Raw genomic sequence first — 57,671 nt, forward strand, 5'->3', positions numbered from 1 at the left:
CCATTGCCAAGCGCCGTTTCTTTTATCGGGATGGGACTCCTCATTTTTGGTATGATTTTACATAGCGTTGTTTCTGCATTAGCAAATCGGAAGGAAATAGCATTCTTTCAAAACGTTACACAAAAAAAGGGATAGAGCTGAGTATATACAGTCTATCCCTTTTTATTATTCATTTCCTTCCATCTTCATGCGATCCCTTTCCTCTGCAGGCGTTCCACCTCTAATCAAAAGAGATAAGATAAGCCCGATAAGCGATAGTGCTGTTGCCACATAGAATGCCATGTTAACACCATGAACCATCTCCATCGGTAAAGCCAGCTCTCCAGTGTTTGGTGCAGTAGTTGTCATGATTGTAACTAAAATCGCTGTTCCAATCGAAGCAGCTACCTGCCTCATTGTGTTTGTCATAGCAGATCCATGTGCCAACAACCGTCTTGGCAATTGATTGAGACCTTGTGTTGTGGCAGGCATCATTATCATAGATATACCAAACATTCGAACTGCAAAAACAATCGTGAGATAGCCGAGCGATGTACTAGGTGTCAAATTCGTATACAAAAAGGATGTTATCGTCAAAAGGGACAAACCAATAATAAGCAGAAGCCTGGCACCAAACCGATCAAATATCCTCCCATTAATCGGAGACATGAAACCCATAATCAATGCGCCCGGCAAGATCATCATTCCCGATTCCAAGGCACTGAACCCCGCCATATTTTGCATGTAGATCGGTAAAATCGTTTCGGAAGCAATTAAACCAATAAAAGTGATCATCCCAATAATGGTTGTCATCGTATAAATTTTGTTTTTAAAAATACGAAATTCCAAGATTGGCTGTTTAAGCTTGAACTGTCGCCGGATAAAAAATGTAAGTGAGATAGCACCAATAATCATTGAAATGATAACAACGGTATCTGTCCATCCATAATTCCCTGCACTGCTGAAGCCATATAACAAACCGCCAAAACCAAGTGTTGAAAGAATGATGGAGAGGAAATCCACTTTTGGAAATGTTCGTTCCGTAATATTTTTCATTACAAAGTAAGATATGATTATGTTTATAACTGCCAGCGGCAACACTAGAAAAAATAAAGATCGCCAGTGATACTGTTCAACCAGCCATCCGGAAATCACAGGACCAAGCGCAGGAGCAAAACCGATCACCAAACCAACCATCCCCATGGCACTGCCTCTTCTTTCAATCGGGAATATGAGGAGAAATATTGTCATCATCAACGGCATCATCACACCCGCACCAGCAGCCTGAATAATACGACCTGTCATTAATACAGCGAAGTTGGGTGAAAATGCACAGACAAGGGTACCTAAAGTGAACGCGCTCATGGCAATCAAAAATAAACGTCTTGTCGTAAATGTATCTATTAAAAATGCTGTGATTGGTATCATAATTCCGTTCACTAACATAAATATAGTTGTCAGCCATTGGGCCGTATTTTCTGTAAGATTCAAATCTTGCATGATATGTGGAATTGCCGTCGCAAGTAATGTTTGATTTAAAATTGCTAGAAATGCTCCTGTTATAAGTACAGCAATAATTGGAGTTTTATTTATATTTTGTATAGCTTCTATTTCTTTATTTTTCAATTGAAATCTCCCTAAAAGTGCGTGTTTAAAAAGGAGGATAAAAAGGACCAAGAAGTTCGAGGCGGTGAAGCTCCTGAGTATCGGAACGTATGCAATTAATACGTGAGAAACGGGCTTGCACAGGAAGTGCTGACTTCTACGTTGCCCACAGGACGTGGGCGGTTTTAGTAGAAGTTCCGCTATCGCCAACGAAGAAATTCGAAGTGTCATTTTTACCGGACTTTTTGAACAACCTCTAAAAAATAACTGTTAAGACTACATTGAATTATATGGAACGAATGGCTTATTGTCTATAGTAAGTTTAGAATTCTTTAAAAATTGGAGTTTAATAAAGAAAAAAAGTAGGAAAGCAATATGATGCTTTCCTACTTCTTCTTAGATACTTTTTAAGCTTCCTGCTCTGTCAATGTTACAGCTTCCTGCTCCGCCTTAACTTTAGATTTTGAAGGTAGCATATGGAATAAAATATTTAATACTATCGCTGTAACACTACCTGCCACAATCCCATTACTAGTTAAAATCTGAACGCCAGATGGCAGTTGGGCAAACAATTCTGGAACAACTGTAACACCAAGCCCCATCCCGACTGAACATGCGATGATCATTGAGTTTTCCGGAGAATCTGTGATCACTGCACTTAGCATTTTTATTCCTTGAGCAATAACCATCCCGAACATGGCAACCATAGCACCACCTAATACTGCAGTAGGAATAATTGTCGTTAATGCAGCAATTTTTGGTATGAAACCTAATGTAATTAGCATTGCAGCTGCAACAACGATTACTCTTCTCGACTTTACTCCTGTCATTTGAATCAGCCCTACGTTTTGTGAGAACGCAGTATATTGAAACGCATTAAATACTCCTCCAAGTAAAATAGCAAGACCTTCTGCACGGTACCCTTTGGTCAAATCTTTCTCGTTTAATTTCTTCTCGGTAATATCACTTAATGCAAAATAAACACCTGTTGATTCAACGAGTGACACCATTGCGACAAGAATCATTGTGATAATTGCAGACCATTCAAATGTAGGTGCACCGAAATAGAACGGCTCAATCATATGAAAGTAAGATGCTTCTGCAACAGCTGAAAAATCTACTTTCCCCATAATTACAGCTGCAATCGTACCAACAAATAAACCAATTAAAATAGAAATAGATTTTACAAATCCAGTTGAGAATCGGTACAATAAAACAATAAATATTAGTGTCCCAAAACCTAAATAAATATTTGCAAGGGAACCAAAGTCGCTTGCACCTTGTCCACCACCCAAATTATTGATGGCTACAGGTATTAATGTAATCCCGATAATTGTTACAACCGTACCTGTTACAACAGGTGGGAAAAATCGAACGAGTTTGCCAAAAATACCACTGATTAACACGATAAATATACCAGAAACAATTATTGCTCCATATATAGCTGAAATCCCATATTGTCCACCAATGGCAATCATTGGACCAACCGCAGTAAAGGTACAACCAAGAACTACTGGAAGTCCAATTCCGAAGAAGCGATTTTCACAACTTGCAGCATGGTTGCAACCCCACACATTAAAATATCAATTGCAACCAAATAGGTTAGTTGCTCTGACGTCAGTCCTAAAGCCGCACCGACAATAAGTGGAACTAATATTGCCCCTGCATACATGGCAAGTACATGTTGTAACCCTAATGCAGCTGTTTTCAAAGTGATACAACCTCCTCTTTAAACGTAACTCTTCCATCTGCTAGAGACTCAATAATTGCCAGTGATTCAACACCGTATCCACGCTTCCGAATCTGATCACTACCCTTTTGGAATCCCTTTTCAATCACAATTCCAACTCCAGCAATTTTTGCACCAGCTTGTTCCGCAATATTTATTAAACCTAATGCTGCCTGCCCATTAGCAAGGAAATCATCCATAAGCAAGACGACATCATTACTCGTAATGAAATCCTTTGACACGGAAATCTCATTCGCTTCTCTCTTAGTGAATGAATACACTTCAGCAGAATAAAGATGGTCCGTTAATGTAAGTGATTTTTTCTTTCTGGCGAAAATAACCGGCACCCCAATTTCTAGTCCTGTCATTGTTGCAGGTGCAATACCTGATGATTCAATGGTTAAAATTTTCGTAATACCTTTATTTGAAAATTTTGTTGCAAACTCTTTTCCAATTTCTTGCATCAACACAGGATCAATTTGATGGTTAAGGAATGAATCAACCTTTAATACGGATTCAGATAATACTTTACCTTCTTCTTGGATCTTCGCTTTTAATAAATCCATTACAATCCCCTTTCAACTAAAAAAATAAAAAAAAGCTCAGGAATCTGCTTCTACCATAACCATGATAGAAGCGAATTCCCGAGCTTAAAGATTCGAAAATAAATAAAAAGATTCCACCTGCTAAACAAGCTTCCCCTCATTCATTCGCTGCTTTTCATAGTCGGTTCATTTACGGTAAACCGGTAGATACTTGCGGGCCATATCCCCGCGATTATATGAAATTCAATATTTGAATGTTTTTAGTATAGCACGCAAATAACCGAAAACAAGCATATTCAAAAAGTAAAATGTTTCTAATAATTAGGATAACTAACCCCTTCCTAACTAGGTTGCCTTCGCAAACGCTTCCTTTATTTATGAATCCCATTCCAGAAATTCAATCCGATTTCCAAAGGGGTCTGATAGATAGAGTCGATTTGCACAAGGCAACAAATCATCCGTTTTAAAGTCAATTTCCATTTTACGTAAATATGTCTTTAGTTCCTCAATATTTTTCACAAGTATTGCAGGATGTGCTTTTTTTGCCGGTGTAAATGGCTCTTCTCCGCCAATGTGAATTGCCACATTACCAGCTTGAAACCATACACCTCCATTTTTCTTAAGTAACTCTGGTTTCTCAATCTCTTGAAAACCGAGTAATTCCTTATAAAAAGCACGTGCTGTCTCTTCCCCTCCAACTGGTGCTGCCAGTTGAATATGGTCGATTGCTTCATAGTGAAAATCCATTTACGGTCCCCTCTTTCGCTATTTACACCTATCATACCTTTCTTTAGTCGCCCAGCATAATACGGAATCATTATCATTCGTTCAAGTTATTACTTATCAAAAGACACAAAAAAGACCAGCCTCCAAGGAAGACTGGTCTATCATTAGCTATGTATACAGGCCACAATTGCCGTATTATGATAAAAAGTTTTAAACCACCACTTCGCAAAGTGGGTGTTCGCAGAAACCTTCCTGTCTTCCACTACATTTTGGCGGCACGACATTCCAATCTCGATGTAAAACTCCCTATTCAATCATTAGAGGTTAAAACTTGATTAAATACGAACATTGTAGCTTGTAAATTTATATTAACCTTTTTAACAAAAAAATTCAATGGTAAATTATAACTATTTTTATTAAAAGACTCTTTCCAGCAACTTTGTGACTGCGGTTACTCGTCCCACTGTTGCCATTTCAAACTCCGAAGTCTCTATAAACTGTAAGATAAGCTTCGGCGACCGCTCTGGGAAATACAATGCGCGCATTCTAAGGCGGCTGGTGAGTCCCTTCATGCTAACGCATTTCAGGGTCTCACCTATGCCTCTCTTCCCGTAGGTGTCTCCGTGTATTTCCCTGAACTGGTTAGAAAGTTGTCCTTGCAATAGCTAAAATAACATCGTATAGATTCACCAGTCCGGGTGTGCGGAGGGCGGTGACTTCTGTTTAGAATAGCACGTGTCCGAAAACCAGAAGAGTGGTTTTCTCTTCGGGGCTGAGGCCGTGCCCTAAGGTGCGCATCCGCCCAAAGCGATCCCGGACGGCCGCATGAGCACGAATTTTTGTAAATAAACATAAACTTATTCGCAGTTTTATCGACTACGAGGAAGTTAAAACAATCTGTGTTGAAAAATCCTTTAAAATAATTGTTCATATACTTCGTTTAGTTCTTTCACTCTGTCATCATTTTGTACATTTTTGGCATAGTCAAGTTCCTGCTCCAATACCATATCCAGATAATCCATTTCCTGACCATCCAAGTCGCTTACAAAGCTTTCTTCATTTGCATAACGACCTGTTTCTATCTTACTTAGGATTTGTTGGCAAACATCGTTCTCAATATAATTGGACAATGATTCACGTAAATATTGTAATGTTTGATCGATGATAATCACCTCTTATGCTATATCTTCGTATTTTTCTTTTTCGCACGTTGTTCAAGCTGGGACTTCGGCCGTTGATCTGCCACATCTTCAGAAAGGCCTTGTGGATTTACACTGGAATTCACTCGCTGTTTACTCCAATTATCATTTTTCTTAGCCAATGGAAAACACCTCCATTGCATAGTCTTTCAAAAAACATTTTTTTTATCCGACTACTGTTTCGTAATAAAAAAATCAGGTTATACAATTCATGATCGAATAGGATTGTCGCTCATTCCGCAGAGCAAATATAATACCAAGCATTTGACATCTAGATTAGATTAAGGCTAATGATAAACTCGCGGCAATTTATTGATTTTGTCTGTTTTCAAAGTCACTTGCAGGTTATTTTCATAATCGACAGAGGCAAAGAAGACTTTGTCCATGTTAGTAATACTCAATTTCTTTAGCATTTCATTTAACCACGATTCATTTAAATTCAAATATTCAAGCACATCTGTATAAAGTTTCCCTTCAACAATAAGCGGATAGGATAGTTCTGGAGGTTTATTGTAAATATTCATATCTTCCTTGGATACTGGTGACTTACTGGGTTTTCTTAACACTGATAAATTTCCATTCGCCTCTATAATTGCCATTTTGACAACACTTGTATCAAATACATCCTTTTGCCGAAGCATCATCAGTACATTATCAATCGAGTACTGTATTTTTTTCATGTTTTCAATTATAAATTTCCCATCACTCATTACAACCGTTGGTTCAAACGTAAGCTTTTTGCCAACACTTCTGTTTCTTATTTTCCATTTTGATATCACTTTTTGTAGAATTCCTATTAGGATAATAGCAACAGCTGTATGAATATGTTCAATATTCGGATCTGCGATATCAGCCCCAACAACCGCCCCAAGTGAAAGGAAAATCAGAAAATCAAAAACGGGAAGCTCACCTATCGAGCGTTTTCCCATAAATAAGGTCACTAGAAGAAGTAATGGTAAAATAGTTATAATTCGAACCAATAAAATTAAAAGCTCTTTTGCGAATTCCACATGTACACCTCCAAGTAAGTTACGTTATTTCTTAGAATGTATCAATATCATAATTACTATGTAACAGGCACTCTAAAATGACGAGGGTGTACTGTAATAAATTTCTCCAAATAAAAAATGCTGTGAGAGTCACAACATTTTTTAGAAAGTTATTTTTTACTCAAATCTGCATACTGATCACGCAAGGAACGTTTCAGCACCTTGCCACTTGGATTCTTCGGCAATTCCTTAGTCAAATCCACATACTTTGGAATTTTAAATTTAGATAATCTTTCCCTACAAAATCCAATGACATCCTCTTCCGTTAGATTAGTCCCATCCTTTAAAACAATAATTGCTGTTACTGCCTCAACCCAATATGCATCCGGAATACTGATTACAGCAACTTCTGAAACACCTTCGAGTTGATAGATGACCTCTTCCACTTCTCGACTTGAAACATTCACTCCACCTGTATTTATCATATCCTTCTTGCGATCAACAATGGTAATATAGCCTTCTTCATCCATAACCCCTAAATCGCCACTGTGGAACCAGCCATTACGGAATGCTTCAGCAGTTTTGTCAGGGTCGTGTAAATAACCTTTCATAGCATGTGGAGAACGATGGACGATTTCTCCTATTTCACCACGTGGAACTTCCTTATCATGCTCATCAAAAATTTTGGACTGAACATTTAAAATCGGAGTACCTGCAGAGCCCAGTTTGGTCAATTGATCTTCGGGCTGCAACACCGTTACAAGCGGTGCGACTTCTGTCTGCCCATAACAGTTCCATAACTTTGCATTTGGCAAACGTTCGGTGAGCTCTTTGATTACTTCCATCGGCATAATTGCTGCACCATAATAGCATTTTTTTAATGATGATATATCCCGTTTATCAAAATCAGGATGGCGAAGCAAAGCAATCCATACGGTCGGTGGGCAAAATAGCTGAGTTGCTTTTTCTTCTTCAATCGTTTTTAGTATCAGTTCCGGAGTGGCTGTTCCTAATATAATCCCGCTGGAACCTACATATATACTAGGTCCTAGAAACACATGAAGCTGTGCGCTGTGATATAGTGGTAGAGCGTGAATTGCCACATCTTTTGAATCCATTTTCGCATCAACAATGGTACTTACATATTCACTTACAATACTCTTATGTGTTAACATAACACCTTTTGGCCTCGATTCCGTTCCGCTCGTATACAATACATGTGCCAAATCATCATCAGCAATTTCAGCATCGACAAAATCACTTGGCTGTCCTTTGCGAACCTTTGACAAAGCTGTCCAGGAAGAAAGATCTCCAACATAATTTGCTGGTACATCCATTAAATAACGGTGCTCAATTTTCAAACTGCTTGCTGCCTGTTCCAGCACTTGTGCATATTCTTCAGATGCAATGAGTCCACTAACTTCGGCATGTTCCAGAATATATCGTATATCTCCAATTGTGAGCATATAATTTATTGGAATCATCACAGCACCAATTCGTGCTAAAGCAAAATTCACGATAACAAAATCCAAGCTGTTCTTAGACATAACAGTTATCATGTTACCTTTTTTCATACCATCATCAAGGAAAGCTTGTGCTGTCTGATTCACTAAAACATCCAACTCCGAATAGGTTACACGTTCATTATTATAAGCAAAAGCAAATTTATTTGGCAGACGATCCTTCGTCCGATCCAACAAATCACCCAACGTATTACGCCTTGCACGTTCAACCATCTTGCTAAGCCCATCATGTACATTTGTATTAGTATTCATATTACCACTCCTCAATACGATTAATGATGATTAACAAGCTGAATATTCATTCTTTTAGTTTATTTCAGATAACTATTAATAGCAAGTACTAAATAATGCCTGTCACCCCCCGAGTTTTGTCGAAAAAAAGACTAAGCATGAATAGCTTAGTCCTAGATTATTTAAAGTATATTTTTCTGTTTCTGCTAGCTGACTTTGTCTTTGGTGCTGTATAGCCGTGTTCATAAATTTTACCTTTTGTAAGATTACATTTCTCTAAAAAAGTATCCATGGAATCAGACGGGTATTCTTCCATCGCCTTCATGAAAACCTTCGCTGCCACTCGAGCATCCTCTAATGCATGATGATGTTCAAATATGATGCCATGATGTGATGCTAATGTATTTAATTTATGATTAGTTAATTTAGGCCATATCCGTTGCGAGATTTTCACTGTGCAAAGATAGTCCATAGATGGGTATGGCAGTTTAAAATAATCTAATGTATGACGGATTACACTCATATCAAAGCTTGCATTATGGGCAACAACGAGATTATTCATTAAATACTTATTAAGTGTTGGCCATAACTCTGCAAATGTAGGCGCATCTGCAACATCATCTTCAGTAATCCCATGAATATATGTATTGTAAGAACGAAACTCCGTAATTGGGTTTATCAAACTATAATATTCATCAATAATTTCATGTTCATTGGCAACAACAAGGCCAACCGCACAAGGGCTATGACGTTTCTCGTTCGCTGTTTCAAAATCGATTGATACGAAATTCATAGTACTCTCTCCTTTTCAGCAAACTCTTCTTCGTTCGATTGAATGCCGAATTATTATTCTATCAAAGCTCTAATTTCATTTTTTTAAAAAACACCTTCCCGTTTTCTTCTCTCCTATGAATTTCACCTATCGATTCCAAATAAATTAATCTTGTTAAAGTGGCCATAAAAGGACTGATAAATGAATAAGCAGTTGATCTATCGTAGATTTCTTCACATAAATCGTTTGCTGTTTTCTCTTGATCATTTACATGTTCCAACAGTTGTTTCAAACGATAATCATGTCTTTCTTTTATTTCCTGAACGCGGTTATCCAAGTTCAAATCATTCTCCCCATGTCCTGTGAGTACAATTTCAGCCGGATAATCCTTTATCTTTGCAAGAGATTGATAGTATTCCTTTAATGGATTTAACTCTTCTCCTGTCCATAACCCGATTACAGGAGAGATATTTTTTAAAATATGATCGCCAACCATCATTACTCTCTTTTCCCGTTGATAGAAACAGTAATGATCAGGGGCATGTCCAGGCGTCCATATGGTTTCATATCGATCATTCCCAAGCTTCAACACATCATTTTCTTCAAAAAAACCATCTGGCTCAAAATCATAAATAAAAGAATCATCTTTCATATGATTTGGAAATTTCGGCCCACCGTGTTTTATTAAAAGTTCCTTTAACTTGATACCCCTAGCGTCTGTTTTACGACCTTTCAGCATTTCCTCATACCCAAGCTTGGCCACAAAAATAGGTACATTAACAGTCTCCTGAAACCATTTTGCAAGACCGATATGATCTTGATGTGTATGTGTTAAAACAACTTTTTCAACTACTATACCTGAATCCAATACTGTTTTCCACGTCTCCAATGCTTCTTTTGAATATAATCCAGTATCAATAACCGTATAACCGGCATCCCCTTTGATAAGATAGCTATTCACTTCACGCATTCCACCTGGAATAAGAATGACCAATTTAAATATATTATCCGTTATCTGAATCAGCATTTTTATTTTCCTCTTTCCATACATCTATACAAAAAGCATGATTTTCAATAAGATTTTATACTGCTTATTTTATCGCTACTAATACTAAATATAAAGTAAACAGTTTCATAACGAGGGAATATTGTATAAATTTTGCTAATGCTTCTCCAAATTTTATGCAATATAAAATTGGTTGTTACCAAGCTATTGGGGTACAGCCTTAGTTCACTTCACTTAGCAGTAAAGAGATAGTTTATACTATTCTTAACGCCAATAGAAGCTAAATTAGACACTCCTTTATACGGACCAAACATAGAAATGTATTTGTCGAATTACAAATATTAAGCGAGACAGAGGGACAGGTCCACTGTTTCGGACTTACAATTCAAAACGAGTGAAAGCGGTGCCTATGCCCCCACCGAAACAATTCCAAAATCACATGATCTTGGTTATTTACATATTATGATTGACTTTTAGTTAAGCTGTTACTCCAACATTGTATTTTAACTTAATATCCTGCTTATTCCACAAGTTATCATGAGTATAAATGTAGCTCCTTGGCTCGTCGATTTACAAAAGACCCCAGGTTAGTATCCGGGTAAACTGATCTTCTTCGGGAAATTCTAATGAACAAGGAGGCGAATTATTATGTCAAAAAAAAACTTAAGTCAGTTTAAAGGACATGTAATGAAAGCTAATGGTTATAATGTAAACAGTGATAACCCGGATCACGTCAAATACGAAGTCGCAAAAGAACAAGGAGTTTCATTAAAAGAAGGATACAACGGACGACTTACCTCCGAGCAAGCGGGTAAAATTGGTGGACCGATTGGTGGTAATATGGTTAAAGAAATGGTTAAAATGGCTCAGGAACAGATGAAAAAGAAATGAACAAAAGGTTATTCTCGTGTAGGAAAATCGGAAGAAATTGCAAAGGTTGCATTGTTTCTTGCATCAGATGATTCCAATTTCTTAAATGGTACTGTTGTGACTGCTAACAGCGGTTGGACTGCAGCATTCTAATAAAAATCATCCATTTTAAATGCCTGTCCCTACTTCCTTTAAACTAGTAGTGGGAACAGGCATTGATTTTTAATAATTGGTATTCTCATTTATAAACTTGGGATTTTTAATCAGCCTATAAAGCTGATATATACTCGCAATCGCAATTACTGAACCAATGGTAACGAAAAAAATTTGAAATTCATTTCGTGCATAAGAATAGATGATGCCTAAAGCAAATAAAACGATAAATATGTGAAAACCGATTTGGAACTTCGTATATCCATCAAATTTATCCAAAATACGCCACCCCCCTAACTTAACTACCTATTTAAATTGTAAAAACGAATCATAATATCGGCAACATTCATAAATTTCAATTTCATATATATACCCGGCTTATCCATTCTAGGTAATTTCAGGCTTATTCCGAATCGGGATGATTAATTACGTGTTTGGCCGTTTCCTTTGATGAAAAATTTACTTGATGTTAATGCCTGTAATCCCATTGGTCCTCTGGCATGCAATTTCTGGGTGCTGATTCCGATTTCAGCTCCATAGCCAAATTCGAAGCCATCGGTAAATCTTGTTGATGCATTATGATATACTGCAGCTGCATCCACATGCTGCAAAAACATTTCGGCATTTTTTACATTTTCCGTAATAATTGCTTCGGAATGCCTTGTTCCATATTTATTAATATGCTGGATCGCCTCACCAACATCATCAATAATCTTTACGCTTGCTGTCAAATCAAGATATTCTTTTTGCCAATCCTCTTCCATTGCTTCTTTTATATCTGGATCAGCTACTCTTGCCTGCTGATCTCCATAAATTTCTACACCACTTTTCTGTAAGCTTTCAAGGAGCCCTTTCCCATGTTTTTCAAACCATTTCGAATGAATTAAAATGGATTCAATTGCATTGCAAACAGATGGACGCTGTAACTTGGCATTCAATACAATTTGTTGAGCCATCTCTTGTTCTGCTGTTTCATCAATATAAACATGACAATTACCTGCACCTGTTTCAATAACAGGTACCGTCGCTTCTCTGACAACTGTTTCAATCAGATTTTTCCCACCTCTAGGAATCAATACATCCAAATAGTCATTTAATCGGAATAACTCTTTGGCGGTATCTCTGCTTGTATCCTCTATTAATTGTACCGCATGAACAGGCAGATCACTCTTGGCCAATGCACGGTGGATGGAAGAAACGAGCGCAATATTGGAGTTCCTCGCCGAAGAACTACCTCTTAAAATAACTGCATTTCCAGTTTTTAATGTAAGTGCAGCTGCATCAACAGTCACATTCGGTCTTGCTTCATAAATCATTCCGACAACACCGATTGGTACGCGTTTTTTCTGAATATGAAGTCCGTTTTCCTTCTCAATCGTTTCTAGAATTTCGCCAATTGGATCTTTAAGTTCTGTCACCTGACCAATGGCCTCAGCAATACCCTCAATTCTATCCTCGCTAAGCATAATTCGATCCAATACGGACTGTGACAGCCCCTTCGTTTTACCTGCTTCAATATCTTTCTTATTTTCATGGAGAATGGATTCCTTATCGATGATTAGTTGCTCAGCAATTAAGTGTAATGCTGCATTTTTCTCCTCTGTCGTTGCACCTGTCATAAGATAACTTGCAACTTTTGCATGCTTGCCTTTCTCAAAGACTTCCCCCATTATAATTCCTCCCCTATTTTCTTCTTTGCTCCGACCCAACCATCACGGTGGATCACCTCTATAGATGATAATTTATCTTTTTCACTCTCGATTACCTTTTTCAAATCATCGGATGTACAGCTAACCTGACCTTTTCCAAGCAATTCATTTCCACCATATACTTTCACGACATCCCCTCGCCTGAAGGTCCCTTGCACACTACTTACACCTGGTGAAAGCAGACTGCTGCCGCGATATAAAATAGCCTTTTCAGCACCACCGTCAACATATATTTTCCCCATGGATTCCGAGTGGAGCGCAATCCACTGTCTTCTCGTATTGATAGAAGCGTTCGGATGACTGGAAATATATGTCCCATCGCCCGCGCCTTCTAAAACCCTGAGCAACTTATCATTCCCAATCCCGTGTCCAATAAAGACAGGTATTCCAAGCGATGTTGCTGTTTCAGCAGCCATCAGTTTTGATTTCATTCCACCAGTACCTACCTTAGAACCGTTCGTATCTGCACCACTAATCATTTCGTCCGTAATCGAATCAAGAATATCATATTTGACAGCAGTTGGATTCGTTCTCGGATTCCCACTATAAATTCCATTAATATCTGTTAAAATTATCAGCTGATCTGCATGGATAAAGCCACTGACCAATGCAGATAACATATCATTATCACCAAACGTCAATTCCTCAACTGAAACAGTATCATTTTCATTAATAATTGGTAAAATTCCCCGTTCCAAAAGTTCGTTAATCGTTGCATAAGCATTTCGATAACGCTCCTGGTTCGAAAAATCCCCTCTCGTTAACAGTAACTGTGCTGAGGTAATCTTATACTCGTTAAATTTTTCAATATAGGACTGGATCAATAGACTTTGTCCTACAGCCGCTGCTGCTTGCTTTCCTTTTAGTGTAACTGGTCTGGAAGAGTAACCAAGTCGTGCAAAACCTGCTGCAACAGCACCTGATGATACAAGAATTACTTCATGGTTAGCATTACGAAGCGCAGCCAATGCATGAACGTGTTCATCCAGTTTCTGCTGGTCGATTGCACCCTTATCATTTGTTAGAGAACTGCTTCCAATTTTGACTACGATTCGCTTTTTACTCATTATAAACTACCCCTAATTAATTATTTATACAAAAAAAAGCTCAATCATCCCAATATTATAAGGACGAAAGAGCAAGCTTTCGCGGTACCACCATTACTTGAATGTATGCACATTCCGCTTATTCCATAACGCTGGAGCCGTGCCCATCTATGGGACTCTGAAGGCAGGTTCTGCAGGGCGAATATGACGGAATCTTCCAGCTGATAAATCCCGCTCTCTTTCATCTCACTAGCCACATACTAATCCTTCATTAACGTTCGATAATAGTATTGATTTTATTATGGATACTAAAATCGTTTATGTCAATAGATAAATATACAAAAAATTAAAATTTCGGTAATAACTTCTACATGGGCTTATCTATTTCCGCATTTAAAAAGGCTCTTTCCTTAAACTTTTGGACTGCTGTTACTCATCCCTCGAAAAGAATTTGGACTCCGCACTGCTCGACCCATCGAAAAAATTTGGTGCTATTTAAAGTTTCTTATTTCTACATACTGAGAAGATAACTATAAGTATGTGCTTTTCAGTCGCCCGCGGAAAAGCGTAGTATATTTCCCAGAGCGGTCGCCGAAGAGACTTACCTTAATTCATAGTTTATCTCTACTACAAAGTTGATAACAACAATCTATGCAAAAAAGGCATTAAAAAAGAGGCTGCTTAATAAAATTAAGTCAGCCTCTTTATATGCGTTTTATAATTGTGGCGCAGGATCATGTGGTTCACATCACATGTGTTGCGTTATCCTTCCGTCTTACACAAATCAGCTCATCGCTTGATAAGTATAACATTATTTTTCTCCCATTACTAGAACTATTTTTACCGCAATCCATATCTTTGATTATAAACTTTCCCTCCATATATAATGGGATAAAAAAGGGGACGGATAAGATGTGCTTAATAAATTTTCAACTTCATGATCATGCTAACTATAAATTAGTCATCGCAGCAAATCGGGATGAGTTCTACGAGCGACCTACTGCACAAGCGCAATTTTGGGAGGATAAACCAACTATTATGGCTGGCAGAGATCTTATGTTTTTGGGCACATGGCTCGGAATAACGAAGAGTGGACGTTTTGCCGCCTTGACGAATTATCGTGATCCAACGATGGAAGGGCAAATGAAGAATTCCCGCGGTGAGATTGTTACGAACTATTTGACAAGTAATCAGACGCCCGAAGTATTTTTGAAAACACTAAGTGCAGATCGAAACAATTATGCTGGATTTAATGTGATTGTCGGGGATTCTGACCAGCTATTTTATTATAATAACATTCAAGATGACATTTCCCTAATCAGTTCAGGCACACATGCGCTCAGCAATCATTTCCTTGACACACCATGGCCAAAAGTAGTTAAAGGCAGAAGGTGGTTAGAGGAATACCTACAACAAAATAGGGATGTTAATACCGATAAACTTTTTGAAATCGTATCTAACGCGGAAATGGCGAACGATAAATATTTGCCCGATACAGGTGTAGGGGTTGAACTGGAACGCAAGCTATCCCCATTATTCATCCGAACACCTGATTATGGGACACGTTCTTCTACCGTACTATTGGTCGACAAAAATAATCAAGTTACTTTTGTCGAGCGTACGTACAACAAAGGAATCTTCCAAAAAGAAAATCATTATGATTTTGAGCTAACAAAAGATTAACCTTCTATATGTTGGGGTAATTTAACTTATAAGCGAGTGTTCAAAAAGGTGGTTAAAAAGGACCGAGAAATCCGATTTATTTTTTATCGGACTTTTTAAACACCACTTTAAAACATACTTATATCTATCATCCAATTTCCTTTTCACATTATGTTCATTTCAAAGTTGATAATTCGCCATAAATAAATTACATTTCAGCAATGTATCAGGTTATAATTTAACTATGTGCATTGTTTAACAAGCATTTAATGGTGTTCAAGAATATACATCTATGTATGCTCACTAATACACTTGGTTTATAAAGGAGGATGATTGACATTGTTATTTGACGATCCGGTATTTGCCAGTAGATTATTAACGCTGCTAACCCTCTCATTTCACATTATTTATGCAACTATTGGGGTTGGAGTTCCACTCATGATAATGATTGCACAGTGGATTGGAATTAAAAAGAATGATATGCATTATATAATGATGGCAAGAAGATGGGCCAAAGGGTTTGTTGTAACAGTTGCAGTTGGTGTTGTTACCGGTACGATTATTGGATTGCAGCTTTCGTTGTTATGGCCTAATTTTATGGAACTTGCCGGTAATATTATTGCCCTACCTTTATTTATGGAAGTATTTGCTTTCTTCTTTGAAGCTATTTTCCTAGGGATTTATTTATATACATGGGATCGCTTTGAGAATCCAAAAAAGCATTTTCTATTATTAGTTCCTGTAGCTCTCGGTGGAGGTATGTCCGCTGTCTTTATTACGATAGTGAATTCTTTTATGAATTCACCTGCAGGATTCGATATTGTCGGTGGGCAGCTTGTGAATGCCAATCCGCTTTTAGCGATGTTCACACCAGCTATGCCAACAAAAGTGACACATGTCCTTGCTACAGCATATATGACAATAGCATTTATGCTCGCAGCGATTGCAGCATTCAAGTTAATTAAAGGTTCAAATCATGTGTACCATAAAAAAGCATTGTATATGACAATGAAGATTGGACTTGTCTTTGCTATAGCTACTGCCTTACTTGGTGATCTATCCGGTAAATACTTAGCAGAGTATCAGCCAGAAAAGCTTGCGGCAGCTGAGTGGCATTTTGAAACAGAAGAAGGTGCACCATTGCTCATGTATGGTGTATTGGATGAGAATCAAGAAGTGAAATATGCAATTCGTGTTCCATTTGCATTGAGTATTCTCGCACATGGTAATCCAACTTCTGAAGTTATCGGTTTGGATCAATTCGCGGAAGAAGAACAACCTCCTCTAGTCATCCATTACTACTTTGATTTGATGGTAACCATCGGAATGTTTATGATTTTATTAGCACTTGTTTATTGGATAGGTATCAAACGAGCATGGCCTTTTGTCAAATCAACTTGGTATCGTTGGCTGATTGTACTTGGTGGTCCATTATCCTTCCTGGCGATTGAATCTGGTTGGTGGCTTGCCGAAGTTGGGCGTCAACCTTGGATTTTGCGAGGAATAATGACCGTTGATCAGGGGGCAACAACAAGTGATTATGTAGGACATATGTTTATTCTTTTTGCAGGGCTTTACCTTGTTCTCGGGATTGGTACAGTTGTTGTACTCAAACGTATCTTCAAGAATGATCCGTTAGAGAAAGATCTTGAAAAAATGCAAGGCGGTGACCCTTCATGAGTTTAGAAATTCTTGGTATCGTTGTTCTTTGGTTATTCCTATTCGGGTATGTAATTGTTGGTTCCATTGATTATGGTGCAGGTTTTTTTAATGCCCATAGTATTATCACAGGCAAACAGCATATTCTGTCCAATATTATCAGCCGTTACCTTTCCCCTGTATGGGAAGTCACAAATGTATTTTTTGTTTTCTTTTTCGTTGGAATTGTCGGGTTCTTCCCACAAACGGCATATTACTTCGGTACAATCCTTCTTCTTCCGGGAAGTATTGCCCTAATATTGCTGGCCATCCGTGGTTCCTATTATGCTTTTGAATCGTATGGAAATAAAGGACATAGGGGATATGCATTTATGTATGGTCTGTCTGGATTATTGATTCCAGCCTCTTTATCCATTGTTTTGACGATTTCAGAAGGTGGATTTGTATCCATCGTAGACGGGAATCCCGTGCTTGACTATAAAGCATTATTCACAAGTCCGTTAACATGGTCGATTGTCGTTCTTAGTATTGCAGCTGTACTCTATATTTCTGCCGTGTTCCTCACCTGGTATGCAAATAAAACCGGTGATGTAACAGCGACAGATTTGATGCGTAAGTATGCGATAGGATGGTCTATACCACTTATCATTGCGGCAAGCGGCATTATATTTGAATTGAAATTCCATAATGAAGAGCACTTTTCCAGAATTATCGACCTATGGTGGATGTTTGGATTATCATTCTTATTATGGTTAGGAACCGTATGGCTTCTCTGGAAACGAAGAAGTTACGGGGTTGCCTTCGTCTTACTCGCAGGACAATTCGCTCTTGCATTTTTCGCATATGGTATTTCACATTATCCATATTTGCTTTATCCATTCTTGACAATACATGAAGGATTTACCAATAGAGCAATGGCAATTTCACTTGTCGTCGTATTTATACTGGGGATGGCTCTCCTAATTCCTTCATTATATTTATTATTGAAGCTGTTTCTGTTCGATAAGGATTATGTACAGGGTATTAAAAATAAAAAGGAGTGATCTGTTTGTTCAACGACTTTCTAATCTTTGTTGCTCCCTTTCTCATCATTATCGTTGCTATCGCACTCGCATTCCTTGTAGCTGGTAAGGATGACTTAATAAATAAGCAAGATTAAATTAAAAAAGGCAGTCTGAAGGGTGATTAACCCTTTAGACTGCCTTTTTGTTTCATTCGGCGTAATACAGTTCAAATCACTGACCCATAAATACACTCTGCTCAATTTCCTTCATTTGATAAAAATAACCTTTACCATTCATCAATTCCTCATATGTTCCAGATTCTACAATTAAACCCTGTTCTATTACAATAATCTGATCCATTTTTTCAAGCCCTGTCAGACGGTGACTAATAAGAATCATTGTGTCTTCCTTTGCAATATTAAAAAGACTTTCGTACAGTTGTGACTCTGTTAATGCGTCAACGGATGAGGTTGGTTCATCGAGTAACCAGAATGGCGCCTTCCGTAACATTGCCCTAGCAATTGCCAATCGTTGCTTTTCACCACCTGAAAGGTTCTCCCCTTTTTCCAGTACTTGAGCATCTAATGTTAGATGGTCAAGCTGTACTTTACGAAGCACATTTTCCATCTCCACATTACTCAATCCATCCTTGGCAAGCTCCAGATTTTCTTTAATCGTACCATAGAAAAAATGATTATATTGCAAAACGACATTGGAATTTCCCCAGATGCTCTCCTGTGATAATCGCGATGTCGATTGATGATTATAGTGGATATCTCCATCATTTATGTCATACATTTTCAGAAGCAATTGCATGATGGTCGACTTTCCAGAGCCACTCGGGCCGACAATTGCCGTTTTCGTTCCTGCTGGTAGTCGAAAGGATATATCTTTTAGCGTATGACGTGTTTCACCTGGAAAGGAAAAGTTAACATGTTGAAATTCAATGGAGGGTGCAATCCCCTGCTTTATTGTTTCGACATTATTTTGCGCTTGCTGGTATTCCTCATCATTTACGACCGTATCCAATCTAACTGCAGCTTGTCTGCTATCCTGTAGATGACTAGGATATGCTGCCATTGCTGTCGTATTTTCAAAGACTGTCAACGACACCATCACAAGCATTGCAAGAAATATTCCATCCAACTCGCCGACTGTAACCAAGTAAGCACCAACTGCCAGAACTGTTACCGAAATAAAAAGGGATACAAATGTGTTTACCGATTCACTGAACAATTGATGAATACTTTCCCTTTCCTGTTCTTCCAGGTAATTATTCGATGATTGCAATAAATCTTTTTCTTTGTTATTTACTTGCTGATAAATTTTTAAATCGCGGAAGCCATATAAAAACTCGGTAACATCTGTTGATAATTGCCCCCTTCTCTCTCTTACCTTTTGATCGACTTTTCGCTGCCTTAGTCCAAAAAGCGCCGGTACAATAAATGTCGTCAAGAGCAGACCGATAAATATAATTACTGCAGCTTCAACAGAAAAGAAGGCTGTGAAAAATATTGTTACTAGAAATACAAGTACAATAACGATCGGCGGATAAAACACGCGTAGGAAGTAATTTTGTAATGTCTCTACATCTCCAACGATTCTCGATAGCAAATCACCACTACGATATTTCCCGAAAATAGTTGGTGCAAGTGGTTCAAGCTTTTCATAAAAAGATACACGCAAATTACTTAACATTGTAAACGTTCCACGGTGGGAATAATATCGCTCCCCATATCTACTTAATGCTGAAATGATTCCAAGCATTTTTACTACAGCAACAAGAACCATTAAGGTATAAATTGGTGGCACAAGTGCTGCCTGGGATATTAAATACCCACTTGATGAAAAGAGGCCGATAGCAGTTATTCCAGCAATAAATCCACAGATAATGGAAAGAACAATATCCTTCTTTTCTTTTAACAAAACAAGAATTACCGATCTTAAACCTTTCATAGTGCCGCCCCCCCTTGCTGTACATTTACCATATTACGATATGTTTCACTTGTTTTTAATAAATCGGCATGTGGGCCTTTTGCAATAAGTTTTCCATCATCAAGCAAAAGGATTTTATCAGCGTTTTTAATTGTGTGCAGTCTGTGTGCGACGGTAATGATTGTCGAGTGCTTCCCAAGTTCTTTTATCGATGTTTGAAGGATTTGTTCGGTTTGCAAATCAAGTCCGGTTGTTGGCTCATCGAAGAGAATGATAGACGGGCGTGTTAAAAAGGCCCTTGCAATAGCAATCCGCTGTTTTTCTCCTCCAGAGAGCCCTCTTCCAGCTTCCCCAATTGGTGTATCATATCCTTTTTCAAGTGAATCAATAAGTGTAGCTATACCTGCCTTTTTAGCTGCATTAATAATTTCCTCACGGGATGTTCTTTCTTTTGATCCAATTGCAATGTTATCAGCGATTGTTCCAGAAAAAAGATACGGGTCTTGAGAAATATAACTTAAGTTATCAAACCAGGATTTTTCGCTTAATTGCGGTCGTAGTTTTCCATTTATTTTCAGTTCGCCTTCTGTAAGTGCTACAAGACCAGCTATCATATTCAGCAGTGTCGATTTTCCGGAACCAGTTTTACCTATAATGGCAACCTGTTCATATGGCTGAATCATTAAATTAATATCCTTCAGGGAAAAAGTATCCGAACCATAGCTAAACCCGGCATGATTAAGTTCAATGACTGGGGCTTCCTGATGCGGTAACTCTTCTTCTCCCCATTCTATCGTTTGTCCCATTTCAGCCAACTCATCTTCCAGTTTCTTTGCAGCTCCCATACTTGTTCTGCCGGTATGAAAGGCACTGCCCAAGTCTTTTAATTTTGTATAAAATTCTGGAGCAAGAATCAGCATTAAGAAACCGGTAAAGAATGTAACATCCTGAAAGATAATCATACGGATGGCAACTTCCAGTGCAACCAGACCGATACTTAACATCGATATAAATTCGAGTGCCAACGAATTAGAGAATGCTACTTTCAATACCTCCATCGTAGCATCACGGAAATCCAAACTGCTTTTCTTAATTTTTTCCTTCTGTTGCTCGGAGCGCCCGAACAATTTAAGTGTCGTCAAGCCCTGCAATGTATCAAGAAAAGTTCCCGAAAAAGCAGCCATCTTATCAAGCTGTTCTTCCGATTTATCTTTTGTGTTGAACCCAATGATCATCATAAAGATTGGGATAAATGGTGCCGTGATTAATATGATGACTCCTGTTGTCCAATGTTCCATAAAAATGACAGCGAGAAGCATGATTGGAATGATGGACGATTGGATGACTTGCGGTATATAGCTGCTAAAATAGCTGTCAATCTCATCCACCGTATCCATCATTATGCTCACCTTCTGACCTGATTGCCCTTCTAGTGAAGCTTGTAATGGGTTATTCGAAAATTTATTTAAAAGGGTTTTTCTTAGTTTCCCTTTAACAGTAGAAGCCATCTTAATCCCTGTTCTCCCACTCAAAAAATTGAATAGTGTTCGAGTCAAAAGAACTGCCAGCAATCCGACAGCAATGGGCATTATTTCAGTAAAGGAATAACCCTTTAGAAAAATACGATCAACGATAATAACAAATAGATAACCTTGTCCGATTATTGCTAGACCAGATAATATAGCTAAAATGATCAAAAGAACCAATTTGCTTTTCTGTTCCATCATCATTTCCTTAAGCTTGTTCAATATTGTACCTCCTATATGAAAACAGGTTAGTGAACCCCTTCACATAATTATACATGATTATAATCATTGAAGTAAATGCAGGCTCGTTCGTTAACACAAATGTCGATTTTGCAATTGGTATTTCGAGAAGTGAGTACAGATGGTGCTGATATTCTAAAGGGAGTGTAGTAATAAAATTCGACAAAAACAAAGGAATAAAAGGCACTGTTCTATTAAAGAACAGTGCCTTTCTTGATTACAGTTTATCTTCGTCTGTTTTTAAATTGTTTTATAATAAAGTATATAACAAAAGCAATGGCAGCATAAATAAGGAACATGACAATAAAGCCCCATAATCCCATAACAGCATCCGCAAACTCCATATTACCTCTATTCGTTATGGCTTGCTGCAGTTCTATCGCAAAAACTATTACAATCATAATCGTAAATGTATAAATAAATGAAAAGATCGTCGTACTCCATTTCATATGTTCCAACAGTTTAAAAAAGAAATAAACTACAAAAAAGGTGCCCATTCCAATAATACCCATCACCCAAAAATGCAGCTCTTTATCTGACATATTAATGCCAAATATATCTATTAATATATCATGTATATTATTTACGATTTCAGCTAGTATGATTACAATCTCTTTCATTAGAACCTCCAACAATATTATTTTCTTACTTTCAGTTTACTATATTTATAGATATAGAAAGAAACAAAATTTACAAAAAGAGCATATTTTGAAAAAAGTTTACGTTATCTAGTAATTTTTTTAAAACTCGTTACTTATAATTATAGTACAGGTTGTAATTTTTTAAAGCTTAGATGCCTTAATTATGAAGGAGGAATTTTATTTCGATGGATAAATTAAACGATTGTTTCCAAAATCTAAGCAATAAGAACATGTCATTCAACCAAGTGTTTCAATATATTAAGCAATTTATGGACAAAGACCCCAATGGTTGCTATAAACTAATGTTCGGTACCGATTCACAAGTCCATGCCGAAAATACAAGATTTATAACTGGGATTGTTATCCATTGTAAATCGAAAGGAGCCTGGGCATGTGTTCGAAAAGAAATTGTGCCGAGGAAGATGATGAACCTTCATGAACGAATTTCCTTAGAAACTACTTTAACAGAAGAAGTAGTATCGTTGTTCAGCGAAGAAAAGAAAGATCAGCTTATCAATATTATTTTACCTAACATCTATAAAGGTGCCTCTTTCAGTATTGAGGGGCATATTGACATTGGATCTGAAAGCAGAAATAAAACAAAGATGTATGTCGATGAAATGGTATTACGAATGGAATCACTAGGTATCGAACCAAAAATCAAACCGAATTCATTTGTTGCAAGTTCCTATGCAAATCATTTCACAAAATGACTCTATATAATTAAAAATGTCAGATAGTCTATGAGCTCCTTAGAGTCGGGACTAGCTGCAACTTCTTAGTAGAATCCATATAAATTGAATTCGACAAAAATCAGGGAGTGGCTGGCACTCCCTGATTTTCACTCACTGATATGGCTTTTCTAAACTACTTTCCGATCCCAGTGCCTATGTTCTGCAATAGCTTGGATAAACTTCTCTGTAAATCCTTTATTATCCACCGCGACTACTCCTGGACTATCGAGCATATTATTTTCTTCTAACCATTGGATCCCCTCGTGTGTAGCCCCAATCGGTTTATAATGTTTGAAAGCTTCCTTAACAAAGTAATTCGCATTTTTATAAAAGGTATTGTCGATGTTATCTCCGCCTACGATATAGATGGCATCATATAAAACTGGGTCTGTCGTTGAAAATGTATGGTCGACCGTGATATCAATATTATTTGTACCTGACACAACACCTTGCTTATCACTAATCGTCTCATAGGCAACCCCTGCCAGATTCAATCCTTGCAAAATCTCTTTCACTTCTGAATCGTTGAAGCCATTTTGTAAAATCACACCAATTTTCCGGCCGGCAGGAGTTTTGATTGTGTTTGCCTGACTAAGCGCTGGTGATGCTTTGGTTATCGTTGATTCCTCTGCAACCGGGAGAGTTGCTCCAATGTTTTTTGCAATTTGTGTTGCTAAAGCAAGATCAACATTTGCAAACATATCTACTACTTGTTGCCGGACAGCTTTGTTCTTAACACTTCCTACCTCAAAACTAAAAGCGTCTACAATATGCTGTTTTTCAACAGGACTCATGCTATTCCAGAATAGCTTCACTTGAGAAAAATGATCATCAAAGCTTGCACTTCTGGATCTAATAACACTTCCCTCTACCTTCTCCTGATAATGAGCAAAGCCTCCCTGTTCTTCCCTCGTAGGGGCAGGAGTATTTGCGGCAAGTGAATTATTTCGGTAGGTAACTTTTCCTTTATTAATCGTTTGTCTATGATAGCCATCACGCTGGTTATTATGAAACGGACATACTGATCTATTTATCGGGATCTCATGGAAATTTGGGCCACCCAAACGAATTAGTTGGGTATCTAAATAAGAGAACAATCGTCCCTGTAATAATGGATCATTTGTAAAATCGATTCCGGGTACGACATGCCCTGGATGAAAGGCAACTTGCTCTGTTTCAGCAAAGAAATTATCTACATTTCTATTCAATGTTAGCTTACCAATAATTTTGACTGGCACATCTTCCTCCGGCCAAATTTTCGTGGCATCAAGAATATCAAAATCGAAGGCAAACTCGTCTTTTTCCTCAATAATTTGAACACCTAATTCATATTCAGGAAATTTCCCCATCTCAATGGCATCGTATAAATCCCTTCTATTGTAGTCAGGATCCTTTCCTGCAATCTTTTGCGCTTCATCCCATACAAGTGAATGAACACCAAGTTTCGGAATCCAGTGGAACTTCACAAAGTGGGATTTCCCTTCTTCATTCACAAAGCGAAATGTATTAACACCGAATCCTTGCATCATCCGAAAGCTTCTTGGAATTGCACGATCTGACATTAACCACATGACATGATGTGCAGATTCCTGATTATTGGCAACAAAATCCCAAAACGTATCATGAGCACCAGAAGCCTGAGGAATTTCATTATGCGGCTCTGGCTTAAGTGCATGGACTACATCGGGAAATTTAATCCCATCCTGTATAAAAAATACAGGCATGTTATTGGAAACGAGATCATAGTTCCCTTCTTCTGTAAAAAACTTCACAGCAAACCCGCGTACATCTCTTACGGTATCCGCGGATCCGCGAGAACCAACCACTGTAGAAAAACGAACAAATACCGGTGTTTTCACTTTTGGATCTTGTAGAAACTTTTCCTTTGTAAACGGTTTCATTGATTCGTAAACTTCAAATTGCCCATGAGCCGCAGAACCTCTTGCATGAACAACACGTTCCGGAATTCGCTCATGATCAAAGTGGGTCATTTTTTCTCTGAAATGAAAATCTTCCATGAGTGTTGGCCCACGCTCTCCAGCAGTTAAAGAAAGTCCATCCTCTGAGACTTTTAAGCCTTGATTTGTTGTCAATTTCTTGTTAGCATCATCGACTCGAAACTGCTCTAACTGTTCTTGTTTACTATTTTCATTTACTTTAGGTTTATCACTCATAGACAATTTCCTTTCTTTCTGTTGTTACTATGTAACATTCCCAAAAGGAAAGTTTCTATATGGTGAATGGCCTTTTTTACCAGTATAGTATTGTTTTTATATTCTCTTATATGTCAAAAAGAAGTAACCACTGCTCTGAATAAGATGAGCGATTACTTCTTTACGTAAACAATTTCAATAACATAGTTAACCATACTGTTACTACAACTACTGAGTAGTTAGAATGAAATTATTTAATTATACTGTCAATTTAAACAGACAGAGAAATGCTATTTCAAACAAGAAGCAGTCCATCCATATCCAGCACTTCAATTCTTTTATTTGTTTTCTGTTTAATTAATCCTTGCTTTTCCAGATCTGCCAGTTTACGACTGATTGTTTCTGGCGTCGTGCCTAAGTAAGATGCTAAATCTTTTTTACTCATTGGTAACGTAAATTCGTTTGAATCTTCTTCATTATCCACATAGTCAGCAATAAATAATGCAATTCTTGTTTCTGCTTTTTCGGTAGCGAATCGGGTGGTTTGCGTCTCTGACTGCTCCAGTCTTTTCGAAAACTCCGTCAGTATTTTAAATGAAATTGTTGGGTACTTTGAAAGAAACTGTTGCAAATCTGCCTGTTTAACCATGCATACATTTGTATCTACCATTGCTTCTGCGTAGGATTCGTGTGTCGATTCACTGAATAAGGCATATTCTCCTGTGAATTCTCCTGGATTTAATATGCGCACTAGCTGTTCTTTACCAGATTCAGATAATCGGTAGATCCTTATTTTACCCCTGTGTACAATATAAAGGGAGTCCGAGTCGTCACCTGCATGGTAGATAACCTCTCCCTTTTTAAAGGAAACAGATTGTACGGTTTCCATGATTTCATTCATCTGCTCATCTTCCAAATGGTTGAAAATCGGGACCAATGAAACACATGATTGATGTGCTTCATTGGAATGATGTGCGCATTGTTGATGCATTTTCATTGATTTTCCTCCTCACGGTAATCACTCTCTTTGTCTTAAAATTTCGTTTTGTCAGCTGACTTTAGAGTGAATCTATTAGCTATCTTGTAAAGTTTTATGATGCAGGAACCGATTGTCGAGTTAAACAAATTAGTAAAAAGACATTGAAGATTCTCCGTGAATTTCAATGTCTTTCCCTTAGACTTTGTATTGTTAAGAAACTTTTATAGACTTAACTGGATAGCCTAATTTACTAATAGTTTTCTCTATCTTGCTTGCTTCTATTTTAGATTCATCAAATTCTGTTCTGACTTTACTGGAATTAAATAATACTTTTGCAGATTCGCGATACCTTCTGTTTTACTTACTGTTGTTTCAATTTTTTTAATACAGGATGGACATGTTAGCGGTTCTAATTGCGTTGGGACTGCATACCGCCTGCCCCTCCACCAAGATTGTTTGTTATTGCATAAATCAATAACCCTACAATTAGAAACCATATTCTGCTTCTTTCGCCTTTCGAATTTCCGAAAATGTATTCTTTAATACTACTGTATCTTCAACCAAACGACCGATTCGGAATAATACATCATCATTGATAATTTCTTTCAGGTAAAAATCCTTTTCCTCAATAAATACATAGGACTGAACAATTTGTGCTTTCATATATGTGATGATTGGTTTTAATTGTTGTTCAGCAATGAGGTAATGTTTTGGCGAACCTGCTGTTACGAGCATACTGACAACTTTGTTCAAAAATGCCTGTTCTGGTAGTAAATCAAATATATTCTTCAATGTTGCTGGGATGGACGCTTGAAAAACGGGTGTCCCGATAATAATTACATCTGCTTCCATCATTGTTTTTGTTACATATCCTGCGTCACCTTCATATTCCAGGTAATTACGTCCGTCACTAAATGGAATATCATATTCCGCTAGATCAATCAATGTCACATCCGTATCCGGGTATTTTTCAGAAAGAGTTTGAACAACGTAGTTCATTGCCGTTCTAGTTTTCGAGCCTACTTTTGAACCGGATAATCCAACAATCTTCATTTCCCCACTCCTTAATTAGTCGCTGTATATTTTTTAATTGCCGGCAAAATTTCTGTACCGATCAACTCGATATTTTTCATTAATTTATCAAATGGAACGCCACCAAAGTCCATTTGCCCAATATAACGCTGGTGACCAAATACTTCATGCTGATAAAGGATTTTTTCGATAATTTGTTGTGGACTACCGATATTCATGACATCTCGTTTGTCTGCTCCTTGCGCAAATTGCTGCTTTGGATAACCTCGGCCATTCGTCACTTTCATTCCTTCATTAATAAATGGGTAATATTCTTTCTGTGCCTGCTGTGTCGTTTCTGCTACATAGAAGAATCCGGCTGTCGAAACGGGTAACTCCGACGGATCAAATCCACTCTGTCTTGCCGCTTCACGATAGGCCTCAATGGAATAGGAAAAACTGGAAGCCGGGCCACCTAACGTAGCGAGAAACATCGGGACACCTGCATAACCCGCTTTAATTGCACTTGCAGGCGGTCCACCAACCGCTCGCCAAATCGGCATCGAACCGTTTTGTGGACGTGGGATAACTTCAGCATTTTTTAAGGGAGCGCGGAACTCTCCACTCCAATTGACAACTTTCTCTTTATTAATTTTCACCAACAGCTCAAACTTTTCTTCATATAACTCTTCATAATCACGTAGGTTATAGCCTAATAAATCAAAGAGACCTACTCTTGATGCACGTCCAGCTATAATTTCCGCACGTCCTCTCGAAATCAAATCAATTGTTGCAAAATCCTCATATACACGAACCGGATCAGATGTACTAATAATTGTAGATGAACTTGCAAGTTTAATCTTCTCTGTTGCTTGTGCAATTGCTGCTAATACGACAGAATGTGCCTGCGTTGTAAAATACTCCTGATGACTTTCCCCTACACTAATGAAATCAATCCCCGCTTGTTCAGCAAGCTTTGCTAATTCAATGATTTCATGGATACGTTGTTCAGCTGAAATCCTTTCACCTGTTAATGGATTTGGTATATGGTCCCCTAATGTATAAAGTCCGAATTCTAATCCTTTACTTGGATCAATACGATATTTCTCCAACTATTTATCAACCTTTCATTAGTTATACTTTATCTTCTACGTAATACAAATTATATTTTTATCTATGAATGTTATTATAAGATATATCTAATATTATAGGAAGTAAGCACTTTTAAGGAACATAGTATATAAAAAGACACTAAGGAGAATGTTATATGGATAAATCACCCGAACATTGCCAAGTAGAGGATGCTTTAGGTATTTTAGTTGGCAAATGGAAGCCGATTATTTTGTTACATTTATTACAGGAAGGGACAAAACGTTTTAGTGAACTGAAACGAAGCATGCCAGGCATCACACAGAAAATGCTTACAAAGCAGTTACGTGAACTTGAAGCAGAAGATATCATACAACGTGTTGTCTATCCACAGGTACCTCCAAAAGTTGAATATTCGATTACCGAGTATGGTAGGAGTCTTGAGCCTATTTTAGAAGCCATGCACGAATGGGGAACAAAGCATACATTGCATAAACTGCAAAATGGAATCAAAAGAGCTTAAGATGAATAAATAAAACGGGAGACTTCCACATGAAGTCTCCCTGCATCTTTTATAAAACATCATTAATATTTTGTTGTGCTTCTTTCACTTGTTGACGGGTATCATGCAGCTTTTCATATGCTTGCTGAAACTGTGCGTTCTCAGTAGCTTCTGTTCCCGCTTGGTTTTGTGTATTCTGCAAACCCTGTTCTGCTTGTAATAACTGTTGTTCCGCTTGTTCTAGGATTTCACGATCGTATCCTTGTGCTTGTAAAATAGCCTCTTGTGCCTCTTTTATTTGCTGACTTGCCTGCTGTAATTGATTATGCATGTTCTGCTCGGCCATAGAAGTACCCTCCATTTTGAGATTACTAAAAATCTTTATATATTGTTCCCCTAAATTTTTTGTATTATGTATGGGAAATACTATGGTTGATGCCCATCTTACTCTATCCATTTCATCGGATCTTCTTTCCGGAATAATTGTTGGTATCATTGCACTCCCATTAGCTATGGCTTTCGCTATTGCTTCCGGGGTCAAACCAGAGTATGGAATTTATACTGCTGGTATTGCGGGTATTCTAATTTCATTATTTGGTGGATCAAAGTATAAAATTGGTGGACCAACCGGGGCTTTTGTTCCAATACTACTAGGTATTGTGATTACCTATGGCTATGCCGATTTATTAGTTGCGGGCTTCTTAGCAGGAATTCTTTTATGTTTGATGGCTTTATTCAAAATTGGCTCCTCGATCAAATTTATTCCTCGACCTGTTACAGTAGGTTTTACTTTGATTGTCGCTTGGAATATGGCAGAACGTAAACAGTTTGCTCATTTATTAAAGTTGAAAACAGGAGACTCACTTATTTTATTGGTGACATTCTTTCTAACCGTATTTTCCAGCATTACAACAGCAGTATTAGATGGTCTTGCATTGGCGCTTATTTTATTTGCAAAGCGGATGAGTAATTTATTGGTAGTTTCTAAGGTGCTTCCAGATCATACACAAAAAAACGAAACCGTTCAGTCACATTTAGTGAATGATTCCCATGATTGTCCACAAATTAGTATGTATACGATTGAAGGTCCACTGTTCTTCGGGGCTGCCCAACTCTTTGAACAACGCGTCATGGAGACAATCAATTACAAGCCAAAAGTGCTAATCTTACGAATGGGAATGGTTCCATTTATAGATGCTACAGGAACAGCAAATTTAAAAAATATCATTAACCATTTCAAGAAAAATGGTGGTATCGTACTGCTTTCAGGTGTCATTCCTCAATTAAAAGAACAATTGAAGTTATCAGGTTTGTATGATGAAATAAATGGAAAATACTTTTTTGACCATACTGGAGAGGCAATTAATTATGCGATTTCCCAAATTAATCATAATAAATGTTTAGGTTGTAAACATTTTGCTTTTCATGAATGTGAGCAACTTTCTCGTGATGGTGAGTTAGACAGTAAATATATTGAAGGAATCTTTGGAATCGGTAAAGTAAATGAATGAGAATAGCAGTCAGATCAAGGTTAAAACTAACTTGGTATGACTGCTATTTTACTATGTATATTCGACAAAATTCAGGAGTGACAGGCACTTTTAAAATCTAGAATTGGATTGCCGAGTGTTGCAGCTTATTATTCATAGCAAACCTCCCTAATAGATATCGCATTTCTATGGATAACGCAGCATATACTTTGTCTGCTGAACTCGTACATCCAAGCCTTTCCGATAAGTTTTCCTCAATTCATCATAAATTTCAGTTTCACTCATATTTTCTAAATTCCGATTCCTCGTAAAGCGGTCAAGTGAATTCTTCAGCCGCTGTTCTGCAACTTCACTGGTCATCCCTTGTAGTACTATATGATCCACATATTTTTCAAAAGGCTTAATTTGTAGGTGATCCCGATTTTCATAAATCACATCGAAATCCCGGCAATTATCATACTGACCTTTAAATTGTTTATACTGAATGAGAGTCTCCATTGCTATATAATGCAAGACCTTTTCAATTTCTTTATCTGTAAATAAACCTTTTTGATCCACTTGCTCTTGTAGAGAATTGAAATTTTTCCAATGTAGAGAAACTATTTAAGCTTCTTTTTCCCTAATTTGGTTGATATGGTTTTTTCTCATTACTGGAAGAGCGAAACCAACGACAAGAGCTGTCAGTGGAAAACTTCCATCCGCTGCGAGCCACTCCACTACGGTTATAGGTACGAAAACTGCATAAATGAAAATCATTAAAATGAGATACAATCTCCGCCATCTTTTTTCTTTTTTTGACACAAAAACCCTCCTTTTAATCTAATGAAATAGTTGTACTTTCATTCCATATTTCCGTTAAGAAATCTATCTCTGGTCCTGCTGATTCCTGAAAAATATTTTCTTCAATTCCTTCCATAAATCCATCATAGGATACACCTTCCATTTCATTTGCTGCACGTACATAAATTCGATTACTGTCAATCCAAAGTTCCGCTTCATCTAAGACTCCACCATTTTGCAGGATAGTACTTCTGGCCATATCAATTGCTTTGTCTTCGATTGGAGCATTGCGTAATTTAAGTTTAAGTGCATCGCCAATAATTGGGATAGGAAAAAGGACGTCAGTTAAATATCTATCAAGGGCCTGTAATTCACGTTCATTGTCTGACCAATCACTATACTGTGAACGACCTAAGAGTTCGTCTACTGCTTCTTCAAGTTTATCTTCGAGATTTTCATAAGGCAGTTCTTCCTCATCTTCAGCTTCACCTGGATCGTCTGATGATTCCTCTGAAGGCTCCTCTTCAGGTAGGGCTTCTTCATAATCAAAGCCAAATACAATCTCCCGTACTTCTTCGTATACAACACTCGATGCCGCCATACTTGCTTGTTGTGCCGTTGTCGCAGATTGTTCCTTGACAGCTAAAGCCATTCCCATATTGAGTACAAAGACAAATAAGACTCCCATTATTCCGAGCATCCCTAAAACAAAAAGCATAATACTTCCCTGTTCATTGTTAAATCTTGCTCTTAGTTTCTTAATCATTCAATCACCCTGCCATATGCAGTTGCTGAATATGGAACAGATAGCCCCGGGAAATAATTAGATATAAATAATAGATTGATATTTACATTTACTTCTGCTTCAAATTCTTTGTTTCCAGAAGATGGACCCGATATTGATTGTGTCTGTAGATAACTTCCTGTAGACGATAGTATTCTATTAGCCGCATCTTGTGCTTCCGATTGATCCTTCGTGATGGAATACACATTTGCATACTCATTAGCTGCTGACTGGGTTATGAGAACACCATGAATTCCAACAATAAATTGGATAATAATCATCAAAAGCAACAATGCTAAAGGAACAATTCCAAGAAATTCAATTGTGGCAGAACCTTCCTCATTATTAAATCTTCTTCTCCAACGATTCATGCTCAGAGCAGCCCCCTTCTTATTAAAAGATCTGTTATTATAGATGGAAGTAAGTTATAACTTGTTGCATCATCTAATCTAGTTTCGGATATCTTATTTCTTTTCTTAGTGACTTATTTCCTTCATTCTGTATGGTTAAATAATATTTTTTAACAGCGTCTATATGCTCTTCCATTGTCATGTTCTCCATATTTTCTACATGGCTTACTGATTCAATTTCTGTTCGCAACTTTTCTTTACTGTCGGAAAGCTGGTCAATATATTTCTTGACTTTAGTCGTTGCGATAGTTCGAACCATCGTGTCCTGATTAATATGCTCTTTTATAAATTTATAATCGTCAATGAGTTGATAAAGTAGTTGAGACTGTGTGTATTGTATATAATCAAATTCAGCCAATACATCTTGGACCATATCAAGATCTGAAACAGTGAAACATTTCTTCGCCCTCGTATTCATCTCAAAGTCTTCTGTTATCGTTTTTAATTGCTCTTGCAGTTCAATTATCTTTACTATCCCATTGTGGCAATGATTATAAATATCTTTTTCATTTTCAGATAAGCTAACTTCTTTTGTAACCTTTTCAATGAATGATTTTGTTTTCTCTAATGGATCCATTGTTATTCCGACCCTGTGAAAGGCATTATTTTTTATGCTCTGCGTATTATTGAATAAAATAACCAACATTTCAAGAGCAACATTATACTCCTCTATTGTTGGATTTGGGTAAGAAGAGAGCATTCCAAAACCACTATGTTTATTAAATTTCCTGTAAAACACCATATAGAAATCCTTACCATCTACGTGAACATATTTTTCGTTAATATCATAGGTTTCGAAAAGTTTTTTATGCTTTTTAGCTTGTTTATGTAATTCCGCATTTATTACCATTTGAACGACCTTTCTTTATACTTAGTTAGTAATTTACTTTTTTCCTAAAAGCATAGAGTTTAGTAATATGCTTTTAGGAAAATTTGCCTTTAAGCCAATTCCATCCATCCTTGATTTTATTTCCTGCTTTATTAGCGATAGATTTAGTCGTTGATCCCAAATCACCTTTCCAGTTATCTGCAAATAGTTTAACACCTTTTGATACGACCCAAATCCCCGCACCTACAGCTACCATGCCTGCACCAACAGCTTGTCCGCCAGGAATTGCAGAAGCAACCACTCCTGCATTCATTAACGTATCTCCTAAACTTCCAGTAGCGTCTGCAACTGCAGATGTTTTCTCAGCACCAGAAGCGTCGCTCGTTAATACATCATAGGCTTGACCAGCTTTATACCCGGTTTCAAATGCTGCTACCCCTGTTCCGATTGCTGCAACACCAATATTCAATTTTGAAACCGCACCAACTGCACCCGCTGAAGGCGTTATATTTGTTGCAGTCTGAGCTGCATTAGCTAAATCACTCCCAGTACTTGTTGCAGTATATGCATTTCTTACACTCACTAGCTCTTGAACAGCACCGTATCCATCTGCAATATGTGTTCCAGTATCATAAATGTCAAATAATGTCTGATCATTTATGCCTAATTTAATTCCATTTAACAATATACCTTTATAGAGACTGCTGCCATAATTCATCTTGGCATCATAGCTTAGATTTGTCATATTTTCATAGGTTAGCATGTCACCTACATAATCGACCTGTCCGAGTATGACATCTTGAGTAATATATTTTGCTATATCATACCCTTTTGGCAGATCAGGAATAGGTTGATCGCTATCGGATGTGTTAGCAGCCTGAGCATAATGATTAAATCCTTGTTGTGCCCAAGGATATCCCATTACACCAGGAAACCCAGTTCCAGGTTGAGCTAGAAATGGACCTTGCTGGTATCCATTTTGTTGGAAGCCAGGCGTTAAGAAAGGTTTTCCCTGATAACCTTCACCTGTAAATCCCGGATTCGCCCATGGTCCTCCCTGATACCCATTTCCTTGGAACCCAGGAGTTAACCAGGGCGCTCCCTGGAACTGTTGACCTGAAAATCCAGCATAGTTCCATGTATTTCCGTTCCAGGACTCGCCATTCGTTCCAGGTTCTCCTTGCCATGATTCTCCCGTCCAGGAATTACCTTGCCATGAATTGCCTTCCCATTGTAACTCGTTACCATTCCATGAGTTACCTGTCCACGGGGTTCCTGTCCAGGAATTCCCTGTCCATGCACCTACTGCATATACAGTAGGCAAAAATATAGGCTGAAATACAAGAAAGATACTAGCTATTGAAACAAAGAAAATTTTTAGCATTTTATTCATTCCATAACCCCTTACGAAGAATATTAGGCCTTCCATTGGAAGAAGGTATAAAGGTTTCTCTAGTTTAGGTAATTAACACTGTCTTCTTTCACTTCAACTTCTAGCACTTCTAATGACTCTCTCCATTTGATCATATATGAGGTTAAGAGAATAATAATAAATGGAAATACTAAAAGGTTTAAAACCATTTGTGTAATTATTTGAGCAGCATAGGATGGTGTTATATTAAATAATTGAACGGTAATAAAAATACCAAATAAGAACTCAATACTTCCAGTGATTATAAGAATTAATGCGATCTTCCAAAAGTTTTTCTTCCCGATGCGTAATCCCTCTTTATAAGATTTCCAAACCGACTTTTCATCAAAAATACTAAGATATGGGATAGGAAATATTAACGCCAGAAATATAAAACCTGGAAGAATAAATAACATAAAACCTATTGTTGTAAGAATGGAAACAATACACGCAAACAGAAATACCGTAAAGCCATTAGCAATAAAATGATAAAAGGCATTTCGCAGGCTATTTTCGTAACCTCTATATTCGTTATAGACAAATCGGATATAAGGTACTTGCGCGTATATAAACAATAAAACAGTTAAAAGTCCATAATATATGTCTGCAAATGAATAAATTGGTGAATAGCTTGGGGTTACAACATAAATATAGTTTGTTGCAAAATTATGAATGATTAATAGGGGCAGCGTTGTAAACAACATTAACAATAAAATTTTTTCAAATTTCCGTGTGTATAACTCCCAAGCAAACTGTAGTGGTTTTTCCATAATAAACTCCTATTTAAATTTTTGGATGTCTTAGTTTTTTCATATGTTTCTCAATGAATTTTTCAGTGTTTTGTACTGTAGTCTTTCTGGCAACTTCTCTATGTTCTTCTTTTGTCAGCTGTTCCAGATTTGGTACATGGGTCAATTCTTTAATGTTTTTTTGGAGATTAGCTTTACTTATAGTAAATTCTCCAAGATAAGTTTTGGCAGCTTCATCCATAAATGGTTTTATCTCCTGGTCATTTTTTGCTTGGTTATAAATTTCCTTAAATGTTGAAATATTATTATATTGTGTGGTCATCTGGGTATATTGAATATAATCAAATTCACTTAAATAGTTTAATACATTATCAAGAAGATCCTTTGTAATAAATTTAATCTCACCTGATTCTACCTGTCTTGCCCTCGTTAAAAAAATCTCATAATCCTTTATAAGTTGGTCCTGTAAATTAATAATAAAATTCAAAGCATCTAAACCTTTTCTGAAGATTGCTCTATTTTCTGGACTCAATTGAAGGTTAGTTAGTACCTTTTGCAAGAATCCACTAACAGTTGTAAAAGAATTAAAATTTATTGCTGCTCTGAACCCGGCATGTTTTATAACTGATCCTGAATATTGATAGTATCTACTTAACGATTTAAATGCTTCTATATATTCCTCTTTATTATTAGAAGACTGTGAGGATATAATCGCATAACCTGTTATTTTCCTTCTTTTATAGAAAGCAAAATAATATTCGTTATCATTAATCTTAAAGACACCAGGATTAATATCGTATTTTTCAAATATTTTTTTATGTTTCGCTGCTAATATATTTAATTCATTATAATTTTTATTCAAGAATAATACTCCTTAAAATACTTTTCTGTAGGAATATGTACATAATAGAAACGAGTGTAAACTCGTCTCTATTATGAAAACCATCCTTTTACAGTATTCCATCCCTTTTTAGCAATGGATTTTGCGGTTTTTATTGGTCCGCCTTTCCAATTATTTGCTATAAACTTAGTTCCTTTTGAAAGTGCCCAAAGTCCAGCACCACCTGCGACCATAATTCCAGCTGCCGCGCGTGCACCAGGTATAGGGGCAGCTGCAGTTATTGTCCCGGCATTCATTATAGTATCACCAAGGTTTTCTCCTACTTCTGCAAAAGCTGCTGTTTTATCGGCACCAGTTGCATTACTGTTGTATACTTCAGATGCGTTATTAAAACTGTCAACTGTTTTTACACCTGATGTGTAAGCACCTAACGCTGCAGCAGGTAGGCTTAATTTTGATAAAGCTTTCTCAACCGGTTCTGGTGGGCTAGGTATTCTATCTACAACGTTCAGTACGCTTGAGCTCCTGCTTAAATCAGAACCATTTTCTGCTAGATTAAGCATCTCTCGAGCATCAAAAAACTCGCCTGCATTACTAGCAAAAGTTCTGGCTTTCTGGAACTCGCTATAGCCCTCAACTCCATCATATAACTTCGTACCAAAATCATAAGTATCGGTACCAAAATTATCTACCCCAAATACCTTTAAGCCAATGACGAAAACATCTCCATACATTCTTCCGCCGAAATCCCATTTACTTGTGCTACTGGCATCAAGATAACGTTGATATTTCAACCCCTCTGCACCCATAGTGGCTGTACTGCCAACAGACTTCATAATATATTCAGTAACCTTGTAGGGGTTTGTATCATAATATGGAATATTATCGTTATACCCAGTTGATGGGGAAACATTCGGTTGATAGCCATTCAAAAGCCATGGAGTTATTAAGTAAGGGCTACCCGTATAGCCTGAATTATTCCACGAATTACCTGCATATGGGCCGGCCATATATCCTTGTTGTAACCATGGATTACTAGAATAACCGGACTGGGACCAGGCATCGCCAGTAAATGAATCACCTTGAAATCCTGATTGATTCCATGCATTTCCATTATACGAGGAACCATTCCACCCTTGAGACTGCCATGAATCTCCATTGAATCCATTTACATTCCAACCATTTGCTCCCCAGGAATTACCTGATGATGGATTACCAGTCCATGAATCTTCCGTAAAGCCATGCTGGGACCATCCTTCTAAGTACCAAGGAACACTACTCCAAGTGTTGCCATCCCAACTGGTCCCTTCTGTTCCTTGTCTTTCCCAATCATCACCTTGCCAGGAGTCACCTTCCCACTTCAGACTGGCGCCATCCCATGAATCCCCAGTCCAAGAATTTCCTTTCCAGGATTCACCTTCCCAAGAATTACCTGTCCATGCCTCTACAGCGTAAGCGACGGGTGCAAAAACAGGCTGAAGGGTTACAATCACAATTGCCATAAATGCAAAAATGCTTCTTAACCACTTATTTATTACCATCACCACTTTTCAGAAACAGATTACACCCTTCTTTCAACTAATTCTGTACATTACTATTATACTTTTGGTCAATTTCCTCTTTCGTTTGTTCGAGCGTCTCTGTACTCAATTCTTTTAAATTTTCCTTAAGTTCATCTGTTGTTTGCTCCATTTTTTCTTTTAATTCCCTAAATCTCCTAATTAGTTCAGATCTTTGATCATATGTCAGGATTTCAAAATCAACTAACAGGTATCCTAAACTATTCATATTATTAATAGTTGCTGTATTAATAAAATTCCAATCGTTGCCTATTTCCATAATGTCAAAATTACTTCTTACACCAGCAGCATCAACATCTTTTATAGCATCCCTTTTCCATTGTTCCCAAACATCTAGTACTTCTTCTGCCCGCTCAAACTCAGCTTGAAGCTGGTCTTGATTGCTTGCTGAAGCATAGATTCCATTTGCAACTTCCGCGATTTCCTGTAATTGCTTTTGAGCTTCTGCATCGGTTTGAAAGCCAATGACATTAATAATCGGCTTCGCATTGGACGCGGCAAGCTGTTCAGCTACTTTTACAGGATCACCGTCGCAAGTCTCTATCCCATCACTTACGATATAAATGAGGTTGGTATTTTCTTCACTTTTCAAATCTTTCATTGCCTCATTCGATGCTTTCATACCTGCTGCAAGCGGAGTCCAGCCAGCAGGTTCAAATTGATTTAGTGACGCTTGAAAGTCCGACTCATTATAAGGTGCAAACCCATAGACCTGTTCAATGGTTTCGCAAGACAAAGCTTTATCAGCATTGTCACCCGTACCTTCATGACCATATACTCTTAGTGAAATGTTGGCTTCTTCTGGTGTATTTTTAACGAATTCATTGATCGCATCTTTAGCAATTTGCATTCTAGTTTTATCTCCAGCATAGAATCCCATACTTCCACTTGAATCTAATAAAATCTCAATATTGTAATTTTCTTTAAAATGCAAGCGTGAATCTGGTAGATCTGGATTTCCAAAAGCACCGAATTCCCATTTTTTTATAACGTCTTGTGGATTAGAATAATCACCTGCGACTAACCAGTACATATACCGCAAGTAAGTCTCATATTCCTCGTCACTAGGATTTTCACTCATTGGCTGGATTTGTTCAAAGTGTTCTCTTAACTCTTCTTCATGATCATCCTCGAAACTTGGTTGATACCCGCCATAAGGTCCTGGTAATTGATTCGCTAATCCCACTTCATCTGTTGGAATTGGGTCTAGATTTTCCAGTGAAAGTTCCTGTTTAGTAGTTTCTTCAGAGTTCCCAGTCGAAGCTACTTCCTCTCCTGCCACTTGTTTATCCTCTGCATCTTCCACTTCTGTTTCTTGAATCTGACTTTCCGTTTCTTCTACTTGTGTTTGTGCGTTATCATTATCACCACAAGCAACAAGGAGTAACAATGGAACAAGCAGTAAGAAAAGATACCTATTTTTTAACATGCAAGAAAACCCCTTAATATCTTAATTAATTTATTCCTTAACCGCCTATCTGACCAATTAATTCAGTAATCTTGCCCACAACAGCTTCCCCTATACCAGTTGCACCAGCCATAGATGTGGAAATAACTCCCACAAGTATGACAATAACCGCAGCAATCCCAATCCACTCCAATGTCTGTGAACCAGTTTCATCCTTTTTCATACCTGCTACCTTGTTCATCATGTTTACATAAACTTCATTCATCTTTTTCATTTTTCCTACCTCCTGATTTTTTTAAAGTAAATTAAGAATACTATTATCACCCAGCAGCATGTTCATGATCATTAATCCCGCAATCATCAATATGGAAACAGGTGCAATTAAAAATGTTGTTACAAGTGTAACTTTTGGTGATGCTTTTGCTGCCAGTTCTTTCACTTGCTCCTGACGTATTTCCCGTAAGTTTTCTGCCTGTATTTTAAATGTTTTTGCAATCGGCACACCAAGGTTCATTCCCTGTATAAGTGCCTTAATCAATGATTGAAATTCGGGATTGTCATTCCGCAGTAACAGCTCTCGATACGCTCTTTCCCTAGCAATACCTAAGTCGATTTCATTATTAAATCTCGTGAATTCTTCCCTGATAGGTCCATCGAAATGGCGAATCACCTCCCGAAGTGCTTGGTCTAAACTGACTCCAGCCTGTAAGCTTGTACTTACCGTATCCAAAAAATCCGGTAAATCCTGTCTAATTAAATCTTGACGATTTTTCACCTCTCTTTTCATATATAAAATTGGTAGAAAATATCCTAAAATAGGTATACCTATAATCATATATTGTGAGAAAGGAAGACCAATAATGATGGCTAGAATTCCTATAAAGAAACCCGCTAGAAATAAGAAGATTTTCAATCCCTGGAATCGTTCCACTGTCAGCTTCAGTGGATTACCTGATTTCCTTAGCCACTCTGCCACCATATGATTTTCACTGAAAAAATTAATCCTCTGTCCTAGGTCCGTAAAATCATCTGCATATTTTGTTATTTTTTGAAAAAAGGCTGCCCGTCTGTCTACTTTTTTCTTTTTTCGTTCATATGGATCAATTTGTGTTAAATCTGATACATGGGATAAAATACTTCGTTTCCCATTTAAATAAGACCAAAAGTGTTTTAAACATAACAACATACAAAACCAGAAAGCGATGATGGCTAAGATTATTAATGCATCCATAGGCTACACCCTTATATCCGTTATTTTTCGAATTAAAATAAATGACAGGATAATTGCTCCGACAAATGCAATTAATATAATGACTCCAAATCCAGACCATAATGGTTCAATAAAGCCGTCAATCACATTGTTCATAACGAGTAACAAAAATACAGGCATTACCGGTATGATAAATGAAATATATTTCTGTTCTGCAGTCATTGTTTTTATCGTTTGGCTTAGTACTTTGCGCTCTTCGAAGGTTTCTCCCATCGTTTCCAGTGTGCGGGCTAAGTTCCCTCCCGTTTTTTTCTGGATAAGCAGTGTTGCGATAAACAAATTGAAATCCCGTGATTTATTTCTTTTTTGCACAGAGCGTAATGCAGTTTCTAATGGAACACCTAATTTTAATTCATTAGAAATTTGTTTGAATTCAATTCCTGCCGGTGCTGAGACTTCTCTCGCTACGATCTCAATCCCCTGATTGATCGTCATTCCTGACCGTGCAGCATTACCAAGTATCCTGCAAACTTCCCCCAGTTGTTCATTGAAACGGATTTCATAGTTATTTTTTCTAATATAAAATAATAGATAATTGGTAGCGAGCATTAATAATACAGATAATAACAAACTGATTGCCACTGGCATGCTAAATATCGTATAGAAGAATACAAATACCGTCATTCCACCCACGAGTAATGCAGCGATATACTCAGAAGGTAAAAGCTTTACATTGGCACTTTGCAGTTTATTGCGTAAAGCCTTCGATGATTCTCGTTCATCAAATTGATCTCCCAGCTTACTTATCATGCTCTTGCGCTGTTCTTCGGGATACCATTCTTTTACCTTTAGTTTCCATTCTTTCTTTTGGGAGCGATAACCTAAGTAATAATAACCAAACAGCAGAAGCGAAAGTACTGCTAAACTATAGAGTATAGACACTGCTATGTTCATCCGCCATCCCCTCCTCAGGTGTAAAGATATTCATATCTGGGTTTAATCCGTATACATGCAGATGTGGAATACATTTAGGGATAATACCTGTTGAAGTATAATGGCCCAGTATCATTCCATCTGCCTGAACTCCTGTACGCTGAAACTTGAAAATATCGCGTACTTGTATTTTATTTCCGTCTATTTTTTCAACTTCAGAAACATTCGTCACCCGGCGTGTTCCATCCGTTAACCGTTGAACCTGAATGATATAATCCAGTGCTCCGGCAATATAATCACGAATGATGTGGGTAGGGAGATCAAGTCCTGCCATAACAACCATTCCTTCCACACGACTGATGGCATCAATTGGTGTGTTGGAATGCACGGTTGTCAAGGAGCCTTCATGACCGGTATTCATTGCCTGAAGCATATCAAATGCCTCCGATCCACGCACTTCACCAACAATGATTCGATCGGGACGCATCCGCAAAGCGTTTTTTACAAGCTGCCGGATAGTTACTTCCCCGGTTCCTTCCACGTTTGGTGGACGAGCTTCCATTCCTACCACATTTGCCCGATCAAGCTTTAATTCAGCAGAATCCTCGATCGTAATCACGCGTTCCCCCATCGGAATAGCTTGTGCTAAAGCATTTAATAATGTTGTCTTACCACTGCCTGTCCCACCAGAGATTAAAACATTTAGTTTCGTTTCTACTAGGGCCTGCATAAACAGTGACATCGCACCTGTAAAGGTATTATTATCCTCCAGCTCATCCATTACAAATGGATTTTTCCTGAACTTCCGAATGGATATTAATGTTCCATCAAGACTGATTGGAGAAATAACCGCATTCACACGACTTCCATCAGGCAGCCTTGCATCTACCATTGGTGAGCTCTCATCAATCCTTCTACCTAGAGGTGCAACTACCCGGTCGACAATATGCCGCACATGCGATTCATCTTTAAAATTTACTTTCGACCGTTCAAGCCTTCCCTTTTTTTCCACGTATATTTCATTTGGACCATTCACTAGAATTTCTGTAATAGAATCATCCTTAAGCAAAGGCTCCAATGGTCCAAACCCTACACTTTCATCGATTAATTTTGAAAGGAGTGATTCTTTATCATGTCTGGGAATGACTACTTTTTCTTCAGACATAAATTGATTAATATACCGTTCAATTCTTAATCGTTTATCTGATTCACCTAAACTAGTAATCTGTTCTAAATTAACCTCTGTTAATAGTCTTGTTTTATAATGCTCTACCAGTTCATCGATATAACCAGAAGTAGCTATAAAACTGGATTCTATTTCTTCTGTCGCTTTTTCTTTAGCATTTCGTTGAAAAAGTGCCATGTCCCCACCTCCTTATGTAGTGCTTATTTCAGCATGGAGTGAACCCATTTATGTACGTCTTTTGCTACTATAGTCAGCTTTTTCTCTTTCGGTTCTTTCCTCAGTGGCTCTCCTTGATTGATATATTGCTGAAGCCCCTTATCTCTTCTAATCTCAGCAGCGATTGTATATTCAACGAATTTTTCCATATCCTTTTTCGTTAACTCTTTATCTTTGCCTTTGAAATTCATGACTAGCTCTAAACGATCTTGTGTCACGATCCCTAACTGTTTGAATAACTTTTCGACATGGTTCAGCACGCGTATTGCTACTGTATCGATATTCATCATATAGTAGATTTTATTTGCTTCCTCTAAAGCTGCATATACTCTTTCATCCATCCAGACAGGTAAATCAATAATGATAAAATCATAGCTGCGTTTACTGGCTCGGATTAATCGGAATATAAAATCCTCACTTATTTTCTCCGCCATTTCCGCATCTCTCGGACTTACCAATACTTGGAGTTTCGAATGTTTCTCGATTTCTGCAACATTTCGGATATGATGTTCTCCCAGTTCATCGATTACAGGAAGCAGGTCTACCATCGATCGATTGCTATCGATACCAAGGTATGTTTCTGCACCACCGTACTGTAAATTCAGATCAATATATAGAACATTTGCAGTTGATTCCAATTTAAGTGTTTGGGCAAAAGCACTGCTGATTAACGATTTCCCTACCCCACCACTTCCACTGTAAAAAGCATAAACCTTACCGCCACCGCGCTTGAATGATGTCGAATCGGATTCCAGATCGTTAATAGCTGCAGCTGCTTTAGCTGTGGCATCCAGCTTTTCCATAAAGATAATTTCTTCTCCTGGAAAAACATAATAGTCTGAAACACCTAAACGAATCAATCCACGTAATACTTCAAAATTTTCCTCATCATTTACACAAATAATAGAAGCACTTGGAAAATTCGATAAAATGAGTTGTGCATCTTCAACAGCAGAGTTTGTTTCTGAATTAACGATAACAATTACCTGGGCATCATACTTCTTTAATTCTGCAGCAGAAACAAAATGCAATTGATATTCTTCCCTGACTCGTTCCTGTATGGATGATATAAGTTCTTCATTTTTACCAACAACATAAATATCATTTGCTACCTTCATACAACTTCCTCCACCCATTGATCATGATGCAAAATAGTATTACTCATCTGTATTTTGCTCTTCCTTATTTGTATTTTCAGCTTCTTTCTTTTCGGGCTTTTCCTCTTCGGTCTTTGCTTTTTTGGTCTCAGCTGCCTGCTTCTCTTTCGTGCTTTCGCTGTCTTCCTTTTTCTCCGTAGTTTCTTTAGGTGTAGCCTCGGCCTCTTTGTCATTTGTTTCTTCGGTTGCTGCTTCGGCTTCACCTGCACTTTCCTTTGTCGGTGTCAATTGTCCTACATTTGCTTTTACAATTCGCATGCTATCGGCATAATTTTGCATATGTATTAATTCTGGAACTACTTCATATGGTACTTCCACCTGCACCCCAGCAAATCCATCATCTGTCTCCTCTGTATCATCTTTTTTGGCAGCAGCAACCCGAGCCACTTTAACATCTTCCAAAAACACCTCTGTCACTGGTTCCTTTCCCAAGTTATGGGATACTAAAATATCTACACGGTCCAATGCAGTTAATATTTCATCAAAGTAAACTTTATCTGAGCTGAGCAATGTAATCAGCCTATTATCCACATCGGTTACAGCAGATGCATCCTTGAGCATATTCTTGGTAATGATGTTACCTTTTGAAAGTGGGACAGTCGAAACTTTATTGATTAAATCCTCCACATTTCTAACATGCTCATCACGCAAATACTTCTTGGGGATTTCGTCAGTGGTTATATCGTTAGGTGTTATCACTTGGCGAGAATTAACATCCTTTTTCGCTACATAGATTTTTACCACTGTTCCTAAGTCAGTGTTTAAATCTTTTACCTTTTGTAATATAAGAAACCCAGATGCAGCTGCCAATAGAATTGCAATTAAAAAGAATATAAGTGCTTTACGTTTTGATTCCAGCAATTTGAAGTCCTCTTTTCCTCATTAAATTCTCTGCTTTTATAAATAATCACATATATAAAAAATATGTCAAACATGTGACGAAACGTGGGGAAAACTATGTAATCATATAGTCCCAACAATTAAATAATATGGAAAAATTATTAATATAAAATTCAGAAATTAGCATAATTAAGTCCTAGTTTTTTATCAATAATTACCAATAGTAATCTCATTGTAAAAAAAGGTGGTACGAATGGTTTATTTATTGAAATATTAATGTCACTGTCTTTTTCTTAAATACCATACAATCCGTTCATATAAAAAGTTATTTAATAGTATAAAGTAACTATTGGAGAAATTAAAAAAAAAAAAAATCAGCAGTTCCGTTTATGAACTACTGATTTCAAGTGGTATGTTAGATATACAATTTGAATAATTACTACTCGTCCAGGCGATAATCAACGTTTAATTATTCGAACTCCATCATAACTTCTTGCAGTTTTTTCAATTCCTCTTTTGACAAAGTTATCCCTTTGCCCATTTTCTCTTTATCCGGTGCCCAGTCCCGCAAATCATACTTAGGATCCCTTCCATTCCAGCTGATCAGATTCAATTCCTTTGTCCAGCCTTTTGGTGACTCAGAAAGTACTGCAATCGATTCTATAATTTCGTATTTTAATTCTGCCATGATACATCGACTCCTTTTTCTATATTGTAAATTACTCGGTATAGTTAATCAAAAAAATACAAATGCTAATTATAAAGTATTTTTTGAAAGGAAGTTATATATTGAAACATGTAAAAGCTTTAGGTATAAAGTTTGCAATTACTGCAATTGTCCTTTTATCTATCTTGACGATTTTTGAGGCAGCTAATCTTGGAGAGATATTATTCATGAGTGTATTAATAACAGGTACTTCCTATATTATCGGGGATCTTTTCATCTTACCTAAATTAGGCTATTTTATGGCGGCTGTCGCTGACTTTGGTCTTGCCACTATCTCCATTTTGGGTCTAAGTGCTTTATATATTGGAACGGGTGCCCCCATTCTAATTGTTTCATTAGCTGCTGGTTATATTATGGCTATTGGTGAAGCAATCTTCCACATTTATATGAAAGAAAGAGTATTAAATGATGGAGAATCCCAACCTGACTATTTCCGCTATCGTAACCAAATGCAGACGGAGATTGCTGAAGAAGACGATATACATAATTTGAAGCATAAGCCAAAATCTGAAAAGGATTAATTTAAAACTGTTCACTTACATTCTAAAGTTTAAATAGCATTTTTTTGTAAATCTTCTTTCAAAAATCCATATGCTATCCTATAAACTTTTTACAGGAGTGTACTGTGATGAATAATTCGTTTAAAGGTACTCCTCCAGAAATTGGTGATAAGCTATTATATTATGGAGGAATGCTTACAACAATTGGAAGTGTGATTGCATTTGTCGGTTCAACCATTATTTATGAAAGAGACTTTTTAGATTCTAATGTGGCAGAGATGGAAGAAAGTCTTCGAGTAAAGCAATTTGACCAAATGCAGAAACAAATTGACGATTTACAGCAAAAAATAGACCAAATTCAGAACGGGAGAAATCCTTAAGTTTCAATGGATTTTCTCCTGTACTTATGTGTTCAGGACGACAGAACATTGATGTGTGACCGAATGAGTTTTTTCCACTGCTTTCGGGACTTCATAACCTTGATGAGTGACCAAATGAGGAGCCTTCCTCTGTTTTCGGGACGTCATAACCTTGATGTGTGACCGAATGTGGAATCTTCATCTGCTTTCGGGACTTCAGAACCTTGATGAGTGACCAAATAAGGAGCTTTCCTCTGTTTTCGGGACTTCAAATCCTTGATGAGTGACCGAGTGAGGATTTTAAGATAAACGCTGATCACAGATAGACTTTAAGGGACAACCCTCACATATTGGTGTTGATTTACAATGAACTTTAGCGTGTTCGACCAGTAGTGCATGATACTCATTATATACAATTAAATTTCTTGGCATTTCTTTTTCAACTTCATTTCGGAAACCATCATAGCTTGTTGGCATATCAAATCCCAATCTATAAAAAATCCTTCTAGCATAGGCATCCACAATAAATATCGGCTTATCAAATGCGTACAATAGCATGACATCAGCTGTTTCTTTTCCTACTCCATTAATTCTAAGCAACTCATTACGCAATTGTTTACTTTCTATATTTTTGATTTGTTCTATCTTATAATCGTGTGTTTGGAACCATTCCATGAATGCTTTGATTCGCTTAGCTTTTATATTGTAAAACCCGCTCGACCTGATCAACTGTGCCAGCTCATCTATAGGCATTTCATATATTAGTTCGGGTTTAAGAAAAGGTTTTAATTGCAATAATGCTTTATCAACATTTCTCCAGTTTGTATTTTGAACAAGGATCGATCCAATCATCATCTCAAATAATGTATCTGCAGGCCACCAACTTTGCGGGCCATAATAATCATATAAGCTATCATAGATGACTTGAACGTTTTTTTGCATAGCAAGAGGTCCTCCTATCATTTTTATAAAAAAATAATCTTTGGTTACCATAAGATACATATTACCATTTCCAAGCATATTCATTCCTTTTTCCATCCATAACACGTAAACTTTTCTTTGATGTTTAGTAAGTAAGGAGAAAAAAATGACTAAAGTATTTAGTGATATTATACAGTTTAGTGGAAATCATTATGATTTTGGATATAGGCAAGGAGAATTGCTGAAGGATTCTTCAATCCTAAAGCATCGTAAAGATCAAACAAAATTGCGCTGGCGGCATTTTCTTTTTGAAGAAAGTGAAGTAAGACAGATGTTTTCCCTTTTCGCTCCGGCGATATGGGAAGAAATTCATGGACTTGCAGATGCTTTATCCATGAAGTTACCAGATGCCATTCGTGAGTTCGGAGGGTATTACTATGAATATGGTCGTAGTGGCTGCTCCATCTTCACTGATTCTGACTATATGATTCGCAATTATGATAATGCCCCCCATACCTATGAAGGACGATATTTACTTTATAAGCCGACAGATCAGGGTTATGCAGTTATCGGCCCTTCCATGCAGATAACAGGACGGACGGATGGCTTGAATGAAAAAGGGCTTGTCTTGGGTTATAACTTTGTTAATCGTAAAAAGTCAGATGATGGATTTCTCTGCAATATGGTCGGTCGTATTGTGTTAGAAACTTGTGCGAATGTGGAGGAAGCAGTTTCACTGTTGAAAGAAATACCACCCCGTAATTCTTTCAACTATGTTTTACTCGACCAAACGGGTAAATCAGTGATTGCTGAAGTTTCACCAAGGAATGTAACCATTCGACAAGCTAATATTTGCACCAATCATTTTGAAGCATTAACGGATGAAAATCGCTATCAGATGGATGATTCAATAAGAAGAGAAGACAATATGAAAAAGCTTCAAACAAATGTAACAGATCCATACCATGCATACCAAATGCTAAATGATACAGATAAAGGAATCTTTTCTAAAAAATATGGAGCATTTTCAGGCACCTTGCACACTGCTGCATACTTACCAAAGGAAATGAAAGCCTGGTTTGCTCTCGGAGGAAACAGGCCACCAATGATTTTTGATTTTGGCAAATGGCTGAATGGTGAAAAACTTCATGCAACCCGAATAAAAGGTGAACTCGATTCCACTAACGCCTTTATAAACAGTTAACCTAAAATTCGACAAAATTCAGGGAGTGACAGGCACCGAATCTCAATCACTTTACATCTTTTCCGTAAAAGTTTATTCTTTTATTATTCGAAAACTTAGTGAGGAAATTAGCAGGGGGTATTTGCAATGACAATGAAAAAGACATTAACACTCGCCGGATCCGATTCAAGTGGTGGCGCAGGTATTGCAGCAGATCTTAAAACATTCCAAGAATATGATGTATACGGCATGACAGCTTTAACATCCATTGTAACAATGGATCCTAAAAGTTGGGGCCACAATGTAACACCAATTGATGTTGATATAGTGGAGAAACAATTAGATACGATTTTATCTGTTGGCGTGGATGCTATGAAATCGGGAATGCTCGGTTCTGTAGATATCATTAAGCTCGGCGCGAAAAAAATCGACGAATACAATATTGATAAATATGTACTTGATCCTGTAATGGTTTGTAAAGGTGAAGATGAAGTATTGCAACCAGAAAATACAGATGCAATGCGTGATTATCTTCTTCCAAAATCATTCGTTACTACTCCAAATCTATTTGAAGCTGGCCAGTTAGCACAAAATGGTCCCCTTAAAACGCTTGATGATATGAAGGAAGCAGCCGTTAAAATTCATGAACTTGGTGCTAAAAATGTTGTCATTAAAGGTGGAAAGGCATTGGATCATGAGAAGGCTATCGACCTATTCTATGATGGACAAGACTTTGAAATTCTGGAACGAGACAAAGTAGAAACAACCTATAACCACGGAGCAGGTTGTACTTTTGCCGCAGCAATTACAGCAAATCTTGCACATGGTAAATCTGTTAAGGAATCCGTATTTGCAGCAAAAGATTTTGTTACCGCTGCAATCGCAAATGGATGGAAACTAAATGAATATGTTGGGCCGGTCATGCACGGAGCATATAATAAAGTAACAAACTAAAACAGTATTAAATTTTAACCTTGGAAAGCAGAACAATCTGCATTTCAAGGTTTTTTTGTGAAATTGATACCACCACAACTACAATCGATCACAGTATGAATTTGAGGGTGCTTTATCATATTTTATACCCCTTTCCTTAGCTCCGTTCAAATATAACGATGAAGCATAAAAAAAGAGATTGCTCCGAAATAATATCCGAAGGCAATCTCCTATTTTACGTATATTGCAATTTATCTCGTACTAATTTTCCTGTCTGTACTTCGATCATTCACAAAGAAAGCAAGTATAAAGCCTACAATAGAGACAATCCCTATAGCGATAAAGGAAATATTAACACCATGAATCATTCCCTGTACACCTTCATTTGGGATAGTTGCTGTTGTCATAATCGTAATTGGCAATGCTGTTCCAATTGCACCTGAAACTTGACGTAACGTATTATTCACTGCGGTTCCATGTGCTATTAAATGATTAGGCAACACATTTAGACCAGCAGTTGTAACAGGCATCATCACCATGGCTACACCCATCATTCGGAAAGCATGAACCATTGAAATATACATAAAGGAAGTATCAGGCGTCAGAAAACCAAACATAAATGTCGTCACAACCATTAAGCTTAATCCGATAATGGCCAAATACCTCGCTCCATATTTATCAAATAATCGCCCTGTTATCGGGTTCATAATCCCTTGTAATACAGCACCAGCCAAAAGTGCAAGCCCTGACTCTAATGCTGAGAATCCTAACATTGTTTGCATGAATAGAGGCAGTACAACTGCTGCACCAATCATCACCATAAACGTAACCATACCTAAAACAGTTGTAATCGTAAATATTTTATACTTAAACACTCTAAACTCCAAAATTGGCTGTTCCAGTTTGAACTGCCTTAAAATAAACCAGGCAAGCGTTAGTAACCCAACAATCATGGAAATTATAACTTGCTCACTCGTCCAACCAGCGCTTCCAGCAACACTAAATCCATACAATAAACCACCGAAACCTAATGTAGATAAGATAATCGATAATACATCCAGTTTAGGAAATGTTCGCTTCGTTACATTTTTAAGAATAAAGTATGCAACGATAATATCGATAATAGCTATTGGCAAAATCATGAAAAATAATGTTCGCCAAGGAAAATTTTCTACAATATAGCCTGATAGTGATGGCCCTATTGCTGGAGCAAAAGCTATTACCAAACCAAACATCCCCATCGCTGTTCCCCTTTTTTCAATTGGAAAAATCAGCATTAAGATTGTTTGCATTAAGGGCATTATGATACCTGCACCCGCAGCCTGTAGTACTCTTCCTGATAATAAAACGGGAAAACCAGGCGCAACCGCACAAACTAATGTTCCTACAGTAAATAACCCCATTGCTGTAAGAAACAGACTTCTTGTAGTAAAAGTCCCTATCAGAAATGCTGTTACTGGTATCATAATTCCATTTACCAGCATAAAAGCAGACTGCAGCCATTGGACGGTATTTGCATCTAGATTCAAATCATTCATTATATGTGGTAGAGCAGTCCCTAATAGTGTCTGGTTTAATATTGCTACAAAAGCACCTGATATTAGTACAATCATTATTGGTATTTTCTTTATGTTTTCATCTGTTGCTATGTTTTGATTATCCATATTGTTTCCTTCTTTCCAAACAAAACTAATTTTGCATATAACCCATAATATTACTCTGAAGTTATAATAAAATCAAGCAAAACTCTATAGAATTGATGGTGAAGAAAAGGAAGATTATTCCAGAGTTTTAAAGCGTTTAAAAATCAGATATGTTTACTTCTGGTTACTTCGGGAAATATTATATTGTATAATAAATCTTAAGGAGTGAACATATTGAAAAATAAATATTTAGTATTGCTTACCTTGATTCTAATTGCAGTGGTTATCACTGCATGTGGCAATGGAGGAGAAAATACGAACGAAAGTGAAGAAACACAGGACGTTACAGAAGCACCTGAAGAATCGAATTCTACTAATACAGGGAATGATTCTGGTGGTGAATCCAACGCAACTGAAAATGATATAGAATCGGAATATGCATTTAGAAGCTTTGATTTAGAAGCAGACTTTGAAGGTACTGAAGATGCAGTGGAAGTTGACTATGAAATCGATAACGAAGGCACAGAATCTTCATATGAAGACAAACAACAGGGAATTCAACTTACCGGTGACGAAGCCCTGAGTGAGCTTGACAGTATTTTTTCTACTTTTGAATTCAATAAAGATACTCCAGATGACGAAGTTTTAAATACAGTATTCGAAGCGTTTAAAATTCCGGAAGATGCCCAAAATGTTGAACTTGAGATTGACTACAACGATGGAACTGAAAAAGAATATAGGAAGTAATCCGCCAGATTAACATAAATACAGACCTCCTATGTGTTACCATGCAGAGGTCTGTATTTTACTTTGGCTGTTTTCTAGTAAATTAAGACTGCGATTACTCCGACTCCTCACTGCTCGTCTCGAGGAAAAAGAATTGTTGTTTTTATCACAAATTCGCTAAACTACAAAGTAACTGCTATCTATTTCTATCAGTATGTAAAAACTTCGGCGACCGCTCTGGGAAATATACTACGCTTTCCGCACTCTCACCCGGACGGCGGAATATGCACTTACTTATATAAACTAACCTAGCTGTTTACGTCGCATTTCACCTAAACTCGGATCATTATAAAGTAACCATTATTTTCGGTGAGAAGATTAATCGCAGTCTCAAACATTAATTAAGAGCTATTATTTGTTCGAGATCAAAATTGTTTTTTTTAGGATTGTTAGAATGCAGGTAAAATGAATAAGAAATAAAGAACGATGAACATGACAATTAAAAACCGTCATCAGGACAAATGCCCTGATGACGGTTGAATAACCCTTCAAGTTAGCTGTATACTTTAGCGTTTTCCGCCCAGTTCACAAAATTATTAACAACAGAATCTATAAATTGTGCGGTTGGTTCATCTGTTAAATTGCCTTCTTCATCGAATTTTTCATGAACAGAACCGACGTATACTTCATTCCCCGGTAATGTAAGAGTGCCTACTCCTGGAGCATTCAATATTTGACGAAGTTGCATTTGCGCTTTTACAGTACCTAAAGCACCCATAGAAGCACCGACAATCATAGCAGGTTTTCCTACCATTACTGTATCGACACGCGAAAACCAGTCGATTGCATTTTTCATCATTCCAGAAATAGATGCATTATATTCAGGTGTTGCAAATAAAATGCCATCACTTCCTTTAATTTCAGCCCTAATTTCTTTTACAATTTCTGGTGGATTCATTTCCTCATCCTGATTATAAAAAGGCAGTTGGTCAATTGGTAATATTTCGATGTCAACTTTTCCAGCATATCTTTCTTTCATAAATCTAGTCAGTTGCATATTATAAGAATCTGCACGATTACTACCTACAAGCGCTACTATCTTCATATTATTTTCCTCCTGTTTTTCCAGTATAAATTGGCAATACTATATTCTTAACACCTTTACCGGATAACATCAAGTAATGAGCTTAAAGAAAGCTCACTCATACTCTATTCTTAACAAGAGTGACATAAATTATCGAATAATGTAATATAGAAATACACGAAAGGAGCTCCCAATGAAAAAAATTATTAGCTTTGTTCTACTAACTATAGTTCTCACTGGTTGTTCGATTGTCGAAGAAACCAATAATACATTGAATTACGCTACAGAGGCAACAGATTACCTAAATGAACTAAGTAATTTTGCTGAAGAAACTTCGGGTCTTTTAAATGAAGCGACAACAGATCCTGCTGCAAAAGAAGAACTGGAAGATCGCTTGCTATCCCTAGAAGATTCCATTAAGAACTTCAATAATATTGAAGTACCTACGATTGCAGAAGGAATCCATCAAACAATTACAGAGAAAAATCAGCAGCTACTCGATGCTACAAACAATGTTGTCCAGAATGGAGAAGTCGTTGTAGAACAAATGCAGAACTCTGAGATTTACCAAACAATCGAAAATATAACCGAATTAAAAAATCAAATTGAACAGCTTGGATTTTAATGGGGATTAGGAACTCTAGTAGGTTTATGTCCCTCTACTACTATCTACTCCATGGCCATATTTAAAACTAGTTCCACCACATGCAGGCCACTGTTGCTCCATGAAAAAGTATCGACTTCAAACAGAAAATGTCAGCCCCACTAGTTTATAATAATGGGAGCTGACACTTTTTTTACAATTAATACCATGGCATGTTAACTTTAAAAATCACCACGCATACATATCCTCCATTAAGTGGAAAAGGAGGAAGGTATCATTCTCAATTACGCGCATGAGACCATTGACAAATCAAGTCTTCCTATTCTAATCTATATTATAAAGAGAAAACGACGAGAAAAGCGGCTTTGTGAGATAACGTAATATACGTCACTGACCGAGCAGTTTTAATGGAAGATAATTCTCAAAGGTAAAACCTCTGCACGATGCTTCTTTGAAGTGATTATTATGCAGCCAAGGGGAACACCCTTCTAAATCGCAAGAAGAAACTCAGAGTACAAGGACAGCGACAAGGGTTTCTATGTAATTTACTTTTTGAATAGGAGGGGTTTTATGACGTGGGAGGTTTTAAACGCGATTGGAACCATTGCCTTTGCAATTAGCGGTGCGATCATTGCGCTGGAAGTAAAATATGATATCATGGGTGCATATGTTTTAGGATTAATTACTGCGTTTGGTGGAGGAGCCGTTAGAAATCTTTTTACCGGTATCCCTATTATAGAGTTATGGCAGCAAACCGCACTTTTTATTACCGCAATTGTCATAATTACAATTGTCTTTATTTTACCAGGTTGGGCAGTGTATCGTTTAAAAAAATGGAGTGTATTTGATTCCATTGGCTTATCAGCATTTGCAATCCAGGGTGCGATGCATGCATATTCTAGTGACCTCCCTATTATAGCTATTATGTTTTCAGCAGCAATAACCGGTGCAGGTGGAGGAATCATTCGAGATGTTTTGGCGCAACAAAAACCAATCGTTTTCCGCCAAGACATATATCTATTATGGGCTCTAATCGCTGGATTTATTATAGCAATGGGCTGGGCCGACGAGCCTTATCAACTATATATTCTTTTCGGAATGATCCTAGTATTGCGTATTATATCCCACCGTTTTGGATGGAGCTTACCAACTAGAAACGAAAATATATATACGGGAAATTAATTTAAAAATAGATCATCTCTTGTAAGTGCATTTACAAAGAGATGATCTATTTTTAATGTGGCTGCCTTAGATACAGCCATACAGCGACCAAAGGATAGGCAACTGCCCTATTGCATAAATGGAGTAATAGACACTGGGGGAACCAATGCAACTTTTCATCGTCGCTTTTTTTACGGTTATCAGCGATGTGAAAGTAAACTTCACGTTGTTGCCCCTGCGTCCCCATGCTTCTTACTTCTAATTATTCCGCCCAAACTTTATCAGAAATACGTTTAATCAATTCTAGTTTTTTCCATTGGTCTTCATCGGTTAATTCATTTCCTTCTTCTGTTGAAGAGAATCCACATTGTGGGCTTAAGCACAGACGGTCTAGTGGCACATATTGAGATGCTTCTTTAATCCGTGCAATCACATCTTCTTCATTTTCTAACTCTGCTCTTTTTGATGTAACCAGTCCTAAGACGACCTTCTTATCCCCGGAAACATATTGAAGTGGTTCAAATCCACCCGCTCTTTCCGAATCAAATTCAAGATAATAAGCATCCACATTTTCATTTTCAAATAACTCTTTTGAAACAGGATCATATCCACCAGAATAATGCCATGTCGAACGATAATTCCCTCGACAAACATGTGTTGTGACAATTAAATCTTCCGGCTTATCAGCAAGAATACGATTATTCAATTCAACATATTCTTTTGCCAATACATCTAAATCAATCTCTTCCTTTGCTGCGTTTTCACGATAGCTTTTATCACAAAGAACCGCCCAAACAACTTCATCCATTTGGATATTACGGCATCCAGCTTCATAAAACGCGTTGAATGCTTTTTTATACGCTCGAACAATATCATCGTATAATTCCTCTTTGTTTGGATAATGTTTCCTTGTATTTTCAATATTATGTGGCTTCGTGATTTCGAATAAAAATTGTACAGCTGAAGGTAATGTTTGTCTTGCATTCACGCCTTCAGGAACGGTAGATGCTAAATAATTATAATCATCTAAAAACGGATGTGCTGAAAAGTCGATTTTCCCCGTGATACTTGCTGATTCCTTACGTGACTCAATTCCATTAAATGCAAGTCCAACTTCAGTAGCTGACTTTTCTACACCATCTAATCCCCACATAAAATCTAGATGCCACCAACTACGACGAAATTCACCATCTGTAACAGATTTAAGTCCTACTGATACTTGTTTTTCTACCAGCTCTTTAATTGCTTGATTTTCTATTTCACGAAGATTTTCGATTGACATTTTTCCTTCTTTTACTGCCTCACGTGCTTCTTTAATCGCTTTAGGACGTAGGAAAGAACCTACAATATCATTTCGGTATGGAACTGTTTGTGTAATTGTCATGTATTACCCTTCTCTCTTTTTCCTGTTTTAATTCTATTTCCATTCATCTCTCTCTTTGTTTATCTGATTAAAGAAAGTATATCATGCGATGATCAATATAGCGTAACACCTAAATTCTATCACTTTCTATAGCTTTAAACTATATCTGTGATCTTGCAAGTGCAGTTGTTTCTTTTAAATATTCAATATAGACATTGGCCAGCTTGCTGTTTGGTACATTTTTATGGGTAATATAGCCAACAGTAATTCGTTCATCCACCTTTAATGGAACTGCTATAATGTCATGGTTTAATTCTTTATCAATGACTCCTGTCGAGATTGTATAGCCATTTAAGCCAATGAGTAAGTTAAATAAAGTAGCCCGGTCACTTACACGGATATTTTTTGGTCTGGAAAGTGTGCTCAAGATCTCTTCTGAAAAGTAAAAAGAATTATAGTCCCCTTGTTCATACGAAAGATATGGGTACTCGTCCAAATCAGATAATGTTACATAATCCTGTTTTACAAGTGGGTTATTCGAGCTAATAAAAACATGTGGTTTTGCTTCAAATAATTCATGGAATTCTAAATTTCCTTCTCTAAGAAATTTAGAAATAACATTTTTATTAAATTCATTTACATATAAAACACCAATTTCACTACGCAAAGTTTTCACATCAGCAATGATTTCATATGTCCGCGTTTCTCTTAATGTAAATTCATATTCTTCCCTGTCATACTCTTTCAAAAGACGTACATAAGCACTTACAACAAAAGCATAGTGCTGGGCAGATACAGAGAATTGCTGTTGGGACGGTTGAGCAATAGCATAGCGGTTTTCAAGAAGTTCTGTCTGTTCAAGTACCTGCCTTGCATAACCTAAAAATTCTGAGCCTTCGGTAGTAACCATAATTCCCTTATTGGTCCGAGAAAAAATGATAATTCCCATTTCCTTCTCCAACTCTTTAATAGCATTTGAAAGGCTTGGCTGACTAATAAACAACTTCTGTGCCGCTTTGCTAATGGACCGACTTCTCGCCACTTCAATCACATATCTTAATTGTTGAAACGTCATTTTAAATCCCTTTCTTTCATTTCATTTATTATTCCGAATTATACACATCTATTTCATTTTCATCTATCTTTATCTAAAATAAATTAAAAATGGTGCCTGCCCCACTGCTGTTTAAGCGAAGTGGAACAGGCACTATTAATTAAAGTTTTATAGCTATTTATCAGACTCTTTTGCAGCAGCCTTTTTCTCTTTCGCTGTAGTAATCTGCTCTCTTACCCTTGTAATCTCTGTTTGAATTTCTACCATTTTCTTATCATCAAGGCCATAGAATTTCATAGCGATGAGTGAGATAATCCAACCAAGAATCGGAATACCGAATATTAGAATCAAGGTCGCGATAAGTAATGGAGT

General features: G+C 37.2%; 59 protein-coding genes, 1 other RNA gene, 2 pseudogenes and 1 riboswitch (2 of these 63 running past the window's edge). Of the genes and pseudogenes, 17 read left to right on the top strand and 45 right to left on the bottom strand.

From position 1 onward, the window contains the following. On the top strand, positions 1–135 hold the final stretch of the coding sequence (locus BV906_RS10225) for a DMT family transporter (RefSeq protein ID WP_087973420.1). It extends 825 nt beyond the left edge of the window; only the last 135 of its 960 coding nucleotides appear in the window; its start codon lies beyond the left edge, outside the window; the stop codon is at positions 133–135. 30 nt (positions 136–165) lie between these two features. Here the strand turns inward: BV906_RS10225 and BV906_RS10230 are convergent, their stop codons facing one another. From BV906_RS10230 to BV906_RS10280, 11 genes and pseudogenes are all read right to left on the bottom strand, one after another. Continuing rightward, positions 166–1,605: a DHA2 family efflux MFS transporter permease subunit gene (locus BV906_RS10230; RefSeq protein ID WP_245844031.1), complete on the bottom strand. Its 1,440-nt coding sequence runs from the start codon at positions 1,603–1,605 to the stop codon at positions 166–168. A gap of 386 nt (positions 1,606–1,991) precedes the next feature. Continuing rightward, positions 1,992–3,295, bottom strand: a pseudogene (locus BV906_RS10235) (nucleobase:cation symporter-2 family protein). Beyond that, complete coding sequence (locus tag BV906_RS10240) at positions 3,292–3,879, bottom strand: xanthine phosphoribosyltransferase (RefSeq protein ID WP_087973422.1); 588 nt, start codon at positions 3,877–3,879, stop codon at positions 3,292–3,294. Before BV906_RS10240 ends, BV906_RS10235 begins: the two are co-directional and overlap by 4 nt. Positions 3,880–4,016: 137 nt before the next feature. Next, positions 4,017–4,118: riboswitch (purine riboswitch) on the bottom strand. A 115-nt stretch (positions 4,119–4,233) separates the two neighbouring features. Beyond that, a complete protein-coding gene (locus BV906_RS10245; protein ID WP_087973423.1) occupies positions 4,234–4,605 on the bottom strand; it encodes a VOC family protein in 372 nt (123 codons plus the stop codon). A gap of 153 nt (positions 4,606–4,758) precedes the next feature. Beyond that, positions 4,759–4,944: non-coding RNA, 6S RNA (ssrS, locus tag BV906_RS10250), on the bottom strand. A gap of 554 nt (positions 4,945–5,498) precedes the next feature. Next, positions 5,499–5,756: a sigma-G-dependent sporulation-specific acid-soluble spore protein CsgA gene (locus BV906_RS10255; RefSeq protein WP_425435189.1), complete on the bottom strand. Its 258-nt coding sequence runs from the start codon at positions 5,754–5,756 to the stop codon at positions 5,499–5,501. A gap of 8 nt (positions 5,757–5,764) precedes the next feature. Further along, positions 5,765–5,905, bottom strand: a complete 141-nt coding sequence (gene sspL / locus BV906_RS10260; protein ID WP_087973424.1) for a small, acid-soluble spore protein L — start codon at positions 5,903–5,905, stop codon at positions 5,765–5,767. 165 nt (positions 5,906–6,070) lie between these two features. Beyond that, on the bottom strand, positions 6,071–6,793 hold the full coding sequence (locus BV906_RS10265) for a DUF421 domain-containing protein (RefSeq protein WP_140321980.1): 723 nt from the start codon (positions 6,791–6,793) through the stop codon (positions 6,071–6,073). A gap of 149 nt (positions 6,794–6,942) precedes the next feature. Next, positions 6,943–8,547, bottom strand: coding sequence for a fatty acyl-CoA synthetase (locus BV906_RS10270; protein WP_245844037.1), 1,605 nt, complete (start codon positions 8,545–8,547; stop codon positions 6,943–6,945). A gap of 157 nt (positions 8,548–8,704) precedes the next feature. Further along, positions 8,705–9,319: a 3'-5' exonuclease gene (locus BV906_RS10275; protein WP_087973425.1), complete on the bottom strand. Its 615-nt coding sequence runs from the start codon at positions 9,317–9,319 to the stop codon at positions 8,705–8,707. 61 nt (positions 9,320–9,380) lie between these two features. Continuing rightward, a complete protein-coding gene (locus tag BV906_RS10280; protein ID WP_087973426.1) occupies positions 9,381–10,325 on the bottom strand; it encodes an MBL fold metallo-hydrolase in 945 nt (314 codons plus the stop codon). 627 nt (positions 10,326–10,952) lie between these two features. Here BV906_RS10280 and BV906_RS10285 point away from each other — a divergent pair. Both BV906_RS10285 and BV906_RS10290 read left to right on the top strand, forming a co-directional pair. Beyond that, entirely contained in the window at positions 10,953–11,195 is a 243-nt protein-coding gene (locus tag BV906_RS10285) for an alpha/beta-type small acid-soluble spore protein (protein ID WP_087973427.1), read from the top strand. A 15-nt stretch (positions 11,196–11,210) separates the two neighbouring features. Further along, positions 11,211–11,327, top strand: a pseudogene (locus BV906_RS10290) (SDR family oxidoreductase); the annotation flags it as partial. A 69-nt stretch (positions 11,328–11,396) separates the two neighbouring features. On the opposite strand, the gene BV906_RS10295 reads toward BV906_RS10290, so the two are convergent. The 3 genes from BV906_RS10295 to proB form a co-directional block, all read right to left on the bottom strand. Continuing rightward, positions 11,397–11,606: a hypothetical protein gene (locus BV906_RS10295; RefSeq protein WP_087973428.1), complete on the bottom strand. Its 210-nt coding sequence runs from the start codon at positions 11,604–11,606 to the stop codon at positions 11,397–11,399. 143 nt (positions 11,607–11,749) lie between these two features. Next, entirely contained in the window at positions 11,750–12,997 is a 1,248-nt protein-coding gene (locus BV906_RS10300) for a glutamate-5-semialdehyde dehydrogenase (RefSeq protein ID WP_087973429.1), read from the bottom strand. After that, on the bottom strand, positions 12,997–14,103 hold the full coding sequence (gene proB / locus BV906_RS10305) for a glutamate 5-kinase (RefSeq protein ID WP_176330311.1): 1,107 nt from the start codon (positions 14,101–14,103) through the stop codon (positions 12,997–12,999). The genes BV906_RS10300 and proB overlap by 1 nt, the downstream gene beginning before the upstream one ends. A gap of 891 nt (positions 14,104–14,994) precedes the next feature. Here proB and BV906_RS10310 point away from each other — a divergent pair. The 4 genes from BV906_RS10310 (at position 14,995) to cydS (ending at position 18,562) form a co-directional block, all read left to right on the top strand. Next, the gene (locus tag BV906_RS10310) at positions 14,995–15,765 is read left to right on the top strand and encodes an NRDE family protein (protein WP_087973431.1); all 771 of its coding nucleotides are present in this window, start codon (positions 14,995–14,997) and stop codon (positions 15,763–15,765) included. 318 nt (positions 15,766–16,083) lie between these two features. After that, complete coding sequence (locus BV906_RS10315; RefSeq protein ID WP_087973432.1) at positions 16,084–17,424, top strand: cytochrome ubiquinol oxidase subunit I; 1,341 nt, start codon at positions 16,084–16,086, stop codon at positions 17,422–17,424. Beyond that, the gene (locus tag BV906_RS10320) at positions 17,421–18,446 is read left to right on the top strand and encodes a cytochrome d ubiquinol oxidase subunit II (protein WP_087973433.1); all 1,026 of its coding nucleotides are present in this window, start codon (positions 17,421–17,423) and stop codon (positions 18,444–18,446) included. The genes BV906_RS10315 and BV906_RS10320 overlap by 4 nt, the downstream gene beginning before the upstream one ends. A gap of 5 nt (positions 18,447–18,451) precedes the next feature. Beyond that, positions 18,452–18,562 (top strand): cytochrome bd oxidase small subunit CydS family protein, encoded by a 111-nt coding sequence (cydS, locus tag BV906_RS20255; protein ID WP_425435190.1) that lies wholly within the window; start codon positions 18,452–18,454, stop codon positions 18,560–18,562. Between the two features lie 76 nt (positions 18,563–18,638). On the opposite strand, the gene cydC is transcribed toward cydS, so the two are convergent. From cydC to BV906_RS10335, 3 genes are all read right to left on the bottom strand, one after another. Continuing rightward, positions 18,639–20,363, bottom strand: coding sequence for a thiol reductant ABC exporter subunit CydC (cydC, locus tag BV906_RS10325; RefSeq protein WP_087973434.1), 1,725 nt, complete (start codon positions 20,361–20,363; stop codon positions 18,639–18,641). Continuing rightward, positions 20,360–22,090 carry a thiol reductant ABC exporter subunit CydD gene (cydD, locus tag BV906_RS10330; RefSeq protein WP_087973435.1) on the bottom strand — a complete coding sequence of 577 codons (1,731 nt, stop codon included), beginning with the start codon at positions 22,088–22,090 and terminating at the stop codon, positions 20,360–20,362. The genes cydC and cydD overlap by 4 nt, the downstream gene beginning before the upstream one ends. Positions 22,091–22,332: 242 nt before the next feature. Beyond that, on the bottom strand, positions 22,333–22,728 hold the full coding sequence (locus BV906_RS10335; RefSeq protein ID WP_087973436.1) for a hypothetical protein: 396 nt from the start codon (positions 22,726–22,728) through the stop codon (positions 22,333–22,335). A 206-nt stretch (positions 22,729–22,934) separates the two neighbouring features. On the opposite strand from BV906_RS10335, the gene BV906_RS10340 reads away from it, so the two are divergent. Next, entirely contained in the window at positions 22,935–23,462 is a 528-nt protein-coding gene (locus BV906_RS10340; RefSeq protein WP_087973437.1) for a ribonuclease H-like YkuK family protein, read from the top strand. Positions 23,463–23,611: 149 nt separating this feature from the next. Here the strand turns inward: BV906_RS10340 and BV906_RS10345 are convergent, their stop codons facing one another. From BV906_RS10345 to BV906_RS10365, 4 genes are all read right to left on the bottom strand, one after another. Continuing rightward, positions 23,612–25,657 carry a catalase gene (locus BV906_RS10345; RefSeq protein ID WP_087973438.1) on the bottom strand — a complete coding sequence of 682 codons (2,046 nt, stop codon included), beginning with the start codon at positions 25,655–25,657 and terminating at the stop codon, positions 23,612–23,614. Positions 25,658–25,931: 274 nt separating this feature from the next. Continuing rightward, positions 25,932–26,633, bottom strand: coding sequence for a Crp/Fnr family transcriptional regulator (locus BV906_RS10350; RefSeq protein ID WP_425435191.1), 702 nt, complete (start codon positions 26,631–26,633; stop codon positions 25,932–25,934). A 468-nt stretch (positions 26,634–27,101) separates the two neighbouring features. After that, entirely contained in the window at positions 27,102–27,668 is a 567-nt protein-coding gene (locus BV906_RS10360) for an NADPH-dependent FMN reductase (RefSeq protein ID WP_087973439.1), read from the bottom strand. 11 nt (positions 27,669–27,679) lie between these two features. Next, positions 27,680–28,738 carry an LLM class flavin-dependent oxidoreductase gene (locus BV906_RS10365; protein WP_087973440.1) on the bottom strand — a complete coding sequence of 353 codons (1,059 nt, stop codon included), beginning with the start codon at positions 28,736–28,738 and terminating at the stop codon, positions 27,680–27,682. A 155-nt stretch (positions 28,739–28,893) separates the two neighbouring features. Here BV906_RS10365 and BV906_RS10370 point away from each other — a divergent pair, with 155 nt between their 5' ends. Next, positions 28,894–29,238: a winged helix-turn-helix transcriptional regulator gene (locus BV906_RS10370; RefSeq protein ID WP_087973441.1), complete on the top strand. Its 345-nt coding sequence runs from the start codon at positions 28,894–28,896 to the stop codon at positions 29,236–29,238. Positions 29,239–29,287: 49 nt separating this feature from the next. Here the strand turns inward: BV906_RS10370 and BV906_RS10375 are convergent, their stop codons facing one another. After that, complete coding sequence (locus BV906_RS10375) at positions 29,288–29,563, bottom strand: hypothetical protein (RefSeq protein ID WP_087973442.1); 276 nt, start codon at positions 29,561–29,563, stop codon at positions 29,288–29,290. A gap of 70 nt (positions 29,564–29,633) precedes the next feature. Here BV906_RS10375 and BV906_RS10380 point away from each other — a divergent pair, with 70 nt between their 5' ends. Continuing rightward, complete coding sequence (locus BV906_RS10380) at positions 29,634–30,728, top strand: SulP family inorganic anion transporter (RefSeq protein WP_087973566.1); 1,095 nt, start codon at positions 29,634–29,636, stop codon at positions 30,726–30,728. 165 nt (positions 30,729–30,893) lie between these two features. On the opposite strand, the gene BV906_RS10385 is transcribed toward BV906_RS10380, so the two are convergent. The 17 genes from BV906_RS10385 to BV906_RS10465 form a co-directional block, all read right to left on the bottom strand. After that, the gene (locus BV906_RS10385; RefSeq protein WP_087973443.1) at positions 30,894–31,265 is read right to left on the bottom strand and encodes a hypothetical protein; all 372 of its coding nucleotides are present in this window, start codon (positions 31,263–31,265) and stop codon (positions 30,894–30,896) included. Between the two features lie 45 nt (positions 31,266–31,310). Continuing rightward, positions 31,311–31,508: a hypothetical protein gene (locus tag BV906_RS10390; RefSeq protein WP_087973444.1), complete on the bottom strand. Its 198-nt coding sequence runs from the start codon at positions 31,506–31,508 to the stop codon at positions 31,311–31,313. Between the two features lie 13 nt (positions 31,509–31,521). After that, complete coding sequence (locus tag BV906_RS10395; protein WP_087973445.1) at positions 31,522–32,253, bottom strand: pilus assembly protein TadG-related protein; 732 nt, start codon at positions 32,251–32,253, stop codon at positions 31,522–31,524. Further along, on the bottom strand, positions 32,250–32,642 hold the full coding sequence (locus tag BV906_RS10400; protein WP_087973446.1) for a TadE/TadG family type IV pilus assembly protein: 393 nt from the start codon (positions 32,640–32,642) through the stop codon (positions 32,250–32,252). Before BV906_RS10400 ends, BV906_RS10395 begins: the two co-directional genes overlap by 4 nt. Positions 32,643–32,715: 73 nt before the next feature. Then, on the bottom strand, positions 32,716–33,531 hold the full coding sequence (locus BV906_RS10405; RefSeq protein ID WP_087973447.1) for a hypothetical protein: 816 nt from the start codon (positions 33,529–33,531) through the stop codon (positions 32,716–32,718). A 73-nt stretch (positions 33,532–33,604) separates the two neighbouring features. Beyond that, positions 33,605–34,903: a hypothetical protein gene (locus BV906_RS10410; RefSeq protein ID WP_087973448.1), complete on the bottom strand. Its 1,299-nt coding sequence runs from the start codon at positions 34,901–34,903 to the stop codon at positions 33,605–33,607. 59 nt (positions 34,904–34,962) lie between these two features. Beyond that, on the bottom strand, positions 34,963–35,691 hold the full coding sequence (locus tag BV906_RS10415; protein ID WP_087973449.1) for a hypothetical protein: 729 nt from the start codon (positions 35,689–35,691) through the stop codon (positions 34,963–34,965). A 13-nt stretch (positions 35,692–35,704) separates the two neighbouring features. Further along, positions 35,705–36,532, bottom strand: a complete 828-nt coding sequence (locus BV906_RS10420; protein WP_087973450.1) for a hypothetical protein — start codon at positions 36,530–36,532, stop codon at positions 35,705–35,707. Between the two features lie 71 nt (positions 36,533–36,603). Then, on the bottom strand, positions 36,604–38,052 hold the full coding sequence (locus tag BV906_RS10425; RefSeq protein WP_087973451.1) for a hypothetical protein: 1,449 nt from the start codon (positions 38,050–38,052) through the stop codon (positions 36,604–36,606). Positions 38,053–38,089: 37 nt separating this feature from the next. Then, on the bottom strand, positions 38,090–39,520 hold the full coding sequence (locus tag BV906_RS10430) for a VWA domain-containing protein (RefSeq protein ID WP_087973452.1): 1,431 nt from the start codon (positions 39,518–39,520) through the stop codon (positions 38,090–38,092). A 37-nt stretch (positions 39,521–39,557) separates the two neighbouring features. Further along, positions 39,558–39,773, bottom strand: a complete 216-nt coding sequence (locus tag BV906_RS10435) for a hypothetical protein (protein ID WP_087973453.1) — start codon at positions 39,771–39,773, stop codon at positions 39,558–39,560. Positions 39,774–39,794: 21 nt separating this feature from the next. Then, positions 39,795–40,730, bottom strand: coding sequence for a type II secretion system F family protein (locus tag BV906_RS10440; protein WP_087973454.1), 936 nt, complete (start codon positions 40,728–40,730; stop codon positions 39,795–39,797). A 3-nt stretch (positions 40,731–40,733) separates the two neighbouring features. Then, on the bottom strand, positions 40,734–41,663 hold the full coding sequence (locus tag BV906_RS10445; protein WP_245844039.1) for a type II secretion system F family protein: 930 nt from the start codon (positions 41,661–41,663) through the stop codon (positions 40,734–40,736). Further along, complete coding sequence (locus BV906_RS10450; protein WP_087973455.1) at positions 41,635–43,005, bottom strand: TadA family conjugal transfer-associated ATPase; 1,371 nt, start codon at positions 43,003–43,005, stop codon at positions 41,635–41,637. The genes BV906_RS10445 and BV906_RS10450 overlap by 29 nt, the downstream gene beginning before the upstream one ends. Before the next feature lie 23 nt (positions 43,006–43,028). Further along, on the bottom strand, positions 43,029–44,162 hold the full coding sequence (locus tag BV906_RS10455; RefSeq protein WP_087973456.1) for a CpaE/TadZ family protein: 1,134 nt from the start codon (positions 44,160–44,162) through the stop codon (positions 43,029–43,031). A 39-nt stretch (positions 44,163–44,201) separates the two neighbouring features. Then, the gene (gene cpaB, locus BV906_RS10460) at positions 44,202–45,062 is read right to left on the bottom strand and encodes a Flp pilus assembly protein CpaB (protein ID WP_087973457.1); all 861 of its coding nucleotides are present in this window, start codon (positions 45,060–45,062) and stop codon (positions 44,202–44,204) included. Positions 45,063–45,510: 448 nt separating this feature from the next. Then, positions 45,511–45,729: a YdbC family protein gene (locus BV906_RS10465; protein ID WP_087973458.1), complete on the bottom strand. Its 219-nt coding sequence runs from the start codon at positions 45,727–45,729 to the stop codon at positions 45,511–45,513. Positions 45,730–45,830: 101 nt separating this feature from the next. Between BV906_RS10465 and BV906_RS10470 the strand changes: the two genes are divergently transcribed. After that, complete coding sequence (locus BV906_RS10470; protein ID WP_176330312.1) at positions 45,831–46,289, top strand: YndM family protein; 459 nt, start codon at positions 45,831–45,833, stop codon at positions 46,287–46,289. A 107-nt stretch (positions 46,290–46,396) separates the two neighbouring features. After that, positions 46,397–46,648: a hypothetical protein gene (locus BV906_RS10475; protein ID WP_087973460.1), complete on the top strand. Its 252-nt coding sequence runs from the start codon at positions 46,397–46,399 to the stop codon at positions 46,646–46,648. Between the two features lie 279 nt (positions 46,649–46,927). Here BV906_RS10475 and BV906_RS10480 read toward each other — a convergent pair whose 3' ends face one another. Beyond that, positions 46,928–47,569, bottom strand: coding sequence for an endonuclease III domain-containing protein (locus BV906_RS10480; RefSeq protein ID WP_087973568.1), 642 nt, complete (start codon positions 47,567–47,569; stop codon positions 46,928–46,930). 145 nt (positions 47,570–47,714) lie between these two features. Between BV906_RS10480 and BV906_RS10485 the strand changes: the two genes are divergently transcribed. Together BV906_RS10485 and pdxK are read left to right on the top strand one after the other, a co-directional pair. Further along, positions 47,715–48,752, top strand: coding sequence for a C45 family autoproteolytic acyltransferase/hydrolase (locus BV906_RS10485; RefSeq protein ID WP_087973461.1), 1,038 nt, complete (start codon positions 47,715–47,717; stop codon positions 48,750–48,752). Between the two features lie 126 nt (positions 48,753–48,878). Further along, positions 48,879–49,685, top strand: a complete 807-nt coding sequence (pdxK, locus tag BV906_RS10490) for a pyridoxine/pyridoxal/pyridoxamine kinase (protein ID WP_087973462.1) — start codon at positions 48,879–48,881, stop codon at positions 49,683–49,685. 230 nt (positions 49,686–49,915) lie between these two features. Here the strand turns inward: pdxK and BV906_RS10495 are convergent, their stop codons facing one another. Beyond that, a complete protein-coding gene (locus BV906_RS10495; RefSeq protein WP_087973463.1) occupies positions 49,916–51,328 on the bottom strand; it encodes a DHA2 family efflux MFS transporter permease subunit in 1,413 nt (470 codons plus the stop codon). A gap of 213 nt (positions 51,329–51,541) precedes the next feature. Between BV906_RS10495 and BV906_RS10500 the strand changes: the two genes are divergently transcribed. After that, positions 51,542–52,054, top strand: coding sequence for a YusW family protein (locus BV906_RS10500; protein ID WP_176330313.1), 513 nt, complete (start codon positions 51,542–51,544; stop codon positions 52,052–52,054). A 532-nt stretch (positions 52,055–52,586) separates the two neighbouring features. On the opposite strand, the gene BV906_RS10505 is transcribed toward BV906_RS10500, so the two are convergent. Next, positions 52,587–53,138 carry an NADPH-dependent FMN reductase gene (locus tag BV906_RS10505; RefSeq protein WP_087973465.1) on the bottom strand — a complete coding sequence of 184 codons (552 nt, stop codon included), beginning with the start codon at positions 53,136–53,138 and terminating at the stop codon, positions 52,587–52,589. 172 nt (positions 53,139–53,310) lie between these two features. Here BV906_RS10505 and BV906_RS10510 point away from each other — a divergent pair, with 172 nt between their 5' ends. Both BV906_RS10510 and BV906_RS10515 read left to right on the top strand, forming a co-directional pair. Further along, on the top strand, positions 53,311–53,742 hold the full coding sequence (locus tag BV906_RS10510) for a DUF6376 family protein (RefSeq protein ID WP_087973466.1): 432 nt from the start codon (positions 53,311–53,313) through the stop codon (positions 53,740–53,742). Between the two features lie 549 nt (positions 53,743–54,291). Then, the gene (locus BV906_RS10515; protein ID WP_087973467.1) at positions 54,292–54,903 is read left to right on the top strand and encodes a trimeric intracellular cation channel family protein; all 612 of its coding nucleotides are present in this window, start codon (positions 54,292–54,294) and stop codon (positions 54,901–54,903) included. A 241-nt stretch (positions 54,904–55,144) separates the two neighbouring features. Here the strand turns inward: BV906_RS10515 and BV906_RS10520 are convergent, their stop codons facing one another. The 3 genes from BV906_RS10520 to BV906_RS10530 form a co-directional block, all read right to left on the bottom strand. Further along, complete coding sequence (locus BV906_RS10520; RefSeq protein ID WP_087973468.1) at positions 55,145–56,266, bottom strand: 5-methyltetrahydropteroyltriglutamate--homocysteine S-methyltransferase; 1,122 nt, start codon at positions 56,264–56,266, stop codon at positions 55,145–55,147. 139 nt (positions 56,267–56,405) lie between these two features. Then, complete coding sequence (locus BV906_RS10525; RefSeq protein WP_087973469.1) at positions 56,406–57,320, bottom strand: LysR family transcriptional regulator; 915 nt, start codon at positions 57,318–57,320, stop codon at positions 56,406–56,408. A 153-nt stretch (positions 57,321–57,473) separates the two neighbouring features. Next, positions 57,474–57,671: the 3' end of an MFS transporter gene (locus tag BV906_RS10530; protein WP_087973470.1), read on the bottom strand. 1,299 nt of this gene lie beyond the right edge of the window; only the last 198 of its 1,497 coding nucleotides appear in the window; its start codon lies off the right edge, out of view; its stop codon occupies positions 57,474–57,476.

This window comes from Oceanobacillus rekensis, from assembly GCF_002153375.1.
Taxonomy (GTDB): Bacteria; Bacillota; Bacilli; order Bacillales; family Amphibacillaceae; genus Oceanobacillus; species Oceanobacillus rekensis.

Bases quoted from the DNA above. Each gene is read 5' to 3' on its own strand.
- proB (WP_176330311.1), bottom strand. From the start codon at position 14,103: ATGAGTAAAAAGCGAATCGTAGTCAAAATTGGAAGCAGTTCTCTAACA.
- BV906_RS10415 (WP_087973449.1), bottom strand. From the start codon at position 35,691: ATGGAAAAACCACTACAGTTTGCTTGGGAGTTATACACACGGAAATTT.
- BV906_RS10405 (WP_087973447.1), bottom strand. From the start codon at position 33,531: ATGGTAATAAATGCGGAATTACATAAACAAGCTAAAAAGCATAAAAAA.
- BV906_RS10410 (WP_087973448.1), bottom strand. From the start codon at position 34,903: ATGAATAAAATGCTAAAAATTTTCTTTGTTTCAATAGCTAGTATCTTT.
- BV906_RS10485 (WP_087973461.1), top strand. From the start codon at position 47,715: ATGACTAAAGTATTTAGTGATATTATACAGTTTAGTGGAAATCATTAT.
- BV906_RS10520 (WP_087973468.1), bottom strand. From the start codon at position 56,266: ATGACAATTACACAAACAGTTCCATACCGAAATGATATTGTAGGTTCT.
- BV906_RS10450 (WP_087973455.1), bottom strand. From the start codon at position 43,005: ATGGCACTTTTTCAACGAAATGCTAAAGAAAAAGCGACAGAAGAAATA.
- BV906_RS10370 (WP_087973441.1), top strand. From the start codon at position 28,894: ATGGATAAATCACCCGAACATTGCCAAGTAGAGGATGCTTTAGGTATT.
- BV906_RS10300 (WP_087973429.1), bottom strand. From the start codon at position 12,997: ATGGGGGAAGTCTTTGAGAAAGGCAAGCATGCAAAAGTTGCAAGTTAT.
- BV906_RS10310 (WP_087973431.1), top strand. From the start codon at position 14,995: ATGTGCTTAATAAATTTTCAACTTCATGATCATGCTAACTATAAATTA.
- BV906_RS10320 (WP_087973433.1), top strand. From the start codon at position 17,421: ATGAGTTTAGAAATTCTTGGTATCGTTGTTCTTTGGTTATTCCTATTC.
- BV906_RS10515 (WP_087973467.1), top strand. From the start codon at position 54,292: ATGACGTGGGAGGTTTTAAACGCGATTGGAACCATTGCCTTTGCAATT.
- BV906_RS10345 (WP_087973438.1), bottom strand. From the start codon at position 25,657: ATGAGTGATAAACCTAAAGTAAATGAAAATAGTAAACAAGAACAGTTA.
- BV906_RS10435 (WP_087973453.1), bottom strand. From the start codon at position 39,773: ATGAAAAAGATGAATGAAGTTTATGTAAACATGATGAACAAGGTAGCA.
- BV906_RS10440 (WP_087973454.1), bottom strand. From the start codon at position 40,730: ATGGATGCATTAATAATCTTAGCCATCATCGCTTTCTGGTTTTGTATG.
- pdxK (WP_087973462.1), top strand. From the start codon at position 48,879: ATGACAATGAAAAAGACATTAACACTCGCCGGATCCGATTCAAGTGGT.
- BV906_RS10495 (WP_087973463.1), bottom strand. From the start codon at position 51,328: ATGGATAATCAAAACATAGCAACAGATGAAAACATAAAGAAAATACCA.
- BV906_RS10275 (WP_087973425.1), bottom strand. From the start codon at position 9,319: ATGAATTTCGTATCAATCGATTTTGAAACAGCGAACGAGAAACGTCAT.
- BV906_RS10510 (WP_087973466.1), top strand. From the start codon at position 53,311: ATGAAAAAAATTATTAGCTTTGTTCTACTAACTATAGTTCTCACTGGT.
- BV906_RS10400 (WP_087973446.1), bottom strand. From the start codon at position 32,642: ATGAATCGTTGGAGAAGAAGATTTAATAATGAGGAAGGTTCTGCCACA.
- BV906_RS10475 (WP_087973460.1), top strand. From the start codon at position 46,397: ATGAATAATTCGTTTAAAGGTACTCCTCCAGAAATTGGTGATAAGCTA.
- BV906_RS10455 (WP_087973456.1), bottom strand. From the start codon at position 44,162: ATGAAGGTAGCAAATGATATTTATGTTGTTGGTAAAAATGAAGAACTT.
- BV906_RS10285 (WP_087973427.1), top strand. From the start codon at position 10,953: ATGTCAAAAAAAAACTTAAGTCAGTTTAAAGGACATGTAATGAAAGCT.
- BV906_RS10375 (WP_087973442.1), bottom strand. From the start codon at position 29,563: ATGGCCGAGCAGAACATGCATAATCAATTACAGCAGGCAAGTCAGCAA.
- BV906_RS10270 (WP_245844037.1), bottom strand. From the start codon at position 8,547: ATGAATACTAATACAAATGTACATGATGGGCTTAGCAAGATGGTTGAA.
- BV906_RS10350 (WP_425435191.1), bottom strand. From the start codon at position 26,633: ATGAAAATGCATCAACAATGCGCACATCATTCCAATGAAGCACATCAA.
- BV906_RS10360 (WP_087973439.1), bottom strand. From the start codon at position 27,668: ATGAAGATTGTTGGATTATCCGGTTCAAAAGTAGGCTCGAAAACTAGA.
- BV906_RS10465 (WP_087973458.1), bottom strand. From the start codon at position 45,729: ATGGCAGAATTAAAATACGAAATTATAGAATCGATTGCAGTACTTTCT.
- BV906_RS10335 (WP_087973436.1), bottom strand. From the start codon at position 22,728: ATGAAAGAGATTGTAATCATACTAGCTGAAATCGTAAATAATATACAT.
- BV906_RS10480 (WP_087973568.1), bottom strand. From the start codon at position 47,569: ATGCAAAAAAACGTTCAAGTCATCTATGATAGCTTATATGATTATTAT.
- BV906_RS10395 (WP_087973445.1), bottom strand. From the start codon at position 32,253: ATGATTAAGAAACTAAGAGCAAGATTTAACAATGAACAGGGAAGTATT.
- BV906_RS10240 (WP_087973422.1), bottom strand. From the start codon at position 3,879: ATGGATTTATTAAAAGCGAAGATCCAAGAAGAAGGTAAAGTATTATCT.
- BV906_RS10245 (WP_087973423.1), bottom strand. From the start codon at position 4,605: ATGGATTTTCACTATGAAGCAATCGACCATATTCAACTGGCAGCACCA.
- cydC (WP_087973434.1), bottom strand. From the start codon at position 20,363: ATGAAAGGTTTAAGATCGGTAATTCTTGTTTTGTTAAAAGAAAAGAAG.
- BV906_RS10280 (WP_087973426.1), bottom strand. From the start codon at position 10,325: ATGCTGATTCAGATAACGGATAATATATTTAAATTGGTCATTCTTATT.
- BV906_RS10445 (WP_245844039.1), bottom strand. From the start codon at position 41,663: ATGAACATAGCAGTGTCTATACTCTATAGTTTAGCAGTACTTTCGCTT.
- BV906_RS10430 (WP_087973452.1), bottom strand. From the start codon at position 39,520: ATGTTAAAAAATAGGTATCTTTTCTTACTGCTTGTTCCATTGTTACTC.
- BV906_RS10505 (WP_087973465.1), bottom strand. From the start codon at position 53,138: ATGAAGATAGTAGCGCTTGTAGGTAGTAATCGTGCAGATTCTTATAAT.
- BV906_RS10380 (WP_087973566.1), top strand. From the start codon at position 29,634: ATGGGAAATACTATGGTTGATGCCCATCTTACTCTATCCATTTCATCG.
- BV906_RS10525 (WP_087973469.1), bottom strand. From the start codon at position 57,320: ATGACGTTTCAACAATTAAGATATGTGATTGAAGTGGCGAGAAGTCGG.
- BV906_RS10425 (WP_087973451.1), bottom strand. From the start codon at position 38,052: ATGGTAATAAATAAGTGGTTAAGAAGCATTTTTGCATTTATGGCAATT.
- BV906_RS10340 (WP_087973437.1), top strand. From the start codon at position 22,935: ATGGATAAATTAAACGATTGTTTCCAAAATCTAAGCAATAAGAACATG.